Raw genomic sequence first — 56275 nt, forward strand, 5'->3', positions numbered from 1 at the left:
TAGGACCCATTGGAAGTTGAAGTTGCAAAAATACAGCTGCGCCCTGCCCTCTGTTGGCCATTCCAGGCCCCGGGGCTTGCGCGGTGCGCAAATGTTGCACGATCACCGGCGGCATTGCCATTGATTACTGCCCCGCTGCCGGACTCTTTCATTAAAGGCACGGCATACCCGGACAGATTCAAATGGCGCGGGCGAATTGTCTTGAAGCGTTTGTGAAAATTTCGTGCAACGCATATCCGGAAACACAATATCGCTACAAAACAAAACGCCCCGAGTTCATCGGGGCGTTTGCAGAGCACGCGATACTTACTTCTCGGCGCGTTCTTTCAGGGCTTTCAAGGTATTGAACGGTGCGTCGACCACGAACTTGTTGGCAATCATCGACGGCACGCTGCCACCCGGCTCGGTGTGAACCTGATAGGTCACTTCGACCTGATCGCCTTTTGGCACGAATTTCCAGAAGCCTTTGACCTGAGCGACACGCACAAAGCCTTTTTCTTCCGGCAGGTACTTCGGCACGCCTTCCAGATTGCGGGTCAGGCTGCCATCGGCGCCTTCAACGGTGGTGACGTGCAGGATCGAGTCGCGCGGGGTTACCGGCCATGGCGTGTTGAACTGGGTGTAGGTCCAGCTCTGGTCACCTTCGTGCTTGAGCAGTTTCTGGGTCTTGCACTCGTGAATCCAGGCACAGGCACCGGAGACGTCTTCCTGCAGTGCGCGCAGTTTGGCGACGGTGGTCTTCATCAAGGTCACGCCCTGATACGACTTGTAGTCCGAACCCGGCACTTCGCTCAGGGAGACCTTGATGCCGTCTTCGTTCTTGGCGACTTTCCAGTCTTCAGCCTGGGCAGCCGAAGTGGCCAGCACGGCAGTCAAACCACACAACACAGCGATACGATGCAGCGAACCCATAGTCTTATTCCTTATTGTTGAAGTTCCGTACGTTTGACACATCACGCCGCCGTCATCTGCTCCCACCAGCCGAGCAGTCTGATCGCCTCTTCCTGACTGCTTCCGCAGACTTCGACATCGGCGCTGAACCCTGAACAGACCGCCGGACGTTCCGGTCGGCCGAAAATGCTGCACAGGTTTTCGACCGAGAGCTGAACGCAACGTTCGCCGGCAGGTTTGCCATCGGGCATGCCTGGAATCGGCGAGCTGATGGAGGGGGCAATGCAACAGGCGCCACAGCCTTCACGGCATTTCATGACGACGAGTTCCTCGCGACGGGCAATGTGTTAAAGGGACGCGGAACAGGGTAACCGCTTAAACGGCTGTTTTAAATTCCCTGAACCGGGGTTTTTACGCAGAAACGAAAGTGACTGACCAGTCTCCGACAAAGCGTCTGGTCTGCGGGTCACGGATCGATTGAATTTACTGCTTGAATTCGAAATCCAGCGCCGCGCCTTCGACTTCACGGCGTTCTTCGTTGCGCAGCTGCAACTGCATTTCGTTGCTCAGCAGGCGGCCGTTGAGCTGGAAGCCACTGTCCTTCTCGCCGAACATCTGCGGCAGGATCGCTTCGCGCTTGGGCAGCGGAACGCTTCCAACCGGTTTCAACTGCTGAACCATGTCTCTGGGTAGACTCAAGTCGAGTTTGGCCGGGGGTAGCGGCGTCTTCGCCACTTCACGGGCGGATTTCGACTTTGAGGCGATCGGCGCACGTTTCTTTGCCGGGGCGGCTTTCTTCTGCTGCTTGTCCTTTGCAGGTACGGCTTTCTTGCTGGCCACCGGTTTTTTCACCGTGGAGGCTGCTGTCGGTTTTTCCGAAACGGCAGCGGCCATGACAGCTGGCGCGTGACCGATCATCAACAGACCAAGCAAAACCCAGGCAGCAGGAAAAATCGCTTTCATGGAACCTACAACGCTAACGGCAGAGGGCCATATGCTCGCCTGTTGAACGCCACATGACAAGCGCGCGACACAGTCTGTTCAGAAACCGCCAGCCGTTTCCTGACAGAGTTGAGTCGCCAGCAAACCCAAAGTCATCAATGCCCGTTCAGCCTCACGATTCCACGGCGTGCCGCAGTTCAGGCGGATACAGTGGTTGAACTGCTCGGTATTACTGAAGATCAACCCGGGCGCGATGCTGATGCCCTGCTGCAATGCGCGGACATGCAATTCCTGGGTGTTGACCCGCCCCGGCAGGCTCACCCACAGGATGAAACCGCCCGTAGGCCGGGTCATTTGCGTGCCTTCAGGGAAGTACTGCTGCACCGCCAGCTGGAATGCGCTGAGGTTTTTTCGGTATTCCTGGCGGATGTACCGTAAATGCCGGTCATAACCGCCATTTTCCAGATAGGCGGCGATCGCCATTTGCGTGACGCTGCAAGCCGAATGCGTGGTGAAGGTCTGCAGACGCTGGATTTCCTGCTGATACTTGCCGGCAATCATCCAGCCCACACGCACACCCGGTGACAGGGTCTTGGAGAAACTCGAACAGTAAATCACCCGATCCAGCCGGTCGTAGGCCTTGAGGGCCTTGGTGCGGCCCTGCTCGAACATCAGTTCGCCATAGATGTCGTCTTCGACGATCTGGATATCGAAGTCCGAAGCCAGACGCAGCAATTGTTTTTGCCGCTCTTCGGGCATGGTGCCGCCCAGCGGATTGCTCAGACGGGTCGTCAGCACCAGGGCTTTGATCGACCACTGGTTGGCCGCCAGTTGCAGCGCTTCCAGGCTCATGCCGGTGGCCGGGTCGCTGGGAATTTCAATGACTTTCAGGCCCAGCAGGTCGGCCAGTTGCAGCAGTCCGTAATAGGTTGGCGATTCGGCGGCGATCAGATCGCCCGGACGGGTCAGTACGCGCAACGACATCTGCAGCGCATCGACACAACCGTGGGTGATCACCACTTCCGAAGGATCGACCACCACACCGGCGTCGCGCATGCGGATCGCCACTTGCCGGCGCAACGGCTCGAAGCCCGGACTGAACATGTAGCTGAAGGCCCGCGGGCTATGGAATCGGGTGACCTTGGCCAATTGCTGATGCAGCGCGCGCACCGGCAAGTAATCGACGCTCGGTACGGCTGCACCCAGCGGAAAGACGCCTTCGCGGCGCGACTCGACCAATACTTGCTGAATGATGCTGGCGCGGGTGACCAGGCCAGGTCGTTCGACCCGGGCAATGTCCGGGGTCGGTGCAGTCAGCGCCGGCGTCTGGTGTACGTAGTAACCGGATTGCGGCCGTGCGCGGATCAGCCCCTGATCCTCGAGGTTGGCGTAAGCCTGCAACACCGTGGCATGGCTGACGTTGAGCTGCGAACTCATCTTGCGCACCGAAGGCACGCGCTCGCCCGGTTGATAGACGCCACGGCGGATGTCTTCGGCCAGCTGTTGAGCAATACGTTGGTAGAGCAAGAGATTGGTCATGACGCAGCACTCGATATCACGGGCGTTTTATTTTTGTGTGAACAATACCGGAACAGTTCTGAAGTGTACTGGGACAGTTGCCATATTAGTCAACCATACAGTCCAGTGTCGGATAAATCTGTACTGCTTTGTGAGGTAATCGACAGACGTAAAAAAGCCCGGCGCTGCACGACAGGCCGGGCTTTCCAGCAACGCCACCCTCAGCGGGCGGCGCCGAGCTGGCCTTTTTCGTCGGAGAACACGATTTCCACCCGACGGTTCTGCGCTCGCCCACGCTCGGAAGCGTTGGCGTCCACCGGGTATTCGTCGCCGTAACCTTCGACTTGAATGCGTTTTTCGTCGATGCCCAGATCCGTCAGCACATCGGCCACCGACTGCGCACGATCGCGGGACAGTTTGAGGTTCTCCTGCTTGCCGCCAGTGCTGTCGGTGTAACCCTCAATGCGCACTACGCGTTTCGGATTGAGTTGCAGGAACTGCACGATCTTCAGGACCACGCGATTCGCCGAATTCTTCAGCTCGGCTTCGCCGGTGTCGAACAGCACGTCACCGAGGGTCATCACCAGGCCACGGTCAGTCTGGGTGGTAGCCAGTGCGACAATCTGTTCTTCCAGCCATTTGCCCTGCTGCTGCACGCTCAGCAGTTTGGATTCGCGCAGCGCCAGTTGCAGACGTTGACGCTCAAGCTCCAGCTTCGCCGCGCGCTCTTCGTTGAGCACCAGGTTGGTGTGCTCGCGGGCGATCTGGCTGTAGCGCTGGCTCAGATAGGAGTAATGCGCCACGTCCGAGCCACTGCCCCAATAAGTGGACAGGCGATCGGCACGGGCCAGGGATTCACCGGCACGGATCACGTCTTTCGGCGCGATACGCAGCACATTGGAATCTTCCTTGACCTTCTGGAAGTCAGCGCTGGCTTCCTGCAAGGCGGTTTCGCTGTGTTGACCGGCGCAGCCGTAAAGGCTGGCGCAACCCACGAGAATCAGAGTGCCGAAGGCTTTTGAAGTCAGCTTCATTGGGCATCCCCCAGTTGCTTGCGCAGGCGGACGATGCGGGTGTTGAGCACGTTCAGCTGCTCTTCGCTCTTCTGGGTCAGCACCTTGGCTTCGGCCAGACGTGCATCCAGCTCGGCCTGTTCGGCACGCATCCGCGCGTTCCTGAAGGATTCGCCGGCCATGCTGCCCTTGGCCCGGTTGAATTTGTCTTCTGCCAGTTTCATTTCCGGCACTTCGTCGGCGGTGGCGCCGACGGCCTTGGCCTGATCGAGCGCCTGCTCGGTCAAACGCATTTGTTCATTGGGTGCCGGATCGCTGGCGCAACCGGCCAGGGCCAGAACGGCCAGGGCCGTGAAAAGAACTCGATTACTCACTAAGAATCCCTACTGTTTTGGGGCGCTGACAGGTTGTTGCGGCGGCTGTTGCTGCTGCGCCTTCCAGCGCTCGATGTTGCGTTGCAGCGCGGCTTCCGTCAGGCCGGACGCGGGCAATTCTGTCATCTTTTTGGCCAGCTGTCCGCGCAACCACGGATCGTTGCAGGCCGAGTTGTGGGAAAGCGCAAGGAACAGACCGGGCCGGTCAATCGGTTGCTCGAAGGCCAGCAGATCATTGGCCATGCCCAATGCCTGCGCGGCCGCCATCCCGGAGTAGCGGCCGGCGAGTACATATTCCACCTCGCCCAGCAGAAGTTTCTGCAGGGCCTGAGTGAGGTTTGCCGTACGGGTCAGGGTCAATTGCTTCTCGGCGAAAGTACTGAATGCCTGGGTCATTCGAGACTTTTCCGACAATCCTCCTTGATGGCCCTGGAGATCCTTGGCTTCGCTGTAGACCAGGGTCGAGCCCTTGCGGGTCCAGACCAGATAGTCGTTTTCCAGCAGCGGCGGATGAATGTAGTCGAGGTTTTCCAGCTCGTTGAAGGCCAGCGGCGCGTCGGCCAGCATATCCATGCGCCCGCTGCGCACTTCGTCGAGGGCCTGGGAGCGCTTGCCGGCGTACAGCAGTTCGACCTTGATGCCCAGGTCTTTCGCCACCTGTTGCAACAGGTCGGCGCTGGCACCGATCAGTTGTTTGGGGTTCTGCGGATCCTGCCAGAGGTACGGCGGTGCATCCGGGCTGCCGGTGACGACCAGTCGCTCGCATTTGCCCGCCGCCATGGATAACCCCGGCAACAGGCTGGAACACAGCAATAACGAGAAGCCCAACCGGCGATGCAGATCCATGGCGAAACGCTCCCACTCAAATCCGAGACAAAAAAAAGCCCGACCAACAGGCCGGGCTCTTTATAAGTGAAGCCGCCGGATTAGACCAGCTTCTCCAGCTCAGGTACGGCTTCGAACAGATCCGCCACCAGGCCGTAATCGGCGACCTGGAAGATCGGCGCTTCTTCGTCCTTGTTGATCGCTACGATCACTTTGGAGTCTTTCATGCCGGCCAGGTGCTGGATCGCGCCGGAGATACCGACGGCGATGTACAGCTGTGGCGCAACGATCTTGCCGGTCTGACCGACCTGCATGTCGTTCGGTACGAAACCTGCGTCGACCGCGGCGCGGGAAGCACCCACGGCAGCGCCCAGCTTGTCGGCCAGAGCGTACAGGTGTTTGAAGTTGTCACCGTTCTGCATGCCGCGGCCGCCGGAAACGACGATCTTGGCAGCGGTCAGCTCAGGACGATCAGACTTGGCCAGTTCTTCGCTGACGAAGCTGGAAGTGCCGGCGTTGTGAGCAGCGGCAACCGATTCAACGGCAGCCGAACCACCTTCTGCAGCAACCGGGTCGAAACCGGTGGCACGCACGGTGATCACTTTGATTGCAGCGGTCGATTGCACGGTAGCGATGGCGTTACCGGCGTAGATCGGGCGCTTGAAAGTGTCAGCGCTTTCGACCGAGATGATCTCGGAGATCTGGTCAACGTCCAGCTGCGCGGCAACGCGCGGCAGGATGTTTTTGCCGTTGGAAGTGGCGGCAGCCAGGATGTGGCTGTAGCCCTTGCCCAGTTCGGCTACCAGCGGAGCAACGTTTTCCGGCAGCTGGTGCGCGTAGGCAGCATTGTCGGCGTTCAGGACTTTGCTCACGCCAGCGATTTTCGCAGCGGCTTCAGCCACGGCACCAGCGCCCTGGCCTGCGACCAGAACGTGGATGTCGCCACCGATTTTGGCAGCGGCAGCAACAGTGTTCAGGGTGGCCGGGGCCAGCACCTTGTTGTCGTGTTCGGCGATTACCAAGATAGTCATGATTAGATTACCTTCGCTTCGTTTTTCAGTTTCTCGACCAGTTCAGCCACCGACTTGACCTTGATGCCTGCGCTGCGTGCAGCCGGCGCTTCGACTTTCAGGGTCTTGTTGGTGGAGGCGGTGGAAACGCCCAAAGCGTCCGGAGTCAGCGTCTCGAGAGGCTTCTTCTTGGCTTTCATGATGTTTGGCAGGGACGCGTAGCGCGGCTCGTTCAAACGCAGGTCGGTGGTGACGATCGCGGGCAGTTTCAGGGAAACGGTCTGCGCGCCGCCGTCGATTTCGCGGGTCACGGCAACGCTGTCGCCGGAGACTTCGACTTTCGAGGCGAAAGTGCCCTGACCGTAGCCGCTCAGTGCAGCGAGCATCTGGCCGGTCTGGTTGTTGTCGCTGTCGATGGCCTGTTTGCCCAGGATCACCAGCTGAGGCTGTTCCTTGTCGACCACGGCCTTGAGCAGCTTGGCCACGGCCAGGGAAGTCAGGTCTTCAGCGGATTCGACGAGGATGGCGCGGTCGGCACCCAGAGCCAGTGCGGTACGCAGCTGTTCCTGAGCGTTTGACGGGCCGATGGAGACGACGACGATTTCAGTCGCAACGCCTTTTTCTTTCAGGCGTACGGCTTCTTCCACTGCGATTTCGCAGAACGGGTTCATCGACATCTTGACGTTGGCGAGGTCTACGCCGGAATTGTCCGCCTTGACGCGAACCTTGACGTTGTAATCCACAACGCGTTTGACAGCTACAAGAACCTTCATGGATTCCTCGTTACTCTCCGGTGAAAAGAAAGTCGCCTAGGCGAACCTGGCGGTTGATGCTCATCGGGCACAAGGGCACCTCCAAAAACGCCGGCTGAGTCGGATGACCGTTCGTCAGTCGTGACCGACGAGTCATGCCGCTTCGCGGTGTGTAAACTGCGCGCCGAACCTGCGCTGCGCATCACCGGTTACCGCCTACGCCCTGTCTTTAGAGGTGCTCTTGAAACCACCATTCAGCCTACGGCGAGCGCAAAACCGCCCGTATCTTGACCGGAACGCCCATTCTGGTCAATACGCCAAAATGCCCTGTCATAAGCCGCGCTTCTTTGATTTCTCTGGGCTGGAGCCGATTCAAACAAACGTTTGTATTGGACGCTAAGAGTGGTGTAGATATAATGCGCCGCCTAGAGAGAAAGGTGGTTTGCCCATTATTAGCCTTGACGTTAACGTAAAGGCAATAACGGATACGACACCGAACCTCCAAATTAGAAAAAAAACTGTTGAGCCTTGAGTAGGAGATAGCCTGTGGAACGCGAATACATGGAATTCGACGTGGTCATCGTCGGTGCCGGCCCCGCTGGCCTGTCCGCCGCCTGCCGTCTGAAGCAGAAGGCCGCCGAAGCCGGTAAGGAAATCAGCGTCTGCGTGGTCGAAAAAGGCTCCGAAGTCGGCGCGCACATCCTGTCCGGTGCCGTATTCGAACCACGGGCCCTGAACGAACTGTTCCCGGACTGGAAAGAACTCGGCGCCCCGCTGAACACGCCCGTCACCCGCGATGACATTTTCGTGCTGAAAAACGCCGAAAGCGCGCAAAAAATTCCTGACTTCTTTGTGCCCAAGACCATGCACAACGAAGGCAACTACATTATCTCCCTCGGCAACCTGTGCCGCTGGCTAGCTCAGCAGGCCGAAAACCTGGGTGTGGAAATCTACCCGGGCTTCGCCGCTCAGGAAGCGCTGATCGATGAAAACGGCGTGGTGCGCGGGATCATCACCGGCGACCTCGGTGTCGACCGCGAAGGCCATCCGAAAGAAGGCCTGTACACCCCGGGCATGGAACTGCGTGGCAAATACACGCTGTTCGCCGAAGGTTGCCGTGGCCACATCGGCAAGCAATTGATCAAGCGCTACAACCTCGACAGCGATGCCGACGCCCAGCACTACGGCATCGGCCTGAAAGAAATCTGGGAAATCGACCCGGCCAAACACCAGCCAGGTCTGGTGGTGCACACCGCCGGTTGGCCGATGGACATCATGGGCACCGAGAACACCGGCGGTTCCTTCCTCTATCACCTGGAAAACAACCAGGTTGTAGTCGGCCTGATCGTCGATCTGTCCTACAGCAACACCTACCTGTCGCCATTCGACGAATTCCAGCGCCTCAAGCATCACCCGGTGCTCAAGCAGTACCTGGAAGGCGGCAAGCGCATCAGCTACGGCGCACGTGCGATCTGCAAAGGCGGCCTGAACTCGCTGCCGAAAATGGTGTTCAAGGGCGGCGCGCTGATCGGTTGCGACCTCGGCACCCTGAACTTCGCCAAGATCAAGGGCAGCCACACCGCGATGAAGTCCGGCATGCTCGCCGCTGAATCCGTGGCCGACGCGCTGTTCGCCGAAAAGGACGGCACCGAAGAGCTGACCACCTACGTCGACGCCTTCAAGAAGAGCTGGCTCTACGAAGAACTGTTCGCCAGCCGCAACTTCGGCCCGGCGATCCACAAGTTCGGCGCCATCGTCGGCGGCGGTTTCAACTGGCTGGACCAGAACATCTTCGGCGGCAAACTGCCGTTCACCCTGCACGACACCAAGCCGGACTACGCCTGCCTCAAGCTTGCGGCCGACTGCAAGAAGATCGATTACCCGAAACCCGACGGCAAGATCAGCTTCGACAAGCTGAGTTCGGTGTTCATCTCCGGTACCAACCATGAAGAAGAACAGCCGTGCCACCTGAAGCTGACCGACCCGACCATCCCGTTGAGCCGCAACCTGCCGATGTACGACGAACCGGCGCAGCGCTACTGCCCGGCCGGCGTGTATGAAGTGATCACCAAGGAAGACGGCGAGAAGCGCTTCCAGATCAACGCCCAGAACTGCGTGCACTGCAAGACCTGTGACATCAAGGACCCTTCGCAGAACATCACCTGGGTGACGCCGGAAGGCGCCGGCGGCCCGACCTACCCGAATATGTAAGTCGAACCGCTGAACATCAAGGCTCCCTGTATGGGGGCCTTTTTGTTGCCGCGATTTGTAAAGGATCAAGCCGCCCGCTCATCCCCCGGACTACGCTCGAAATAACGTTTGTACTCGCGACTGAACTGCGATGTGCTCTGATACCCCACCCGATGCGCCACCTGCGCCACACCCAATCCCTCGGCGATCAACAGCGTCTGCGCCTTCAACAAACGTAAACGCTTCAGATACTGCACCGGCGACAGCAACGTGCTGCGTTTGAAGTGTTCGTGAAAGGTTGAAACGCTCATGTTCGCGCAACCGGCCAGCGTCTCGACATTCAACGGCTCGGTGTAATGCGCATGCAGATGACTGATCGAAGCCGCCACCCGGGCAAACTGCCCCTGCTGCTCCACCAACGCCCGCAGCACATCGGCCTGAGGCCCTCGCAACGCCACGAACAACAATTCGCGCACCCGCGCCGGTCCGAGAATCTGGCATTCCAGCGGATCGTGCAGGCAGCGCAGCAAGCGCTCGACACAACCGCGCATGTCATCGTCGAGCACCACCGAGGTCATCGACTCCGGTGTCTGCGCCGGAATATGCCGCCCCGGCGCCAGCCCCATGGCCAATACCAGTTCGCCGAGCAGCACCCGGTCGATCGCCACCGACACGCCGAGCAACGGCGCATCCGGTAACGCATAGGTTTCGCACTCGAATGGTACCGGCAAGGCCTGGATCAGATAATGCCCGGCGCCGTATTCCATGGTGCGCGGCCCCAGATACGCGAGCTTGCTGCCCTGAGCAATGATCATCAGGCTCGGTTCATAAATGTGCGGACCACGGGCGACGTCGCAACTGGCACGCAACACCTGTACGCCCGGCAGCCCGGTCTGGCTGTAACCATCGCGCAGCGCCAGCGGTTCGATCAGCGAAACCAGGGTGGCGTTGGCATCAAGGTGACGGGTCAATTGCATCGGGTGGCTCTTCAGAAAAAATCACGGAAAAAGGGATAAAAGCATCATCGCAGATCCTTTTGCCAATGCGACCGATCAACCCCGCATGCCGGAGGATTAGGCATGACACCCGGAGGAATCGCCATGGCCGGCCGGGCGGACGGCGCCCAGAATGCGCCGCCTCACTTGTCACTGCTTTTGCGAGGTTTCATATGTACACCGCCATCGGCTATGCCGCTCAAACGGCCACCACGCCCCTCGCCCCGATGAAGTTTGAACGCCGCAGCCCCCGTGTCGACGACGTCGCCATCGACATCCTGTACTGCGGCGTCTGCCACTCCGACATCCACCAGGCGCGCAACGAATGGGGCATCGCCGTTTACCCGTTGATGCCCGGCCACGAGATCGTCGGAAAAGTCACCGCTGTCGGTGCGAACGTCACCAAACACAAGGTCGGAGATCTGGTCGGTGTCGGCTGCATGGTCGACTCCTGCCGCACCTGCGAAGCCTGCCAGTCGAACCTCGAGCAATACTGCCTCGAAGGTCCGACCATGACCTATGCCACTCCCGACCGGGTCGACGGCAGCAACACCATGGGCGGTTATTCGGACAGCATCGTGGTCAGCGAACACTTCGTGGTGCGTATTCCCGAGAAGCTGGATCTGGCGGCGGCTGCGCCGATTCTCTGCGCCGGCATCACCACCTACTCGCCGCTCAAGCACTACGGCGTGAAGGCCGGCGACAAGGTCGGGATTCTCGGCATGGGCGGTCTCGGCCACATGGGCATCAAGTTCGCCAAAGCCATGGGCGCCGAAGTGACGCTGTTCACCCGCTCGGCGAGCAAGGCCGAGGAAGGTCGTCGTCAGGGCGCCGATCACGTGGTCGTCTCAACCGACGAAGAGCAGATGAAAGCTGCGGCCGGTCGCTTCGACTTCCTGCTCGACACCATACCGGTGCAGCACGACCTCAACCCGTACCTCGACACCCTGCGCTTCGACGGCGTGCATATTCTGGTGGGCCTGATCGAACCGATCGATCCACCGGTCCACGCCGCCAAACTGGTGCTGGGTCGTCGCGTGCTCGCAGGTTCGTTGATCGGCGGCGTTGCCGAGACCCAGGAAGTGCTGGATTTCTGTGCCGAGCACAACATCAGTTGCGACATCGAAATGCTCGACATCCGCCAGATCAACGAGGCCTACGCCCGCATGATTGCCGGTGATGTGAAGTACCGCTTCGTGATCGACATGGCGACTCTGAAGCTTTAAACCTTCAGGCCGAGCTCCGCCGAAAGCCGGGCCGTGACCCCTTTGATCAGGGGAATCAGCTCGGCCATTTTCTCCAGCGGCATGTACGGCACGGTGCTGGCGATGCTGATCGCCGCGACGATACGCTTGCTCGCGTCGCGGATCGGCGCCGCCACACAGCGGATCGACGGTTCGTTGTCTTCCAGATCGAACGCGTAGCCGCCGGCCACGTACTCGGTCATCCGCTGCTCCAGCTGCTCCCACGACTGCTGAGGATGCTGTGGCCAGAACTGACTTTTCCCACCCGCCGGCAGGCTGATGTCATACAGACGCTGCCAGTCCTGCGGCGCGTCATCCAGCATCAGCGCCTTGCCGATCCCGGTGCGCGCCAGCGGCATGCGATGGCCGACCCGTGAGCGCATTTCCGGGCCGTTGCGTCCTGGGTTCTTCAACAAGTAGAGCACCTCGTCGCCTTCACGAATCCCCAGGTGAACGGTGTCACCGGTCAGCGCCGACAACTCGTCCAGATACGGCCCGGCGAGGGTCACCAGCGGCAACTCTTCGCGAGCCTGGAAACCCAGCTCGATCAACTTCGGCCCCAGCAGATAACCGACTTGCGGCACGACGCGCAGGTAACGCTCGTCCACCAGGCAACTGGCCAGACGATGGGTGGTGCTGCGCGTTGTACCGATCAGGCGGGCAATCTCTTTGAGATCGCGGGCGCCACTGGCGACCGCCTGCACCACACCCAACCCGCGAAGCAGGGTCTGGGTGCCGGTCGGTGCGGCGTCCTTGGCGTTTTTCGGGGCGTCTTCCTGCATATCCAGCCTTTAGCGTTGAGCGAGGGAACGGGCGGCATTATGGTCGCCCGACAGGGACGACTACAACTCGATGCGCTCGACCTTGCCCACCAGCAGCACGTAGGACAAAGCACCAATCAATGCCAGAACCGCGATGTAGGTGATCGCCGGAGCGAACGAATCGCCGCTGGCCAGGAAGCCGATGACAATCGGTGTGGCGATCGCCGACAGGTTGCCGATGAAGTTGAACACTCCGCCGGTCAAGCCCAGCAACCGTGCCGGCGCCAGGGTCGAGACCAGCGACCAGGTGATCGACGCCAGCCCGTTGCCGAAAAACGCCAGGGCCAGGAAGGCAATCACCAGCGGCGTCGATTCGACGAAGTTGGCACCGATGATCGAGGTGGAAATCAGCAACCCGCCAATGATCGGCAACTTGCGCGCAAACCCGACGGTGCAGCCACGGCGAATCAGGAAGTCGGAAAAGAACCCCGAGCACAGCACGCCGATGAACGCGGCGAGAAACGGCAGCGACGCCAGCAGGCCGGACTTGATGAAGTCCATGCCGCGATACTTCACCAGGTAGGTGGGGAACCACGTCAGGAAAAACCACAGCGTCGAGTTGAGGCAGAACTGGCCGAGGTAAATCCCCCACAACTTGCGCTTGCTGAGGACGATGCCGAGATCGGTCCAGCTGAATTTCGCCTTCACCTTGGCGGTTTCAGCGGCGATGTCCACCAGCCCGCCGCCCTCGCGGATCAGGTCGATTTCACCTTCGTTGGCGCCTTTGAAATCCCGTGGCTCGCGATACACCGCGTACCAGATCGCCGCCCAGAGGATGCCCACCGCACCGGTCACGACAAACACCATGTGCCAGCCAAACTCGTGTTGCAGCCAAGCCAGCACCGGGGTCAGAAACGCCAGCCCGACAAACTGCCCGGAGGTATAGAAGCCGATGGCCGTGGCCCGTTCACGCTCTGGGAACCAGGTCGTTACCACACGGCTGTTGATCGGATACGCCGGCGCTTCCAGCGCACCGACCGCCATGCGCAGCACGAACAGGGCGATGAAACTCGCGGCGAAGCCGAGCATCACCGTGGCCAGTGACCACAACAGCAGCGCGACGCTGTAAAGGATGCGCGGCGGCACCCGATCCACCAGCCAGCCTCCGGGAATCTGCATGGCCGCGTAGGTCCAGCCGAACGCGGAAAAGATCAGCCCGACGTGCACCGGATCGATGCCCAATTCGGTGGTGAGCGCCGGGGCGGCAATCGACAGGTTGCTGCGGTCGAGGTAGTTGATGACCACGGTGATGAACAGCAACACCATGATGAAGAATCGCTTGCGGCTGGGCGTGACTAACGTCGCTTGCCCGGTGAGGGTTTGCGGTTGCATGGGGAGCGCCTCTTCTTATGTTTATTGAGGTCGGAAGGTATGCAGATCTCCGCTCCCTGGAGATCAAGACTGTGGGAGCCAGCCTGCTGGCGATAGCGGTGTGTCAGTCACCATAATTTGTGGATGTGCTGACCCAATCGCCAGCAGGCTGGCTCCCACAGGGTTTATTGGTGAATCAGGCGACAATCACCACTCGGCAAAACTGCCATCGGCATGACGCCAGATCGGGTTGCGCCAGCGGTGGCCGACTGCCGCGCGTTCGATGACGTATTCCTCGTTGATCTCGATCCCCAGGCCCGGGCCGTTCGGGATCTTCACAAAGCCTTTGTCGTAGTCGAACACCCGTGGGTCCTTCACATAATCGAGCAGGTCGTTGCTCTCGTTGTAATGGATGCCCAGGCTCTGCTCCTGGATAAACGCGTTGTAACAAGCCGCATCCAGTTGCAGACACGCCGCCAGTGCAATCGGCCCCAGCGGGCAGTGCAGCGCAAGCGCCACGTCGTAGGCTTCAGCCATGTTGGCGATCTTGCGGGTCTCGGTGATGCCACCGGCGTGGGAGGCATCCGGCTGGATGATGTCGACGTAACCTTCGCTCAACACCCGTTTAAAATCCCACCGCGAAAACAGCCGCTCGCCGAGGGCAATCGGGGTGCTGGTCAGTGGTGCCAGCTCTTTCAGCGCTTCGTAGTTTTCGCTGAGCACAGGCTCTTCGATGAACATCAGTTTGTACGGATCAAGTTCTTTCATCAGCACCTTGGCCATGGGCTTGTGCACCCGGCCATGGAAATCGACGCCGATGCCGACGTTCGGACCCACCGCGTCACGCACGGCAGCGACGTTGGCCAGCGCCAGGTCAACTTTCTCGAAGGTATCGAGGAATTGCAGTTCTTCGGTGCCGTTCATTTTCACCGCAGTGAAACCACGGCCCACCGCTTCTTTCGCGGCCCGCGCAGTGTCTGCCGGGCGGTCGCCGCCGATCCACGAATACACGCGGATCTTGTCCCGCACCTGACCACCGAGCAGATCACTGACCGACACGCCGAGCGCCTTGCCCTTGATGTCCCACAGCGCCTGATCGATGCCGGCCAGTGCGCTCATGTGGATGGCGCCGCCACGGTAGAAGCCGCCGCGATACAGCACGGTCCAAATGTCTTCGATATTGCGTGGGTCTTTGCCGATCAGGTAGTCGGACAATTCCTCGACCGCAGCGGCGACGGTGTGGGCCCGGCCTTCGACCACAGGCTCGCCCCAACCGGTCACGCCCTCGTCGGTTTCGACCTTGAGGAAGCACCAGCGCGGCGGGACGATGAAGGTGGTCAGTTTGGTGATTTTCATCTGCTTGTTTCTCTTGTTGGATGCAGCGCACGCAGCGCCGGAAAAGTCTCAGCGAAGGGCCTTCCAGGCCGCCACGTAAGCCTTGGCATTGGCCGCTACTTGTTCAGTTGTCATGCCCGGTTTGAACAGCCCGGAACCGAGGCCGAAACCTTTGACGCCGGCATCGATGAACGCCTGCATGTTGTCCGGCGTGATGCCGCCGACCGGCGCCAGGATCGTCCCGACCGGCAGCACCGCCAGCCAGGCTTTCACCACCGCAGGGCCCATCTGTTCGGCCGGGAACAGCTTGAGAATGTCCGCGCCCTCCTCCAGCGCGGCGAAGGCCTCAGTCGGCGTGGCAACACCCGGCGACAGATACAGCCCCGCCGCTTTCGCCGCCCGCAACACCTTGGCATCGCTGTGGGGCATGACGATCACCTGGCCGCCGGCCTCCTTCACCAACTCCACCTGTTCCGGGGTCAGCACCGTGCCGGCACCGATCAGGCAATCGGCGGGCAAGGTCTTACGCAGGATGCGAATGCTTTCGTACGGCGCGGGGGAATTGAGCGGTACTTCGATGACGCGAAATCCGGCCGCATACAGGACTTCTCCGACAGCCGTGGCCTCCTGCGGATGCAGGCCGCGCAGGATCGCGATCAGACCGTTTTGTGCCAGTGCTTGCTTGAGCATGTCAGGCCTCCAGTCAGGGTTAACGGGATGAGGAATCGATCAGTCCGGCGGCGAGCGCCAGTTGCCACAGCCCACGCTCGGTGGCCTGCTCGGCCAGGGTCACCCGGGTAAAACCGCAGGCGTCGAGGGCACGGCTGTAACGGACGCACAACTGCGCGTTGCCGATGAGGATGATCGAAGGAAGATGTGCGCTGTTGCGCCGGCGCCGTTGCACGGTGGCCAGCGCTGTCAGTTCGTGGCCGATCAGCAGGCCGGACAGATAGTCCGGTTGTGCGGTGGGGCTGAGTTCACCGGTCAGGCCCAGGCTGCGGGCGCTGAACAAGGTCGACAGCACGCCGATCTCGCCCTCCGCCGACAGCGCCACCTGCACGCCGCGATCAAATGCCTCGGCGTCGAACGTCGCGCTGTGCTGCTGGGTACGGCCGAGAATGCTGTGTTCACTGAGCACGGCGAACACTTCGCCGGTCATGAAGGTGTCGAAACGGGTGATGCAGCCGTCGGCCACTTCCACCCATTTCGAATGACTGCCCGGCAGGCCGATCAACAGATCATTGCCCGCCTCGACCGGCAGATTCTGCAAGACGCCGAGGACCTGGGTTTCTTCGCCGCGCATCACGTTCGGCAGTGCCGAACGCTGAATCACACCCGGCACGATGTGCACATCGACACCGCGAAGGCTGCGAACGGTTTGCAGGGATTTTCCGAGATCGGCGACATTGGCCGGCGTATCGCGGTAGGACGCTTCGCGCCAGCCCTGGGCGCTGCCGACCATGCCGCAGGCGATCACCGGCAAGTCGGGCTGCGCATCGAGCCAGTCACCGCAGGCCTCGTCGAACGCCAGTTCAAAACCCTCGGCGCATTCACGACCGTTGATGACCCGCGGCTTCTTCGGCAACTGCATGATCCCGAACGACAGCGACCGCTGCGCCAGCACCTGCCCGCCCGCCCCGAGTTTGTAAGCACGTAGGGAGGTCGTCCCCCAATCGAGCGCGATCAATTGCGCCAGCATCGCTTCACCTGTTTTGTTATTGGCAGTGAGTGAGCCGGACTATAAACCCGGGCACAACAAAATCTCAATATATAAATAACAATCCCACAATATGAGACAAAGACAAAAAAATACCGCAGACCGTAACAGCGCCTTCAGAGAAATTCACTTTCCCTGCAGGAACCGTCTCGGGCTGCGGTATTCCTGTCGCGGCTCAGTTGCCCTCGGCAAACTCCCTCAATACCTTGCCATCCATGCGGTAACGCACCCACTCTTCCTGCGGCTGGGCGCCGAGGGATTTGTAGAATTCGATGGCCGGGGTGTTCCAGTCCAGCACGCTCCATTCGAAGCGGCCGCAGTCGTTGGCGCAGGCGATCTTCGCGAGGTGGCGCAGCAGGGTTTTGCCGGCGCCGCCGCCCCGTTGCTCGGGGGTGATGTAGAGGTCTTCGAGGTACAGGCAGTTACTGCCCAGCCAGGTCGAATAGCTGAAGAAGAACACCGCAAAACCGATCGGCAGACCGTCACGCAGGCAGATCAGGCCGTGGGCGGTGGCGCCTTCGCTGAACAGACTGCGCTCGATGTCGGCGACGCTGGCGATGACTTCGTGACGGGCCTTTTCGAAGTCGGCAAGTTCAGTGATGAACGCGAGGATTTGCGGAGCATCGCTGGGGGTCGCCGGGCGGATTTCGATCGTCATGGACGGGCCTTGTCGGAAAAATGAAAACGCCATACTAAGGCGGCGCGCGGCGCTCGTCACATGGCAATCCACAGATTAGGCTAACGCGGCCGATCACTCTGAAGGATATTCATGAACGCATTCGAACCACTGGCCTCACTCGCCGCCGAACTGCTGCCCCACGCACTGGAGCCGTCGGAGGATGGCGCCCATGACCTGTCGCACCTGCAGCGGGTCTGGCACAACGCGCGAACCTTGCAGGCCGAAGAAGGCGGCGACCTTGAAGTGCTGCTGGCGGCTGTGCTGTTGCACGATTGCGTGGCCGTGGAAAAGAACTCGCCACTGCGTTCACAGGCATCGCGCCTGGCAGCGGAAAAAGCAACAACGGCGCTGGCAAACCTGAACTGGCCCGAAGCCAGAATCAGCGCCGTCACCCACGCCATCGAAGCCCACAGTTTTTCCGCCAACATCACACCGACAACTCTCGAAGCCCGCCTCGTGCAGGACGCCGACCGTCTCGACTCCCTCGGCATGCTCGGTGTCGCCCGCACCTTCTACACGGCCGGACGCATGGGCAGCGCGCTGTACGACCCGCACGATCCCGAAGCCCGGGAAAGGGACTACGACGACAAGCGATTCTGCCTCGATCATTTCCGGACCAAACTGCTGCACCTTGCCGACGGTTTCCAGACCGCTGCCGGACAACGTCTGGCACAGATCCGTCATCAACGCCTGAAAGGTTTCATGGAGCAATTCAAGGAAGAAATCGGCGTCGCCTGAAAGCATTACTCCGGTCAATCACGATCCTGAGATCGCCAAGCTCAGACCTAAACCACGGGCCTGACGTGCTAGATAGATGACGCTCAATTTTTCCGGTCAAGGAACCGCGTCATGCCTCAAGCAACACCCCAGGTCCCGGGCAAACTGTTCGGCCTGTTCTGCCTCGCCAGTTATCTGTTGTCGCTGTCCTATGGCGCGACGTTTCTGCTCTCGCTGCTGATCGGTTCGCGCGGCGGCAACGAACACGATGCCGGCAGCGTGATCAGCGCGGCGATGCTCAGCACCTTCGTTGCGGTGCTGGTGTCCGGGCACCTGTCCGACTGGCTGGGCGCGGCGCGTTCGATTGCGCTGTTCGGGCTGTTGCTGGTGGCGGCGAGCCTCGGGTTTGCGATGACGCCAGGTTTCGGCCATCTGCTGCTGTTTTTCGGTTTGCTGCTCGGATTAGGCTGGGGCGTTTTCTATACGCTGGGGCCGATCATCGTCGCCAGTCTGGTGAGCCCGGCACAGCGGGCGAAATACTTTGCGCTGCTGTCCGGCAGCATGATGACCGGGATCGGCAGCGGCCCGCTGCTCGGGCGCGCCGCCAGTGCGCTGGGGTTGCCGGTGACGTCGGCTTTCTATCTGGCGGCGGTGGCGAGCCTGATCGGCGTGCTGTTGTTCTGGCGTCTCGGTGCCCGCCTGAAAAGTACACAAGCCGCGTCAGCGGCAAAAATCAGCTGGCAGGCGACTGCTCAGGTGCTCAGTTCCCGAGCCGTGTTTCCGATCATCATGGTCGGCCTCGGCGGTTGCGTATTTGGTGGTCTGTCGAGTTTCCAGACCAGCTATGCCGCCGCCCGTTCGCTGGGTTATTCGCTGTTCTTCCTGGGCTTCATGAGCGCTGCCATCAGCAGCCGGATGTTGATCGCAGGCTATGTGGTCAAGCGTGATCCGCTGCGGGCATCGTGTCTGCTTTCGGGGTTGATGCTGGGCTCGATCGTGCTGTTTGCGTTCGGCGTGCAAAGCAGTTTCAGCTATCTGCTGGCGGCAGTGATGCTCGGTGTCGGATACGGCCTCACCTACTCGGTGATCAACGGACTGGCAGCCAACGAGGCACCGGCCGGCACCACATCCCAGGCATTGTTGCTGTTCAGTCTTTCTTATTTCATCGGTGTATTCGGCTTCCCGCTGCTGGCCGGAAAAATCATCGTCGAACACGGCATGGCGACGCTGTTGCTGACGGTGCTGGCGGTGGCGGCGTTGAACTGGTCGATCACTGTCGGCCGTCTGCTCTGGCGACGGCTCAGGGTGGAAAGCGCTCTGACGAACTGAACCGTTCGTCATTCAATCGGCACCTATGCCACACGAGGGCAGACCAAGATCAGGTATGGATTCCAATCACTGGAGACACACCATGATCTCGTCAAGGTTGACTGCTTTCGTGTTTACCACCCTGCTCTGCCCCGTGGCATTCGCGGCGACCGCCGCCGGCACCGGCCCCACTGACCCGGTCACACCGCCGCGCGCGCCTGCGATCAATAGCGCGCCGGGCATGAATACCGATGGTTCCGGCGTTCCGCTGATCAATCAGCCGCCGGCCACCGGAACCGATCCGCGCACCCAAGGCAATGACCCGGGTCGCCAGGGTGGTATGAACACGCCGGATTCTCCCACTACCCCAGACAACTCCGGCTCCGGTATCGGTTCGAAAACCACCACCGGAGGCTCGGGTTCCGAAGGCACCGGTCAGTAGGCGGAAGATTCGCGGATCAGCGCATCGACCTCATCAGAGCCCGGTGCGGTCGCCGGCCCCCAGCGAGTGACGGCCAGCGCAGCGGCGGCGTTGGCGCGCCTGGCGGCTTCATCAGCCGCCAGACCTTGCGCCAGCCCGGCGACAAACACACCGGCATGCGCGTCACCTGCGCCGTTGCTGTCCACCGCCTGCACCTTGAACCCCGGCACATGCTGGCGCTCGCCGTGCTGATGAATCCAGCAGCCTTGCGGGCCGTCGCGGACCACCATGAGCACACCTTGTGGCAGGTGCACGGCCAAGCGGTCCAGCGCCCTTTCGATGTCCGCTGCGCCGGAGAAACGCAGCGCCTCGACACTGTTGCTGGTCCACACGTCGATGCGCGGCAGCAACGCCTGCATCATCGGCGAGTCCGGGGATTCCACCAGCGGGCCCGGATCGAACACCACGTTGATCGTCTCGGGCAGCGCCAGCGTCCAGTCCAGCAACGCCTGGGCCTTGCCGCTGTGCAGGAGGCTGTAGCCGCTGACGTAGACATAGTCCCCCGCCTCGGCGGCAACGCTATTCAACTCCGCCGCCGTCACTTCACCTTCAGCGCCGATGTAGGAAATGAAACTGCGCTCGGCCGACGCATCGGTCAGCGCCACGCAAATCCCGGTGTCACGCCCTGCAGGCTTTTCAATGCCGATGCGAATGCCTTCGGCGTTCATCGCCTGCCGCGCCAGATCACCGAAACGACCGTTGCCGTGGCGACCCAGATAGACCACCGACAAACCGTTACGCGCGGCGGCGGCCATCACATTGAAGCCGCCGCCGGCTTCGAAACTCGCGGACTGCGCCAGCACGTCACCGCCGATTTGCGGCAACGCATCCACGGCCATGACCAGGTCGATGATGACCTGGCCGGTGTGCAACATCTTAGGCATGAGCATTCTCGGTTTGCGCGGCGCGGCGGTCTTTCGCCCCGCCGAGTACGAAGTAAATGCTGCCGGCCACCACGAAGGTCACGATCCAGCCGAGGCCGTTATGGCCCAGCCAGGAATCGGACAGGAAACCTTTGAACCAGACGTTCTCGGCGGTGGTGCCGATGGTGGTGAAGCTGAAGCCCAGCACGATGGCAATCGCCCACGCGCCGAATGCGCGCCACTCAATGCCGCCGCTGTACCAATAGGCGCTGCTCGGGCTGACGTCGAGCAGGTCTTTGGGGCTGTAGTAGTGACGGTGAATCAGGTCCACCACGAAGATCCCGACCCAAGCGGTGATCGGCACCGCCAGCAGGGAGATGAAGGTGATGAACGGGCCGTAGAAACTGTCGGCGATCAGCATGAAGTAGATCGAACCGGCGAAAATCGCGACGATGTCGACCACCACCGCGTACACGCGTTTGACCTTCAGGCCGAGGGTCAGCGTGGTCAGCCCGGCGGAGTACACCGACAGGTTGTTCGACAGCAACAGGCCACCGAATGCGGTGATCAGGTACGGCACGGCCATCCAGGTCGGCAGCATGTCGCGGATCGCGACGATTGGGTCAGTCGCCGAGGCCAGGTCATTGTTGCCCACCGACAGCAGGCTGCCGAGGGTGATCAGCAGCACCAGCGGAATCCCTGCACCGAACGCCGCCGAAGCGACCAGCCGCACAGCCTTGACGCTGCGATGCTGATAGCGCGACATGTCGGCGCCGGCGTTGGCCCAGCCGATCCCGGTGCCGGCCGCCATGGTGCCGATACCGATGATCATCGCGCTCATCGGCGCCGGCGTGGCGTTGAACACCGCGCTCCAGTCGATGGTCGCGCAGAGGAAGCCGCCCACCAGAATGTTCAGCGCGCCGAACACGTAGGTCGCCCACTTCTGGATCACCAGCAAGGTGGCGTGGCCGAGGCCGGACACCGACAGGGTCAGCAACACGAAAATCGCGATGAAGATCAGGGTCAACACCGGCGCGCTTTTGGCTTCAACCGGCGAGCCAAACAGGATCGAGCACAGCGACAGCAACACGAACGCCGCCGTGGTGGTGTTAACGGTTTCCCAGCCCAGGCGCGACATCAGCGACACCAGCGTCGGGCCGATATTGCCGCGCACACCGAAGATCGCCCGCGACAGGGTCAGGCTCGGCGCACGACCGCGACGTCCGGCAATCGAGATGATCCCCACCACCGCGAACGAGCCGGCAGCACCGAGGATCGCGACGATGATTGCCTGCCAGATCGCCAGACCACGAAACGCAACCAGCGTGGCGCCCAGTGGCAGGCCGAGAATGGAAATGTTGGCCGCAAACCAGACCCAGAACAGTTGCAGCGGATGGCCGTTGCACTCGCCTTCCGGCACCGGTTCGATGCCCCGGGTTTCCAGTTGCCCGGCGCTTTGCCCGGCGTTCGATGAACTCATGAGTGATGCTCCTGTTTGCCTTTATTGTGGTTGTGGCAATGACGCAGAACGACAAGACATCCCGCCCTTCCTGGGCCTGTCTGCGCGATCCATTGCGGGTGAATATTCGAGATTTGTTATGCGCCTTTCGCGAGCAGGCTCGCTCCCACATTTGAATTTGTGGCGTTCACACAGCCCCTGTGGGAGCGAGCCTGCTCGCGATGGCGTCAGCCCGGTCAACGCAGGGCCAACAGCCCTGTCACCATTGGCTCAAGCTCCAGACCATTGACGGCTTTCACCGTCTCGATCATCGCCGCCGGCCAGCTCTGCAGGCCCAGGCAGGCCCCGAGCATGGCACCGAGAATCGCGGCGATGGTATCGGTGTCGCCACCCAGGTTCGCGGCCATGCACAGCGCATCGAACGGCGTCATTTCACCCACCGCGACTTGCTGCGCGAGGGCGAACGACACCACCACCGATTCCTGCGACGCCACCGAGGTGCCGATCACGTCGTACAGCAGATCCGCGAGCAACACCGGGTCACTTTCGACACTGATGCTGCGTGCCCAACTGATCCGCGAGGCGATACGCCCACCGGCCACCCAGTGCCCGTGCGCTTCCGCCTGCTGGGCGATTTGCTGACCGAGGTTCAGCGCCTCGCCCAGATCCAGGCCGTTGATGCCGGCCGAGACCACCGCCGCCACCGCTGCCGCGCTGGAAATCCCCAGCGTGGTGTTGTGAGTGACCTGACAGGCCTGCACCACCGCCGCGATAAAGCGCTCGGGGTCGGCAACATCCGCCGCAATCCCCACCGGGGTAATGCGCATCGCCGCGCCATTGGTGGTGCCGTAGCGCCCGGCCTCTTCCGGCGAATGGCCGGCGAGGATCATTTCGATCGCACGTTTGGTGGATGGGCCGAGCAAGTCCTGCGAACCCTTGGCCTGCATCTCGGCTTCCCATTCGATCAGCCGTTGCGCCAGCACCGCCGGCTCGATCCGGCCCTTGCCTTCGACCAGCAACTCGCCGACCAGAATCGCCTGTTCGGTGTCATCAGTGATCGAGCCTTTTGGCATGTCCGCGGCAATCGGTTGCAAGGGGCCGGCGTCTTGCAGATCGGTGATCTGGCCGAAGCGCTGCTTGATGGTTTCGCGGTTCAGGGATTGCGTCGGCATGCCAAGTGCGTCGCCGAGGGCCAGGCCATAAAACGCGCCCAGGGCACGGTCGAGGGCGGTCATTTCGATTCTCCAAATTGCAGGTGCAGACGGAAATGCACCGGGTCGAGCAGGCTTTCGACTTGCTCCATGAAACGGTTTTGCCGGTCGTAGGTGGTGCGCAGTGCTTTGAGGAACACCGTGCCTTCGGGACGGCCGAGCAGCTCGGCGTCCACCGCGTTGAGCGGTTCAGCGCCGATCCATTGATCGCCGCGTTCGCCGATGTAGCCGTAGGCCGCCAGGGTGACGGTCAGCGAATTGTCGATCAGGCCCACGCGCGGCAGGCTTTCCAGGCCTCCGGTGGCGGGCATCAATGAGCGTTCGAGGGAGACCAGCGTGCCGTCGTTGGAACGGCGACGACGATCGAGGGTGATGAATTGGTCGGTGCCGAAGCGCGGCAGCAGATCGGGCCGGGTCACGGCTTCTAGGCGCAGCACTTCGGTGTTGATCAGCGCCCCGCTGTCGGCCAGAGCCTGGGCCCAGCCGCTGCGCTGATCGAGGACCACACCGTCGAAAGTGACGATGGAACCGACCCCGCTTTGCGTGGCGATGTAATTGCGCCGCTTCAGTTCGGCCAGCGCTTCGCGCAACGTGCCACGGCTGACGTTGAATTCCTGAGCCAACTGATGCTCACCGGGCAACAAAAAGCCGTCCTCCATGAGGCCGCTTTCGATGCGTCGGACGAGTTCGTCGACCACCCGTTGTTTCTTGTCAAATCGTACCTGTCTAATCATGTACAAAGTGATAACCGAAACGGGTTGGGACGAGCAAGGTAATTTTTGGGGAAGGTGACAAAAGGCGCGGTACTGGAGGTACCCTCTCCCAAAGGAGAGGGTCAGCAGAATATTGATCTCAGCGCTGTTTCAGACGGTCGATCACCACAGCCAGCAGCAGAATCGAACCCCGAATCACATACTGATAAAACGTGTCGATATTCTTCAGATTCATCGCATTCTCGATAATCGCCAGAATCAGCACCCCGGCAATCACATGCCGGATCATCCCGATCCCGCCACTCAGCGAAACCCCGCCCAGCACGCAAGCCGAAATCACCGTCAGCTCAAACCCCTGCCCGATCATCGGCTGCCCGGAAGTCATCCGCGACGCCAGGATCACGCCGGCCAGCGCACCGATCACACCATGCACGGCGAAGATAATGATCTTCGTGCGATCGACATTCACCCCCGCGAGCAACGCCGCTTCCTGGTTGCCGCCGATGGCCATGGTGTTGCGCCCGTAGGTCGTGTAATTCAGCAGCCAGCCGAAAAACAGGAAGCAGACGATGGTGATCAGGATCGGCACCGGCACGCCGAACAACTGGCCGTTGCCGAAGACGAAGAACGATTCCTGCGATACGCCCACCGCTTTGCCATTGGCAAAAATGTAGGCCAGGCCACGGACGATCTGCATGGTCGCCAAGGTCGTGATCAGCGCATTGACCCGCAACTTGGCAATCACGATGCCGTTGATCAGCCCGACGATCAGGCCCATCACCAGCGCCGCGCTGACGCCGAGAAACACGCTGTTGGTGTCGCGCATCACCACTGCCGCAACCACCCCGGCGCAGGCAATCACCGAACCCACCGACAAGTCGAAATGCCCCGACGCCAGGCAATACAGCATGGTGCACGCCGCGATGCCGGTGGTGGAAATCGCCAGGCCCAGGCCACGCATGTTCAGCGGCGAGAGGAAGTTGTCGATCAGCAAGGTACAGGCGAGAAAGATCCCGACCGCCGCCAGCAACATGACCCAGTCATCGAGGAAGCGCCGCATATCCAGAGGTTTGCGCGCGGTCGGCAGGGTTTCGTTTTGGGTTGTCATCATAGTCACCTCTCAGTTCGCCACGCCGTCAGCGCGGTGGCGCGGCAAAGCCAGTTGCAGCAGGTTGGATTCGTTGGCCTGGTCGCGGCTGACTTCGCCACGAAGGGCGCCCTCGCACAGCACCAGAATGCGGTCGGAAATGCCCATCACCTCCATCAGATCGCTGGACACCACGATCACCGAAATACCGTCGGCAGCCAGGTTATGGATGATCTGGTAGATCTCGGCCTTGGCGCCGATGTCGATGCCCCGGGTCGGCTCGTCGAGCAGCAGGACTTTCATCGGCATCGACAGCCAGCGGCCGAGAATCGCCTTCTGCTGGTTGCCGCCGGAGAGGAACTTGATCTGCTGCCCGGCGTGTGGGGTTTTCACTTTCAGGGCCTTGATCTGTTTGTCGGCGTTGCCCTTTTCCCACATCCCGCGCAGCAGGCAACCGAGCCCTGAGTTCGCGCCGCGCGCACTGATGTTGATGTTCTCGGCGACGCTGGCGAGCGGAATGATGCCTTCCTTCTTGCGATCCTCCGGACACAGCAGAATCCCGGCGGCAATCGCATCCCGGGGCGAACGCAGTTTCAGTTCATGGCTGCGCAATTCCAGGCGTCCGGCGGTGTTGCGCTCCAGTCCACTGAGCAGCCGGAACAACTCAGTGCGCCCTGCCCCGACCAGCCCGAACAACCCCAAAATCTCGCCTTTGTGCGCGTCGAAACTGATCGGCTCACGCAGCCCCGGGCCGAGCAAGCCATCGACTCTCAGCGCCACGGCCCCGCGCGGGCGACCGCGATAATCGTAGATGTCCTGAATGTCGCGCCCGACCATGCAGGTCACCAACTGATCGTGGGTCAACTGGCTCATGTCATCGAACGTGCGCACGTAGCGACCGTCCTTGAACACCGTCACCGCGTCGCAGATGCGGAACACTTCTTCCATGCGATGGGAAACGTAGAGCACGACTTTGCCCTCGTCGCGCAACCGGCCGATGATCGCCATCAAGCGGTCGATTTCCCGCGCCGAGAGGCTGCTGGTCGGTTCGTCGAACGCGATCACATGGGCACCACGGGACAACGCCTTGGCGATTTCCACCAGTTGCCGCTGGCCGAGGGACAGGCGCCCGACCTTGGTCTGCGGGTCGATTTCATCGGCCAGGCCCTTGAGGCAGGCCAGGGCTTGCTGACGCAATGCGCCGCGATTGATCAGGCCGAAGCTGGCCGGCAGGTGACCGAGGAACAGGTTCTCGGCCACGCTCATTTCCGGCACCAGATGCAGCTCCTGGTGAATCACCGCCACGCCGCTGCCGATGCTGTCGGCGGTGGACTTGAACGCCATCGTCCGCTCGCCGATCTGCAACTCGCCGCTGCTCGGGATGTAGGCGCCGCCGAGGATTTTCAGCAGCGTTGATTTGCCGGCGCCGTTCTCGCCCATCAGGGCGTGCACCTGCCCGGGATGGGCGACGAAGCTGATGCCGTCCAGCGCCTTCACGCCGGGAAAGGTCTTGCCGATCCCTTTGAAACGCAGGCTGCCGGCACCGTGTTGTTGTGTCTGTACTTGCGCGTGCATTTAAGCCACCTCATCACACCGTTCAAGCGGCCCGGTTGCCCGGGCCGACGCTGCCGTCAGTTCCACAGGCCGATCTTTTCCAGCTCCTGCTTGAAGTTGTCGCGGGTGATCAGGGTGACGTCGTCCATCGCGGTGTACTTCGGCGGTTCTTTGCCGGTGGTGACCCACTCGTACATCATCTCGGCAGTCTTGTAGCCCTCGATGTGCGGGCTCGGCAGCATCGAACCGTAGAAGCCGCTGTTGGGCTTTTTCAGCTCGCCGATGGCGTCGGTGCCGTTGATGCCGATGCCGATCACGTTGGCCGCGGCAAACCCGGCGGCTTCCGTGGCGCGCACGCCGCCCAGCACAGTGTTGTCGTTCATGCCGCCGATGATCAGGTTCTTCGCCGCGCCCGGCAGCTTGACCAGCGCCGAGTTGGTGGCGTCCATGCTGCCCGGTACGTCGAGGGTTTTCAGGGCGGCGGTCAGGATGTGCTCTTTCGGCAGGCCGGCGTCTTCGAGCGCCTTCATGGAACCGTCGGTGCGCTTCTTGCCGGTGTCGAGTTCGTTGTAGGTGTTCACAACGGCGTAGGTGTCTTTCCAGTCCCAGTTACGCTTTTTCGCCTCGGCGGCCATGGCGGCGCCCTGCTTCTGGCCGACTTCGAACGCGGCCATGCCGAGGTACGGCACCTCTTCCATGAACTTGCCGTTGGCGTCGACGAAACGGTCGTCCACGGCGATCACTTTCAGGTCATTGAGTTTGGCCTTGGCCATGATGGCCGGGCCGAGGGACACGTCCGGCGGGCAAATCACGAAACCCTTGGCACCGTTGGCCGCAAGGCTGTCGATGGCCGAAAGGGTTTTCTCGCCATCCGGCACGGCGATCTTGATCAGCTCGAAGCCTTTGTCCTTGGCAGCTTTCTCGGCGAAGGCCCATTCGGTCTGGAACCACGGTTCTTCGGCCTGCTTGACCAGGAAACCGATCTTCACCGGATCGGCGGCCAGCAGCGAACCACTCAGGCTGAACGCAGTGACCGCCAGCGCGGCACTGCACAGGGTACGAATCCCGAAACGACGTTTCATAAGCAGACTCCTTGTTATTTTTCTTGAGCGTTATTTGAAAAGCGCTGAAGCGGTCGAAGCATGTTTCTGTAAATCATCAGGACAATAGTCATATCGTATGATGATTGGATTTCAGACGGACCTTGCCACCTGAAATCCGCTTTGTCAGTCGTGGTACATCACCGAGCGACCACCATCGATGGTGATGCACGAGGCATTGATGAACGGCGCTTCATCGCTGGCCAGGAACACGGCGGTCATCGCCACTTCGATCGGTTGGCCGATACGTTTTGGTGGATGCAGATCGAAGGCGCGCTGGCGTTCTGCGTGCGGGTCGGCGAAGCCGTTCCAGTAATCGACGTTGAGCTGGGTCTCGATGTAGCCCGGGGCGATGGCGTTGACGCGAATGCCCTTCGGCGCGTACTCGATGCCCAGCGCGCGGGTCAGACCGAGCAACCCGTGTTTGGCCACCGGGTACGGGAAACAACCGGGAATGATGTTTGTGGAATGGGTCGAGGCAATGTTGATGATGCTGCCGATGCCCTGCTCGATCATCTGCGGCAACACGGCTTTGCAACCATACCAGGCGCCGTCGAGGTCGATCGCGAAGCAGCGGTGCCAGTCTTCTTCGGTCATTTGCAGCGGATCGCGGAACACGTTGACCCCGGCGCAGTTGACCAGCACGTCGATGCGCCCGTGCAACTCGATGGCCAGTTTGGCCATGGCGTGCAGATCCTGCTGACGCGATACGTCAGCCTTGATCGCCTGCACATCGGCGCCTTGCTCACGCCAGTGGGCGGCGACTTTCTCGACCTTTTCGGCCTGGATATCGCTGATCACCAGTTTGGCCTGCTGCGAGGCGAAGGTCGCGACGATTGCTTCACCGATGCCTTGGGCGGCGCCGGTCAGCAACACAACCTTGTTTTTCAGACGCTCGCCTTTGGGTGGCTCGGGCACTGGCGGCAAGGAAAGGGGTTCAGCCATGAATCAGGACTCCTGTTCGAAAGCATAAAAAAACCGGGCATCTGACGATGTCCGGTCTGGAAGGCTTTTTGAACGAAACAGGCAAGCGCCGCTGACGGCCTCGGGCCGTTGCGGAACGCTGACTCCGCTGGGGAGAGCGATAGAGATTCGCTGCATCACTTCACCTGTTTTGTTCTTTTTAAGTGTGAGTGCGTGTTACTGCTGAAGCCGACTATAAACCCGACCGCCAAATAATCTCAATATATAATTTTGCATCCCATATTTTGGGATTTAATCAGCGAAACGCGTACAGAGTTTTCCGGCGACATCGACCCGCAGTGACAGCACGGCACCGTCCAGCGGGTGACTCAGCGGACTTGTGGCGCTGGTGATGTACAGGGTTTTCAGGTCGGCGCCGCCGAATACGCAACTGGTGGGTCGGCTGATCGGCAGGTCGATCTTGCGGTCGATCCGGCCATCCGGTGTCAGGCGCAGCAGGCAACTGCCGTCCCAGCGGGCGTTCCAGATGTAGCCCTCGACGTCCATCGCCGAACCGTCCGGGCCGCCGTGCTGATCAGCGCTGTACCAAGGCTTGCCGGTGTCGAGGTTGCCGTCGGTGTGGATGAAATAACGGTACAAGGTGCTGTCGAGACTGTCGCCGAACAGCAGCGTGGTGCCGTCGTCGCTCCAGAGCAGCGTGTTGGGAATGCCCAGGCCCCGCAGCAATGGCATGACTCGTTTATCCGGATCAACCCGGAACAGCCCACCGGAGCGACGAGTGATCGGCAGATCCTCGCCCTGCTCGCCGATGTTGTTTTGCATGGTGCCGAGCCACAGGCGGCCCTGACCATCGCAACGCGCTTCGTTGGCACGGTTGCCCGGTTGCGGATCGGCGACGCAGAACAGCGTCAACCGTGGTTCGAGTCCGGGGGAATCCAGATCCAGCCGGTAGACGCCGCTGCTCAGGGTCACCAGCGCATCGCCGCTGGCGCAGGGAATGAACGCCGAGACGTGCTCCGGCATCTGCCAGATCTGCACATTCTGCCCGATCAGCCGCAGCGCCTGTTTGCCGGCGATGTCGACCCAGTACAGCGCCTGGGTCGGTGCGTCCCAGAACGGACCTTCGCCCAGTTGCGCCCGATGCTCTGTCACCGCAGTCCACGTCATGCAACCTCCTGTCTTGTTGTTTTTGTCAGCTGGCTTTTTTGTCGGCCATCACCTGCGGGTAGAACCGCTTGATGGCCAGGTCGGCGTTGTCGATCAGGGTCATGCAGGCCCACACCCCGCGCGCGGCATCCCGGGCGGCGATGGCGTCGGCCATGTCTTTGTGGATGGGCAGCGTGCGACGCAATTCGTCGGGGTCGGCGGCAGACACTTCGAAGGACACGGCAAGCAGCGCGCCGAGGGCCGGCACCATTTGCTCGATGAATTGATTGTGGCTGGCCGCGAGAATGCATTCGTGGAAAAACTGGTCGGCGCGGTTGTGATCGATGCCGCTGTGCGCGGCCCGCTCCAGGGCGTTATAGGCCTGCTGAATGGCTTGCACCTGCTCGACGGTTGCCCGCTCGCAGGCCCAGCGCACCGCCATCGGTTCGATGGTGCGGCGCAGATCGAGCAGGTCATCGACGAAGTTTTCCGGCAAGCCGCTACGTGACAGCCAGCCCACGACTTGCGGATCGAACAGGTTCCAGCGCTTGATCGGCAACACCCGCGTGCCGACTTTCGGCCCGACTTCGAGCAGGCCTTTGGCGACGAGGGTCTTGATGGCTTCGCGGATCACGGTGCGACTGACCCCGAGCTGTTCACCCAACTCGGCCTCGACCTTGATCGCCTGCCCCGGCTTCACCTGGCCGGCGGCAATCCAGGCGCCCAGCCAGTCAACCGTTGATGCGTGAAAACTGCTCGACATGAACACCCCGAAGCCGTTCGCTGTGGTTGCCCAAGCTAATCATCATACGATTGAGAGTCAACGACAAAAAACCGCAGCCTGCTTCACAGACTGCGGTTTTTTTAAGGTTCGAGGCCGATGGGGAAGAACTCGCCACCGCTCCAGACGCCGAGCCAGCGCTGGCCGTCGATTTCTCGGCTGACTGCGAGTTCAACCAATTGGTAGAACACGTTGCGGTGGATCAGCGCTTCGAGGTTGCTGCGTACATGCACGTAGGGGGCAGGCTCTTGCGTCGTCGGATCGATCTCGACCCGGATCGGATGTTCCGCGCCGGCCTCGGTGGTTTCATCGACGTTGGTGGTAAAGCGCAGCACTTGCGCCTCCCCCTCGCCTTCCACCTCGACGGCAATCGCCACGAAGGGCGCGTCATCAACCTTGATCCCGACCTTTTCAACCGGAGTGATCAGGAAATAATCATCGCCATCGCGGCGGATGATTGTGGAAAACAGCTTGACCATCGGCTTGCGCCCGATCGGCGTACCCAGGTAATACCAGGTGCCGTCGCGGGCGATGCGCATGTCGATGTCGCCGCAGAAATCCGGGTTCCACAAGTGCACCGGCGGCAAGCCTTTGGTTTTGGGGATTTGCCCCAGCAGGTCATTGGCTTTTTGCGGGCCACTCATGGCGTACTCCTTGAATTACTGGTCCCCGACGCCCAGCAGGCTGCGCGCGTATTGCGCAAGCGGTGGGCCGATCAGGTCTTCGGGCTTGTTGTCGTGGAACGTCAGTAAACCGCCACGACTCTTGATCCGTGCAGTATCAATCAAATACTGGGTGCTGGTCTCGATCAACATGATCTGAATTACACCACCGTCGATACCGAGGCGATCCACGGCTTCCTGATCCAGCCACTCATCGGAGTTGCCGATGCGGTCGTCGGCCTTGGCGAAACGCGTGTACAGCAGGTAATGAGCTCCGGCGTCGCGGGCTTCGCCCATCGCCTGGTCGAGGCCTTCCGGCGCACGGGCCCGGCGGACCATCGGGAAGTATTCGACGAAGCCTTTGAAGGCCTCCTCGGCGACGACGTTGGGACGCGGGTAGGAACCACCCGGCGGTGCGAACGAGCCTTGCGCAATGTAGATGAACGAATCCGGCTGAATGCGGAAATTGTTTACGCGACGGCTGTCGCTGTGATCCAGCAGACCCGCGTCGCTCATCTGGTAGCGAGTCCCTTCGGCCATGTCACTGACAGTCATACAGCCGCCCAGCGCCAAAACGGCCAGCAGCAAAACCAGGCTACGCATCCTAATCCTCCAGAAGCCGGTGACGGAAAACCGGCGAATGGCCGTAGGATGCAGCTTTTGCGCCATTTCCAGATCTTCGTCGATTGTTCGATCGTAATCGCGAGCAGGCTCGCTCCCACAGGAGTCAGCATTTACCTGTGGGAGCGAGCCTGCTCGCGATGAGGACTTTCAGCCGCCGATGATCTTCATGACGGTTGCGCCGCCGGAGAACGCGACTTCCTGCTTGTCGCCCAACGCCTTGACCAGCAGTCGCTGCAACGCCGGCAGCGCCTCGTGACGCGGTTTATCGAGCAGGTCACCGACGTAGTGGCGGTTGCTCGACGACAGGCAGCCATGCAGCCATCCGGTTGAGGACAGACGAAGGCGCGAACAGGTACGGCAGAACGGCACGCTTTCGTTGGCGATCACGCCGAAGGTGCCCAGGCCGGGAATCGCGTAGCGGACAGCCGTGGCGTCCACCGGCGCGTCGGTTTGCGCGTATTCGTAGCGCTCGCCGATCAGTTCCAGCAGTTGTTGCAGGCTGACGAACTGCTGCAGGAACGCGTTGGAGTCCTTGGCCAGGTGGCCCATGCGCATCAGCTCGATGAAACGCAGCTCGTAGCGATGCTCAAGGCAGTAATCGAGCAACGGCATGACCTGATCGAGGTTCTGCCCGCGCAACGGCACCATGTTGACCTTGATCTTCATGCCCGCCGCTTTGGCTCGATCCATGCCGTCGAGCACCGTTGCCAGATCGCCGCCACGGGCAATGCTGCGGAATGCGCCGGCGTCCAGGGTATCGAGGGAAACGTTGATCCGGCGTATACCGGCGTCCACCAGCAACGGCAGTTTTTTTGCGAGCAACTGGCCGTTGGTGGTCAGGCTGATGTCTTCCAGCCCCATCTTGCCGACGGCGCTCATGAAGGATTCGAGCTTGGGGCTGACCAGCGGCTCGCCGCCGGTGATGCGCAGGCGCTCGATGCCAGCGGCTTCGATCAGATAGGCAACGCCGCGTGCCATGGCCTCGGCCGACAATTCATCCTGCGCAGCCACCAGCCGCTTGCCGTTGGGCACGCAGTAGGTACAGGCGTAATTGCAGGCTGAAGTCAGACTGATCCGCAAATTGCGAAAACGCCTGCCTTGACGGTCAACGATCATGAAGCACTCCGGCGATGGAAAATCGAGCGGCTAAAACTTGACTCACAATTCAAGTTTTAGCAAGCCCTATGCCTGAGTATATTCCTGCGGTACTGCGCCATGTAGCGAAAAACACGGCGCATAAGGCGACTGAATGATTCAGCTGCTTGGCGTTTCAGGGTCGCGCTTGCGCTTGTTGCCCATGCGCACGCCGATATCCATCAGGAACTGGAAGAAACCTTCCTGATCTTCCAGCACATTGCTCCAGAACGGCGAGTGATACAGCGCCACCGCGCCGTGCACCAGCGCCCAGGATGCGCAGTAGTGGAAGTAAGGCGGCACGTCTTCGAGCTTGCCTTCGCTGATGCGGCCCTTGATGAGCAGGGTCAGGCGTTCGAAGTTGGAAGCACGGATCTTGTGCAGTTCCTCGACCATCTCCGGAACCTGATTGCCCTTGACCACCTTCTCTTCCAGGCGATCGAACAGGCGATAGCGCTGCGGGTCGCGCATGCGGAATTCAAAGTAGGCACGGGACAGGGCTTCCTTGTCCTTGTCGACATCGGCCGAATGCAACAGCTCGTTCAAGTCGCGCTCGTAATCGAGCATCAGGCGCAGATAGATTTCGGCCTTGGACTTGAAGTGCTTGTAGATCGTGCCTTTGCCGATACCCACGGCATCAGCAATCATCTCGACGGTGACACTGTCTTCACCTTGTTCGAGGAACAGCTTGAGCGCGGTATCGAGAATTTCTTGCTCGCGGCGACGAAACTCACGGACCTTACGAGGTTCTTTGTGCATAAGAAAAGGTCTGTAGGGGTCAAAATTCGAAGCCGCGTATTATGCCTAACTTGCGCAAAAATGCACGGATCATCCGACCATATCTGTGTTTCTTGTTCATTTCACGAACGTTTCGGGGGGAATGAGAACATAACCGAAGCGAACGTATTCCAAATTTGTTTAAAAACCCCGACCGGCCAACTGGACTGAACGCCAGACTGATCAATACTTGAACTGTCGGGCGACATCTCCCCCAAGTGTCGCGCCGGTAAAGGTACCAAGGGACCGCGTGCCTTTGTTTTACTCCTAATGGTCTTAACCCGGATTCACCCCCCAGAACCCGGGTTTTTTTTGCCTGCGATTCAGGCTTTTACGTGCGCCAGCGGAAACAGTCGCTTGAAGTTCTCAGTGGTCTGTTCGGCAAAGCGCTCGTAATTCTCGCCCCGCAGCATCGCCAGAAACTCTGCCACTTCCCGCACGTATTGCGGCAGGTTCGGCTTGCCGCGATACGGGATAGGTGCCAGGTACGGCGAGTCGGTTTCAACCAGCAGACGATCCGCCGGCACCTTGCTCGCCACGTCGCGCAGCGCATCGGCATTGCGGAAGGTGACGATGCCCGACAGGGAGATGTAATACCCCATGTCCAGCGCTGCCTTGGCCATGTCCCAGTCTTCGGTGAAGCAATGCAGCACACCGGCCTGGGGCAGCGCGGCTTCGCGCAACAGTTCAAGGGTGTCGGCGCGGGCGCCGCGGGTGTGGATGATCACCGGCTTGCCGGTCTGCTGTGCGGCTTGCAGGTGCAGACGGAACGACTCCTGCTGCAACTCGGCGGCTTCCGGCTCGTAGTGGTAGTCCAGGCCGGTTTCGCCGATCGCCACCACTTTCGGGTGATTGAGCTCGTGCAGCAACCAGTCCAGCGCCGGTGCCGCACCCGGCTGCACATCCAGCGGATGCACGCCGACCGAACAATCGACGTCGTCATAACGCTCGGCCAGTGCTTTGACATCGGCCGCGTTGTCGGCGCTGACGCCGATGCACAGGAAATGCCCGACGCCGCGTTGGCGGGCTGCATCCAGCGCAGCATCCAGAGAACCGTCGTGAGCGGCGAGGTCGAGGCGATCAAGGTGACAATGGGAATCTACGAGCATAAAAAGGACTGCAACTTACATCGTATGAGTGGGACGGTCGGACTTCAGGGCTCCGGCCAGATGAGTTTCGATGCGACTGCGCGCGGTGTTGTCGCCATCGTTGAATTGCACACCGACGCCGGCCGCGCGATTGCCCTGGGCGCCTTTGGGGGTGATCCAGGCGACCTTGCCGGCCACCGGTATCTTTTCCGCTTCGTCCATCAGGTGCAGCAGCATGAACACCTCGTCGCCCAACTTGTAGCTCTTGTTGGTCGGGATGAACAGGCCGCCGTTCCTGATGAACGGCATGTAGGCTGCGTAAAGGACGGACTTGTCCTTGATGGTCAGGGACAATATGCCGTTGCGCGGCCCCGGGCTGACGGGTTCATTCATGTTCACCTCCACTGCTGATGTTCAGAGTCTAGGTACACATTCTTATCTTTGGCCAGGCAGACTCGCCCATTGCACCAACAACGCTTCCAGCAGCAGCGCCGCATTGAGGTTGGCCTTGCTCAGGACTTTCTGGCGCTGGGCGAGAATCCAGTCCTGGATATCGAGGACTTTGCCCTGGGCGCTTTTCTGCGCCAGGTACTGCACGACCTTGCGCATGTCGGTCAGGCCGAGGCCTGCTTCATCCTGGGTCAGTTGATAGCGCAGGATCAGGCTCGACCAGTCGCAGAACCAGTCGAACAGACGCAGCATCGGAATGTTTTTCCACTCCTCGGCCAGTTGCGTCGGCGATTGCTGCTGTTTGAGCAGCTTCTTCACGCCTTCGACCACCTGCGCCCGCTGTTCACGCACGCCCTGCCCCTGCAACGTGACGGCTGCCAACGGCGAGCCGGCGGCCAGGGTCAACAGTTCGACACGTTCGTCTTCGGAACATTCCGGCAAGGCCTGAGCCAGCCATTGCAGGCTCATGGCCTCGCTCGGCAGCGGACAGGCCTGCTGTACGCAGCGGCTCTTGATGGTCGGCAACAAGCGGCTCGGCTGGTGACTGACCAGCAGCAGCACTGTATCGCCGGACGGCTCTTCAAGGCTCTTGAGCAAGGCGTTGGCGGCGTTGATGTTCATCGACTCCACCGGTTCGATCAGCACCACCTTGCGACCGCCCAGTTGCGCGGTCTGCACCACGAAACTGACCAGATCGCGCACCTGGTCGACCTTGATCGCCTTGTCCGCTTCTTCCGGTTCGAGGATGTAATTGTCCGGGTGGCTGCCGGCCTTGAGCAGCAGGCAGGATTTGCACTCGCCGCAGGCTTCAGGCGTCGGACGCTGGCACAGCAGGCTGGCCATCAGCCGCTCGGCCAGTGCACGCTTGCCGATCCCGGCAGGACCGTGCAGCAGATACGCATGAGCGTGGTGAGTGCGTCCGGCCAGTTGCTGCCAGAGACTGTCTTGCCACGGATAGGCCTCAGCCACGGCTCAACTCCAGCAAACGTGGGAGCAAGCCGTCCAGCGATTGCTGGACCTGCGCCAGCGGCTGGCCGGCGTCGATCCGCACGTAACGCGCCGGATCCGCCTCGGCACGCTTGAGGAACGCACTGCGCACGGCCTCGAAAAACGACCGGCCTTCCAGCTCGAAGCGATCCAGTCGACCGCGAGCGCTGGCACGGGCCAGGCCGATTTCCACCGGCAGATCAAAAATCAGAGTCAGGTCGGGGCGCAGGTCGCCCTGCACGAAAGTTTCCAGCGCCGCGATGCGCTCCAGCGACAAGCCACGACCGCCACCTTGATAGGCGTAAGTCGAATCGGTGAACCTGTCGCACAACACAACGGCGCCACGGGCCAGTGCCGGGCGAACGACTTCAGCCAGATGCTGGGCACGGGCGGCGAACACCAGCAGCAACTCGGTGTCCGGGTTCATCACTTCGTCGACCGGGGCCAGCAACACTTCGCGAATGCGCTCGGCCAGCGGCGTACCGCCGGGCTCGCGGGTCAGCACCACTTCGATACCGGCGGCGCGCAGGCGCTCGGCGAGGTATTCGCGGTTGGTGCTTTTGCCGGCGCCTTCCGGGCCTTCCAGGGTAATAAACAAGCCAGTCACAGGCAGTCCTTAATCAAAGTCATTGCGCGTTTTGCGGTGCGGCCGCTTCGGTTTCCGGCGTCGGTGCGGGCTCCTGGGCAGGAACCGGCGGCAACGACTCGGGCGCCGTGTCGGGTGATGCGGCAGGAACGGCTACGCCGCTTGCCGGAGTGGCTTCCGGCATCGATGCCGGCGCCGGGCTCGAGCGGTAATCCGCGCGCCGCTTGAGCTGGAACTCACGCACCGCACTATTGTGCGCATCGAGGTCGTCGGAGAACACGTGGCTGCCATCGCCCCGGGCAACAAAGTAGAGGCTGGTGCCTTCCACCGGGTTCAACGCGGCGTGAATCGCCTCGCGGCCGACCATTGCAATCGGCGTCGGCGGCAACCCCGGAATCACATAGGTGTTATACGGCGTGGCTTCCTTGAGATGAGCGCGGGTCAGTTTGCCGTTGTAGCGATCACCCAGGCCATAGATCACGGTCGGGTCGGTCTGCAGTTGCATGCCCAGCGCCATGCGGCGCACGAACACGCCGGCAATCTGGCCTCGCTCCTGGGGAACACCGGTTTCCTTCTCCACCAGCGACGCCATGATCAGCGCCTGGTAAGGCTCGGTGTACGGCGCATCGGTGGAACGGTTTTCCCACTCCTTGGCCAGCACTTCGTCGAGGCGATCGAACGCCTTTTTCAGCAACTCGGTATCGGAGGCTCCACGCACGAAACGGTAGGTATCAGGGAAGAACCGACCTTCGGGAAACACGCCCTTGTGGCCGATTTTGCTCATCACATCGCTGTCGCTCAGGCCGGTCAGGGTCTGCTCGATCTTTTCATCCTTCGCCAGTGCGGCGCGCACCTGATGGAAATTCCAGCCCTCGACCAGAGTCAGGCTGTACTGAACCACTTCGCCACGCTTCCACAGATCGATCAGGCCCTTGACGGTCATGCCCGGCTGCATGCGGTACTCGCCCGTGTGGATCGGAGTGCCGGACAGATTGAAACGCCAGTAAATGCGTAGCCAGAATGCGTCCTTGATCACGCCATCGGCTTCAAGGCCGAGAATAGTGCGGGTCGGCGTGGATCCCTTAGGCACATCCAGCAGTTCTTCCTGCGTGATGTTCAGAGGCTGTTCCAGTGCCGAATGAATCTTCCAGGCGCTCGCGCCCAACAGCAGCCCTGCCAGAACCAGTCCGGTTTCCAGCAGCAGCAAAAGTTTACGTCTCACGAATCAGGCATCCAGTAGCGTGCGGGCAATGGTTTGCAGTTTACGGGTGAGCGGCCCAACCGGCCAGCTCAGTGCAGCGTACGCGCGTACCGGCCAGACGCCATACACGCTGTTGCAGACAAAGACTTCATCAGCCCATTGCAGCTGATCAAGGCTGATATCGGTGATTTGCGTGGGGATGCCCGAGGATGCTGCCTGAAACAATAATTCGGCGCGCATCACACCGGCCACGCCGCAGCGTTTCAGATCCGCCGTGACCAACACGCCATCGCGCACCAGAAACAGGTTGCTGAACACCCCTTCGATCACTCGGCCCGCCTGGTCGAGCATCAAGCCTTCGGCGTGCTCGCTGTCCTGCCATTCGGCGCGGGCGAGAACCTGTTCCAGACGATTGAGGTGCTTGAGACCTGCCAGCAAGGGCTGGACGGACAAACGCGTCGCACACGGAAACAGGCGGACGCCTTGTTCGCCGTGGACGGCAGGATAAGCCGCAGGAGGATTGCCTTGCAGAATGCGTCGACCCGGCGCCGAAGGATCCGGCGCATAACCGCGCAAGCCGTCGCCACGGGTGAGGATGAGCTTGAGCACACCCTCGCCCATGGCCGCTGCATAGGCTTGCAGCTCGCTACGGATCAGCTCGATATCGGCCGCGATGGCCAGGCGTGAACAGCCTTCAGCCAGTCGCGCCACGTGACGCTCCAGCAGCAAGGGCTGGCCGCCACGTACGGCGATGGTCTCGAACAGACCGTCGCCGTAAGCCAGGCCGCGATCTTTCAGCGACAGAGCGTCAGCCGGTTGACCGTCGACCCAGCAATCCATCAGCCGGCGAACCGACGGAACGCCAACGTGCCGTTGGTGCCGCCAAACCCGAACGAGTTGGACAGTACGACATCGATATCCATGTTGCGCGCGGTGTGCGGCACGAAGTCGAGGTCGCAGCCTTCGTCCGGCTCATCAAGGTTGATGGTCGGCGGCGCCACCTGGCTGTTGATCGCCAGCACGCTGAAGATCGCCTCGACCGCGCCTGCCGCACCCAACAGGTGACCGGTCATGGACTTGGTGGAGCTGACCGCCAGTTTGTAGGCGTGATCACCGAACACCGACTTGATCGCGTTGGCTTCGGCAAGGTCGCCGGCCGGGGTCGAGGTGCCGTGGGCGTTGATGTATTGCACCTGATCGACATTGATCTTCGCGTCACGCAGCGCGTTGGTGATGCAGCGTGCTGCACCGGCGCCGTCGGCAGGCGGCGAAGTCATGTGGAACGCGTCACCACTGGTGCCGAAACCGATCAGTTCGGCGTAGATGGTCGCGCCACGTGCCTTGGCGTGCTCGAGCTCTTCGAGCACCAGCGCACCGGCGCCGTCGGACAGCACGAAACCGTCACGGCCCTTGTCCCATGGACGGCTGGCACGGGTCGGTTCGTCGTTGCGGGTCGACAGTGCGCGAGAGGCGCCGAAGCCGCCCATGCCCAGACCGCACGCAGCCATTTCGGCACCGCCGGCAATCATCACGTCGGCTTCGTCGTACATGATGTTGCGGGCCGCCATGCCGATGCAGTGCGTACCGGTGGTACACGCTGTGGCGATGGCGTAGTTAGGCCCCTGTGCACCCAAGTGGATGGACAGGAAACCGGAAATCATATTGATGATCGAACCAGGCACAAAGAACGGAGAAATCCGGCGCGGACCGGTCTCGTGCAGGGTGCGGCTGGTTTCTTCGATGTTGGTCAGACCGCCGATACCCGAACCCATGGCCACGCCAATGCGTTCACGGTTGGCATCGGTGACTTCCAGGCCGGCATTGCGTACGGCTTGAAAGCCGGCCGCCAGACCGTACTGAATGAACAGGTCGAGCTTGCGCGCTTCCTTGACCGACAGGTATTCCTCGACATTGAAGCCCTTTACCGAGCCGCCAAAGCGGGTGGAATAGGCAGAAAGGTCGGTGTGTTCGATCAGACCAATGCCACTGCGGCCAGCCAGAATGCCCTGCCAACTGCTCGGCACATCCGTGCCCAGTGGCGACAACATACCCATACCGGTGACTACGACGCGTCTACGCGACACAGCACTCTCCTTTTTCAAATGACGATTTTGCATCAGGCCTAAAGAAAAAACCGCACGCCATGATGGCAGTGCGGTTTTTCCATGACAGCATGCAACGATTACAAACTATTACGCCTGGTGGCTAGTAACGTAGTCGATCGCAGCTTGTACAGTAGTGATCTTCTCAGCTTCTTCGTCAGGGATTTCGGTCTCGAATTCCTCTTCCAGAGCCATCACCAGCTCAACGGTGTCAAGGGAGTCGGCACCCAGGTCTTCTACGAAGGAAGCGGTGTTGACCACTTCTTCTTCTTTAACACCCAGTTGCTCGGCAACGATTTTCTTGACGCGCTCTTCGATGGTGCTCATACCTTGTTTTCACTCCTAATGGACAAATTCAGGCAGCTGGCCAGTGGGTAAGTGTATAGAAAGACTTTTCAGCTTTTCAACTGAAAGCTTCACTCCTCAAACCCTGCGGCCCTCTGCCTATAAATAGATTGCAGCTTTATAACGGATTTTAGACAGCTCGTATGACATTTTTTTGAAGCAATCCGTCACATTTGAATTACATGTACATCCCGCCGTTAACCGGGATTGTAGCCCCGGTCACGTATGCCGCACCGTCGGATGCAAGAAAAGCGACCACGGACGCGATCTCTTGAGCTTGTCCCAGACGGCCCAGCGGAATCTGCGTCTGCAAGGCTTCACGCTGTGCTTCAGGCAGTTCGCGAGTCATATCGGTGTCGATGAACCCTGGGGTTACCGAGTTGACCGTAATCGAACGCGAACCGACTTCACGCGCCATGGCACGGCTGAAACCTTCCAGACCGGCCTTGGCTGCTGCATAGTTTACTTGGCCAGCGTTGCCCATGGCACCCACCACCGAGCCAATACTGATAATTCGGCCCCAACGCGCCTTGGTCATGCCACGCAGAACGCCCTTGGACACGCGATACAGACTGTTCAGGTTGGTATCGATCACGTCGTACCACTCGTCGTCCTTCATGCGCATCATCAGGTTATCGCGGGTGATGCCGGCATTGTTGACCAGGATCGCGACCGGCGCACCGAATTGCTCCTGAATGCTCGCCAGCACTGCGGTGACCGATTCGTCACTGGTGACGTTCAGCTCGAAACCTGCACCCTGAATGCCATTCTCTTTCAGGGTCGCAGCAATGCGCTCGGCGCCCGAAGCGGAAGTCGCGGTGCCGACAACGATGGCGCCCTGACGACCCAGTTCCAGTGCGATAGCCTGGCCGATACCACGGCTTGCGCCGGTGACCAGTGCAACTTTACCTTGCAGACTCATGCAAGTTTCTCCTGATTCAGACAGCCGCTGCGCGAGCAGCAGCGAAAGCGTCTGGGGTATTGAGGTTGGAAGTCGAAACGCCTTCGGCGCAACGTTTGTTCAGACCGGCCAGCACTTTGCCAGGGCCGCACTCGACCAGGTTGGTCGCACCTTTCGCTGCCAGAGTCTGTACAGACTCAACCCAGCGAACCGGCTTGTAGAGTTGCTCCAGCAGATCGCGCTTGAGGGTTTCCAGATCCGCCGGCACCTGAGCGCTGACGTTCTGTACCACAGGGATCTGCGGCGCCTGCCAGTCGATGGCGGCGATGGATTCGGCGAAACGCTCGGCAGCCGGACGCATCAGCTCGCAGTGCGACGGCACGCTGACCGGCAGCGGCATGGCACGTTTGGCGCCACGGGCCTTGCAGCCTTCGATGGCGCGCTCGACGGCAGCCTTGGCACCGGCGATCACGACCTGGCCCGGGGAGTTGAAGTTCACCGCGCTGACCACTTCGCCTTGCGCCGCTTCGGCACAGGCTGCCAGCACGTCGGCATCTTCCAGACCGAGGATGGCCGCCATGCCGCCCTGCCCGGCCGGAACGGCTTCCTGCATCAACTGGCCACGGCGCTCGACGAGTTTTACCGCGTCCGCCAGACTCAGGCTGCCGGCAGCAACCAGCGCACTGTATTCACCCAGGCTGTGACCGGCAACGAATGCCGGGCGCACGCCACCTTCAGCCAGCCACAGACGCCACAGGGCGATCGAAGCGGTCAGAATGGCCGGTTGGGTTTTGTCAGTTTGATTGAGCAGCTCTTCCGGGCCCTGCTGGGTCAGCGCCCACAGGTCGTAGCCCAGAGCATCGGATGCTTCTTTGAAAGTTTCGAGGATCAGCGGATGTTGCGCGCCCAGCTCGGCCAGCATGCCGAGGGACTGCGAACCCTGTCCTGGAAAGACGAATGCGAGGGAAGCAGACATGTAACAAGCCCCTAATGATCTTGTCGTCGGAAAAATGGCATCCCGCTAGAGGGACGCAAGAAACTGACAGTTGGATGGCCCTTTGAACCGAGCGGTCACATTTAAGCATTGTCCGACGAAAACGCCTAAGACAACAAATCCTCCAGACGGCCGTGCAGGCGCTCGGGAAGATTCTCCTGAATCTCGATCAACGCCCGCTGAATGGCACTCTGAAACCCCTGAACTCCGGCGGAACCGTGACTTTTCACGACAATTCCCTGCAAGCCGAGGAAGCTTGCGCCGTTGTGTCGCGCCGGCGCCAGATCAGCCTGCAGACGCTTCATCAATGGCAACGCCAAGGCACCCACGGCGCGCGAAGCGAAGTTTTTCTTGAACAAGGCCTCGATACGCGCGGCGATCATCGTCGCCAGGCCTTCACTGGACTTGAGCAGGATATTGCCGACGAAACCGTCGCACACCACCACATCCGCCTCGCCGCGATACAAGCCGTCGCCCTCGATGAAACCGATGTAATTGATGCCTCTGGCGGCCTGCAACAAAGTCGCAGCGAGCTTGACCTGCTGATTGCCCTTGATGTCCTCGGTACCGATGTTCAGCAGCGCCACGCGAGGCCGGGCAATCCCTAGTGTTTGCGCCGCCACCGAGCCCATCACCGCAAACTGCAGCAAATGCTCCGCACTGCAATCCACGTTGGCGCCCAGATCAAGCAACTGGCAATAGCCCTTCTGCGTAGGAATCGCGGCCACCATGGCCGGACGATCAATTCCCGGCAGGGTCTTGAGCACGAATCGCGACAGCGCCATCAGCGCACCGGTATTGCCGGCACTGACACAAGCCTGGACCTTGCCATCACGCAGCAATTCGAGGGCGACACGCATCGACGAATCCGGCTTGCCACGCAAAGCCTGGGCTGGTTTTTCGTCCATGGTGATGACTTCGGACGCCGGAACAATCGTCAGGCGTGCGCGATCGGCAGCCGACTGGCCGGTGATCAATTCTTCAAGGAGGGAGGGTTGACCGACGAGGGTCAGGTGCAGCGAAGGCGTAGCAGAAAGGCAAGCAAGGCTGGCCTGAACAATGCTGCGGGGACCGAAGTCCCCGCCCATTGCGTCGATCGCGATGACTTGAGCGGACAAGTGATTACTCGTCAGCGCCCTTGTCGATCACTTTACGGCCACGGTATACGCCTTCTGGCGATACGTGGTGACGCAGGTGAACTTCACCGGTGGTTTTTTCTACAGACAGGGTGCTAGCCTCGAGAGCGTCGTGCGAACGGCGCATGTCACGGGCAGAGCGGGATTTTTTGTTCTGCTGAACAGCCATAATTGATTAACTCCTAAACGTTTGGGTCACGCTTTAACTGCGCCAATACACTGAACGGGTTGGACCGCGTTACCTCGTCCTCGCTCGGTTCGGGCTCATCTGCTCCCGCCGGCTGCTGGCATTCTTCCGGATGATGAGCAGGCACAATGGGCAAGGCGAGCAGAAGCTCCTCCTCGATCAGTGACTGCAGATCCAAAGGATCTTCGCCCAGTTCCAGCACGTCATAACCTTTCGGTAACGACTGGGTATTCGCACCCTCCTTCACCACGGCGTAACTGCATTCGCTGTGGATCGGCAGGGTGACCAGCTCAAGACAACGCTGGCAAACCATTTTGACTTCGGTGTCGATAAAGCTGTGGATCACCACAGATTTACGTTCATCTCGTTCAAAAACTAATTTGGCCTGCACCGTACCGACATCGTCGGAAAGCGGGTCGCAGAGTCTCTTCAAATCGGCCAGCAGCAGTTCACCTTGAAGGGTGGTGCCACGGTCAGCCAATTTGCGCGGGTCAACGTGAGGTGGAATCGGGTCATTCAACATAGGCGCAGCATTATAGGGATGCACCCACCCATGTCAAAGGAAATTGTGCCCTGTCCGTCACTTGCAAGCCTCCGCTAGAATCTGCAGCCTGCCTCTGGAGACGCGAATGCTGCCTTTATTACTCGCTTCAAGCTCGACCTATCGTCGGGAATTGCTCAATCGCCTGCGCTTGCCGTTCGTCTGCAGCTCGCCGGACATTGACGAAAGTCATCGCCCGGGAGAATCGGCAATCGAACTGGTCAAACGCCTCGCCGAACAGAAAGCCCGGGCACTGGCCGACAGCCACCCAGCCCATCTGATCATCGGCTCCGACCAGGTTGCCGTACTCGGCGAGCGAATCATCGGCAAGCCGCACACCTTCGAAAACGCTCGCGACCAACTGATGGCCGCCAGCGGCGCCAGCGTGACCTTCCTCACTGGCCTGGCCCTGCTCAACAGCCAGACTGGCCACTGCCAGGTCGACTGCGTGCCTTTCACCGTACACATGCGCGTACTGGATCAGACCCGCGTCGAACGCTACCTGCACGCCGAGCAGCCCTACGACTGTGCCGGCAGCTTCAAGGCGGAGGGACTGGGCGTAAGCCTGTTCCAGTCGACCGAAGGCCCCGACGCCACCAGCCTGATCGGCCTGCCGCTGATTCGCCTGATCGACATGCTGCTGGCGGAAGGCGTACAAATCCCCTGATCCACAAAAAACCGGCCACGAAGGCCGGTTCTTTTATGCTGCAAGCGGTCAGCGCAACGACGGACCGTGGAACCCCATCCACATAGCCAACTGCTCGGCCACACTGGCGCCCAGTTTTTTCGAGAAGCGGTCGAACGGCGATTCCTGAACGGTGAAGTCCACCAGTTCCTTTTCGCCAATCACATCACGCGCCACCGAACTGGCATTGCCCAGACCATCGATCAACCCCAGCGGCAGCGCCTGCTCGCCGGACCAGACCAGCCCGGAGAACAGCTCCGGATGCTCCTTGTCCTTCAGGCGATCACCACGTCCCTGCTTCACGCTGTTGATGAACTGCTTGTGCGTGGTATCCAGCACACTCTGCCAGAACGCAGTTTCTTCCGGCTTCTGCGGCTGAAACGGGTCAAGGAACGACTTGTGCTCACCGGAGGTGTAAGTGCGACGCTCGACGCCCAGCTTCTCCATGGTGCCGACAAAGCCGTAACCGGCCGCTGTTACACCGATAGAGCCCACCAGGCTCGCCTTATCGGCATAGATCTGATCCGCCGCGCTGGCGATGTAATAGGCCCCGGACGCACCGAGGTCGGAAATCACCGCATACACCTTGGTATCCGGATGCAGGCCGCGCAGGCGCTTGATCTCGTCATACACATAACCCGACTGCACCGGACTGCCACCCGGGCTGTTGATGCGCAGGATCACGCCCTTGACCTTCTTGTCCTCGAACGCCGCACGCAGACTGCCGACGATATTGTCGGCACTGGCCGGCTCCTTATCGGCAATCATGCCGGTAATATCGATCAACGCCGTGTAATTCGAGCTGCGGGTGGCGCTCTTTTCCATATCCATCAAAGGCGTGAACAGGAGCAGCGCGACAAACAGGTAAACAAACGTCAGCAGCTTGAAGAAGATCCCCCAACGCCGGGAACGACGCTGCTCCTGCACACTGGCCAGCAGCGTCTTTTCCAGCAGCTTCCAGCTTTTCGCATCACCGTCGTCGGCAGTTGCCTTGGCCGGTGCTTTCCATTCGTCGGTCATGCCATCCACCCCAGCAAAAACGTATTAAGCCCGCTGCGCCAGCCAGGCATGCAATTCAGAAAACCGGTCAATCGACAGTCGCGGCTCAAACTGTTGCAGCGACTCGATCGATTGCGCACCGTAGCTGACCGCCACCGAATCCATCCCCGCGTTACGCGCCATCAACAGATCGAAGGACGAATCGCCGACCATCAGCGCCTGTTCGGCACGCACGCCGCAATGCGCAAGGATCTGTTCCAGCATCAGAGGGTGCGGCTTGCTGGCAGTTTCATCGGCAGCACGGGTGATATCGAAATAATCTTCCCAGCCATTGGCCTTGAGCACCCGATCCAGCCCGCGACGATTCTTGCCGGTCGCGACCGCCAGGTGATAGCCCTGCTCGCGAAAGGACGCCATCGACTCGACTACGCCTTCGAACAACGGTGAAGGAACAGCTTCCGCGGCGATGTAGTGATCGGCGTAATACTCGCGAAACAAGGTCATTTCGGCATCGCTGATTTCCGGATATAGCGTGCGGATCGCCTCGGGCAAGCCCAGACCGATGATGCCTTTGACGGCAAAATCATCACGCAACTCAAAACCGGAACGCCCGGATGCCGAGTGCATTGCCTCGACAATCCGATGAATGGAATCGGCCAGCGTGCCGTCCCAATCAAAAATCAGCAGCTTGTAATCAGATGGGCGCACTCAATCGCTCCACAGTCTTGGCCCACATTTCATCGACCGGCGCCTGTAACTTGAGCTCACCGCCATCGGGCAGCGGCACGGTCAGCATGTAGGCGTGCAGAAACAGGCGCTTGCCGCCCAGATCACGGATTTCCTTGCTGAAATTGTCATCGCCGTATTTGGTATCACCGGCAATGCAGTGCCCGGCGTGCAATGTGTGGACGCGGATCTGGTGCGTGCGACCGGTGATCGGCTTGGCTTCGATCAGAGTGGCAAAATCGCCGAAGCGACGCAGGACCTTGAACACGGTCACCGACTCCTTGCCCTCCTCCTCGTCGACCTCGACCATGCGCTCACCGGAGCGCAGATTGCTCTTGCCGAGCGCCGCACGAACCTGCTTGATCGAGGTCGCCCAGTTGCCGCGAACCAGAGCCATGTAGCGCTTGTCGACACCGTCACCGCGCAACGCGGCATGCAAGTGACGCAACATGCTGCGCTTCTTGGCGATCATCAGCAGGCCGGAGGTATCACGATCGAGACGGTGAACCAGCTCGAGTTCCTTGGCATCGGGGCGCAACTGACGAAAGGCTTCGATCACGCCGTAATTCAAGCCACTGCCACCGTGAACCGCAATGCCGGCGGGCTTGTTGATCACGATCAGGGCTTTGTCTTCGTAGACAATCGAGGCTTCCAGACGCTGCAACAGGCCCTGGGCCAAAGGCACCGGCTCGTCACGTTCAGGCACGCGAACCGGCGGCACGCGCACGATATCGCCGGCCTGCAGCTTGTATTCGGGCTTGATCCGACCTTTGTTAACTCGCACTTCGCCTTTGCGCAAAATGCGGTAAATCAAGGTCTTGGGCACGCCTTTGAGCCGGGCGAGAAGAAAATTGTCGATTCGTTGGCCGGCATATTCCGGCGAGACCTCAAGCAATTGAACGCCTGGAGTCGAAGGGGCAGTAGTCGTCATGCCGCGGATGATAACAATTTTTATGGAATTGAAGCACTTAATCATTGCTGCTATAGTCGCGAACGCCGCCAAAAGCGGCCTGGACAGCGGAACCACGGTCAAAAACCGGCCCTGACCAACGCAATTCACCAGGACGCGAGGCCGTCCTACGGGGCTTTCGCTACGTAACGGTGGAGTTTGCAGCTGTAACAAGCGCAGGTGACATGAGGCCTGAATCACGCCGCAAAGCAGAGTTCTGACTCGCCACGCGAGCCATATTCACGGCCAGTTCACAAAGTGCAGTCAGCCGCGGATGACCCCGAGCGAAAGCGCCGGAAACACCGCCTGAATTAGCCATGATGCGTGACCTCCCCTTTCGGAGCTCACGGTAAATGCCAACCCGCTGCGGATTCTGCGCGCGGCAGCACCCGAATTATCAGGGATACGTGTAGGGTGGAGATGCACAACCGCTGGACTGTGTAGCAACAGGCTTTATCAAGACGCTTCATCTCGTCCACAGCCACGGTTGATTCCTCCTCCTGACTGAGTGCTTAAGTAGCCACAGCAAGCAGGACGCGTACGTCGCGATAACGGCCCAATTGGCCGGACATCGCTGGACACGGGAATGGCCAACCACTCCCGACGCACCTGACACCGACCGTGAGAAGTCGTGTGTGCCGAACGCCGTTTCCGGCAGCCCGGAAACCGACGGTACTACATGAAAAGAATGCTGATTAACGCAACTCAACCCGAAGAGTTGCGTGTTGCACTGGTAGATGGCCAGCGCCTCTACGACCTGGACATCGAATCCGGTGCACGCGAGCAGAAAAAGGCCAACATCTATAAAGGCCGCATCACTCGCATCGAACCAAGCCTTGAGGCTGCCTTTGTCGATTTCGGCTCCGAGCGCCACGGCTTCCTGCCCCTCAAAGAAATCTCCCGCGAATACTTCAAGAAAGCCCCTGAAGGCCGCGTCAACATCAAGGACGTCCTGAGCGAAGGCCAGGAAGTCATCGTTCAGGTCGAAAAAGAAGAACGTGGCAACAAGGGCGCAGCCCTGACCACCTTCATCAGCCTGGCCGGTCGTTACCTCGTTCTGATGCCGAACAACCCGCGTGCCGGCGGTATCTCCCGTCGCATCGAAGGCGAAGAGCGCAACGAACTGCGTGAAGCGCTGAACGGCCTGGTCGCTCCGGCCGACATGGGTCTGATCGTGCGCACTGCAGGCCTGGGCCGCAGCAGCGAAGAAATGCAGTGGGACCTCGATTACCTGCTGCAACTCTGGACCGCGATCAAGGAAGCCTCGCTGGATCGTTCCGCGCCGTTCCTGATCTACCAGGAAAGCAACGTCATCATCCGCGCCATCCGCGACTACCTGCGCCAGGACATCGGCGAAGTGCTGATCGACAGCGTTGAAGCCCAGGACGAAGCCCTGACCTTCATCCGCCAGGTGATGCCGCAGTACGCCAGCAAGATCAAGCTGTACGAAGACAGCGTTCCGCTGTTCAACCGTTTCCAGATCGAAAGCCAGATCGAGACCGCTTTCCAGCGCGTCGTCGAACTGCCTTCCGGCGGCTCCATCGTCATCGATCCGACCGAAGCCCTGGTGTCCATCGACATCAACTCGGCCCGCGCCACCAAAGGCAGCGACATCGAAGAAACCGCCCTGCAGACCAACCTTGAAGCGGCTGAAGAAATCGCCCGTCAGTTGCGCCTGCGCGACATCGGCGGCCTGATCGTCATCGACTTCATCGACATGACCCCTGCCAAGAACCAGCGCGCCGTGGAAGAGAAAGTCCGCGAATGCCTGGAAGCCGACCGCGCCCGTGTACAGATCGGCCGCATCTCGCGCTTCGGCCTGCTGGAAATGTCCCGTCAGCGCCTGCGTCCTTCGCTCGGCGAAAGCAGCGGCATCGTCTGCCCGCGCTGCAGCGGCACCGGCATCATCCGTGACGTCGAATCGCTGTCCCTGGCGATCCTGCGCCTGATCGAAGAAGAAGCCCTGAAAGACCGCACCGCCGAAGTTCGCGCACAAGTGCCGATCCCGGTGGCCGCGTTCCTGCTCAACGAAAAACGCAACTCGATCACCAAGATCGAACTGCGCACCCGCGCCCGCATCGTCATCCTGCCGAACGATCACCTCGAAACTCCGCATTTCGAAGTTCAGCGTCTGCGTGACGACAGCCCGGAAGCCGCGACCAACCAGTCCAGCTACGAAATCGCTGCCGCTGCTGCCGAAGTCGAAGACGTCCAGCCAGCCGCCGCGACCCGCACCCTGGTTCGCCAGGAAGCCGCGGTCAAGACCGCTCCGGCCCGCGCCAACGCTCCGGTTCCGACCGAAGTCGCCGCTCCGGCTCCAGCCCCTGCGCCGGTTGCCGCGCCAGAACCAAGCCTGTTCAAAGGCCTGGTGAAATCGCTGGTCAGCCTGTTCGCCACCAAGGAAGAGCCTGTTGCTCCGGTTGTGGTTGAAAAACCAGCCACCGAGCGTCCGGCCCGCAACGAAGAGCGTCGCAACGGTCGTCAGCAGAGCCGCAACCGTAACGGTCGCCGCGATGAAGAACGCAAGCCGCGCGAAGAACGTGCTCCACGTGAAGAGCGCGCACCGCGTGAGCCACGCGAAGAGCGTCAGCCTCGTGAAGCCCGCGAACTGCGCGAGCCACGCGAGTCCCGTGACGAAGCACCGGTAGCCCGCGAAGAACGCGCACCACGCGCCCCTCGTGAAGAACGTGCACCACGTGCTCCACGTGAAGATCGCAAGCCGCGTGGCGAGCGTGAAGAGCGCGTACGTGAACTGCGTGAACCTCTGGATGCTGCACCAGCCGCCGCTGCCGCTGTAGCTGCCACCACTGAAGAGCGTCCGGCCCGTCAGCCGCGTGAAGAGCGTGCACCACGTCCACCACGTGAAGAGCGTCAACCGCGTGCCGAACAAGCCGCTGCTGCCGTGGCGGAAGAAGAAGTCACCACCAACGAAGAGCAACTGCCGGAAGACGGTTCGGAGAACGCCGAAGGCGATCGTCCACGCCGCCGCTCCCGTGGTCAGCGTCGTCGCAGCAACCGTCGCGAGCGTCAGCGTGATGCCAACGGCAACGTGATCGAAGGTTCGGAAGAATCCACCGAGAACGCTGAAGCCGCCGAGCCGAGCACTGCCGATCTGGCTGCTGGCCTGGCTGTTACTGCCGCCGTTGCCAGCACTGTGATCAGCGCTCCGGCCGAAGCTCAGGCCCACGAGCAAGCTGAACGCGCTACCGCTGCCACGCTGGAAACCGCTCCAGTTGAAGCGCCGGTTGTTGAAGCCACCACTCCGGTAGAAGTGGTGGCTGCTCCGGAAGTCGAAGTGGCGCCGGTTCGCGAAGCTCAGCCCCAGGTTGAAGTCGCTGCCGAACCTGCTTTCGTCGCCCATGAGCCTGTTGCAGTGGCAGAGCCGGTTGTCGAAACCGTCGCTGAAACCGTGACCGAAACCGTGCGTGAAGTTCGCGAAGAACAGACCGCATTCAACTGGGTTGCCGAGCCGGCCGTCGCTGAAACACCAGCGCCAGTGGTTGAAGCGCCTGTTGTTGAAGAATCCAAGGCTGCCGAGCCAGTAGTGGTTGCCGAACCGGCACCGGTCGTTGAAGCCCCAGTGGTAGAAGCGCCAGTTGTCGCCGAAGCACCTGCTCCGGTAGTTGAAGCGGCTCCAGTTGTCGCCCCGGTCAGCGCCCTGACGCCAAGCGGCCGTGCACCGAACGACCCGCGTGAAGTGCGTCGTCGCAAGCGTGAAGAAGAGCGTCTGCAGAAGGAAGCCGAACTGGCTGCCGCTGCCGCCGCTGCCCCAGCCGTTGCCGAAGTGGTCGAGGCAGCCCCTGCCCCGGTCGCTGAAGAAGCTGCCGTAGAAGTGATTGCCGAAGCACCGCGCTCCGTACAGGAAGCGGTCGAGCACCACGAACAGGCCCAGGAAAAAGAACACGAGCCTAAACCTCTCGTCTGATTCCGAGCGCCAATAAAAAGCCCCGCCTGGTGATCCAGGCGGGGCTTTTTTATGCCTCGCGGTTTGTATCAGACCTGCGGAAAAACCAACGCCTGGGGTACATCGATATCCCACAGCACACCGGGATCATCAACCGCCACTTCCACTACCCGCCCCTGTTTGAACAAAGGTCTGGCCCCGCGATCACCGGACAATGCCATCAACCCCGGCCCAAACGAGCGACCAAATCCGACCGGATGCCCAAACTCGCCACCCTGCACCGGAACACTGACCGCATCGTCGGCAATTGCCGCCACCACCCGCTCAATGCTCGACGGCAGGATGAACGGCATATCGCCCAACACAATCAGCCAGCCGTCAGCATCCGGGCAAGCCGCCACGCCCGCCGCGATGCTGTCGCCCATCCCCGTAGACTCGATCGAAACAATGTCACACCCATAAGCCTGCGCCATCCGCATCGCCTGTGGCCGTGCTTCGGTCGTCACCAGTACTCGCTTGTCGAGACTCGTCGGCAGATTCACCAGCGTCTGCTCGATCACCGAGCGCACGGCCCCGTCACGCCCTGTGCAATCGGCCAGCAACTTGTCCTTGTCGACACCCGCCACTTCGCGAAAGCGGCTGCCCTCGCCTGCCGCCAGCACAATCACTCCAATGGATCGACTCATGCGCGCTCTGCCTTCTTCTGCTTCAACTCGACACCATTCTTGATCGCGACGATTTCCGCCAGCAACGACAATGCGATTTCCGCCGGGGAATGACTGCCGATCGGCAAACCGATCGGCCCGTGCAATCGAGCGATGGCCGCTTGCGACAAGCCTAGCTCAGCCAGATATTCCCGGCGCTTGAGACTGTTGACGCGCGAGCCCAGGGCACCGACGTAAAACGCCCTGGAATCCAGCGCCGTCAGCAACGCCATGTCGTCCAGACGCGGATCGTGCGTCAGGGCAACAATGGCGGTGCGTTCGTCGGTCTGAATGCTCAGCACCGCCTCATCCGGCATACCGGGGACAAAACGGCCATGCTGCTCTTCCCAGTCATACACGAACTCGGTCCGGGGATCGCAGATCAATACTTCGAAATCCAGCAATCGCGCCATCTCGGCCACATAGCGCGACAACTGTCCGGCACCGATCAGCAGCAGACGCCAGCGCGGGCCGTAGATGGCACGCAAGGTCTTGCCATCAAAAACCAATGCATCCGTTTTGCTCGCCGGCGAAAGAATCACTTCACCGTTTTCGAGGTTCAGCTCGCGAGCAACGATTTCATGAGCCTCACAACGCGCCAGCAATTCGGCGACCCATGCCGGATCGCCGACTCGCTCTTCGGTGAGGCGCAAAGTGCCGCCGCACGGCAGGCCGAACCGCGCCGCCTCCTCCCGGGTCACGCCATAAGTGATCAACTGCACCGGCGGCCCGTCGGCGGGAATTCGCCCGTCGTGCAAGCGGGCGATCAGATCGTCCTCGACACAGCCGCCGGACACCGAACCGATCACCACGCCGTCCTCGCGCAACGCCAGCATCGCGCCGGGGGCCCGGGGCGCAGTGCCCCAGGTCTGCACGACAGTGAACAACACCACCCGCTGCCCGGCGCGGCGCCATTCGAGCACGCTGCGCAGGACATTGAGATCGGCGCTGTCCATCACGCTTGCGCCTTTTGCCAGCCCTGCAACTGGTAACGCACCGGCAGGCTGCGGATGCGCTGGCCGGTCGCGGCGAAGATCGCATTGCACAGTGCCGGCGCAATCGGTGGCACGCCCGGCTCACCGACACCGCCCAGCGGCACCTCGCCCGGCGGCGTCACCAGATGCACCGCGACTTCCTTCGGTGCCAGTGACATGCGCGCCACTTCATACATATGGAAGTTGTCCTGCTGCACCTTGCCGTCCTTGAAGCTGATCTCGCCCCAGACCGCATTGCCCAAGCCCATCACACAGGCGCCTTCGAACTGCGAACGGATCCGCTCAGGGTTGATCTGCGGCCCGCAATCCACGGCGATGTCGGCCTTGTGCACGATCAGCGTACCGTCATCCTTGACCTCGACTTCGATCACCGCCGCCACATAAGTCACGAAGCTGTAATGCACTGCCAGGCCGAGGCCGCGGCCCTTGGGCAATTTCCGCCCCCAACCGGCGGCCTTGGCTGCGGTTTCCAGCACGGTGCGCATACGCCCGGTGTCGATCGGATAACGCTCGGGGGATTCGCCGTAGTTCCATTCTTCACTGAGCGTGCGCGGGTCGATCTGTCGATCCGGGCCGAGCAATTTGATCTGGTATTTGAGCGGGTCTTCCTTGGCCTTGTGCGCCAGTTCATCGACAAAACTCTGGATCGCGAAGCCATGGGGAATGTTCGACACCGAGCGATACCAGCCCACTCGCGTGTGCACCGTGGCTTCAGGGTTTTCCAGACGCACGTTGGGAATCGCGTAAGCCATGTTGGTGAAGCCCATGCCCAGCTCGAACGCGGCTTCGTGATTCATGCCCGGCGCAAACAGCGCGGTGATGCTCGGCGCCACCGTGCGGTGCAGCCAGGCAGACGGCAAACCGTCCTTGCCGACGCCGGCCTTGAGGTACTCGGCCGATACGGTGTGGAAATACGAATTGTGGATGTCGTCTTCCCGCGTCCACTGGACCCGCACAGCCTTGCCGGGAAACTCCTTGGCAAGGATCGCGGCTTCGACAACGAAGTCCGGTTTGGACTTGCGACCAAAACCACCGCCGAGCAGTGTCACGTTGAAGGTCACGTTATCGAACGGCAAGCCAAGGCGTTCGGCGATCCGCTCACGGGTGACCTGCGGCGCCTGACTCGGCGCCCAGGCTTCGCACACGCCCTCTTTATAGCGAGCGATGGCCACCATCGGCTCCATCGGCGCCTGTGCCAGATGCGGCAAGTAGTAAGAAGCTTCCAGGGTGCTGGCAGCGCTACCGATGGCCTTTTCGATGTCGCCGGTGTTGCGCACCACTTTGCCCGGTTTCAGCGAAGCGGCTTCCAGTTCCTTGCGATAGGCGATCGAGTCGTAACTGGCGTTCGGGCCATCGTCCCACTCGATCTTCAGCGCTTCACGCCCCTTGAGCGCCGCCCAGGTGTTGCTGGCCACCACGGCCACGCCACCCAACGGCTGGAATTCCGAAGGCAAAGGGCGGGGTTCGATCTGAATGACTTTCAGCACGCCCGGCACCTTGAGCGCGACGCTGTCGTCCACTGACTTGACCTTGCCGCCGTACACCGCAGGGCGGGCGATCACGGCGTACAGCATGCCGTCGAAATGCACGTCGGCCCCGTACACGGCTCGACCGTTGACGATGTCATCGCCATCGATGGCCTTCGTCCCTTCCTTGCCGATGTAGCGGAATTCCGACGGCTGCTTGAGCCGCAGGCTATCACGGCCCGGAACCGGCAACGCACTGGCGGCAGCGGCCAACTCGCCATAACCCAGCTCGCGCCCGGACGGCGTGTGAATGACTTTGTGCAGTTGCGCGCGGCATTCGTTGACCGGCACCTTCCACTGTGCGGCGGCTGCCTGCTCCAGCATGGTCCGGGCAGCCGCGCCGCAACGACGCATCGGCTCGTACCAATGGCGCATGCTGCGGGAGCCGTCAGTGTCCTGGTTGCCGAAACGCACTTCATCACCCGGCGCCTGCTGCACTTTGACGTGGGCCCAATCGGCCTCTAATTCATCGGCGACCACCATGGTCAGGCTGGTGCGCACGCCCTGGCCCATTTCCGAGCGGTTGCAGACCACGGTCACCGTACCGTCGGCGGCGATGCTGACGTAGACCTTCGGATCATCGATCCAGCCGTTGGGCATGCCATCGGCGCCGAATTTCTTCGGTTTGTCTTCAGCCAATGCATCCTGCCAGCCCCAGCTCGCGGCCAGTACCAACGCACCTGTGGCGCCGACACCCTTGAGGAAGCCCCGGCGACTCAGATTGCTCAGGGCGAAATCGTTCGGCAAGCGACTCATGCCTTGGCCTCCTTCAGGTGAGTGGAGGCCTGGCGGATGGCGGTCTTGATCCGGTTGTAGGTGCCGCAACGGCAGATGTTGCCGACCATCGCCTCTTCGATCTGCTCGTCGCTCGGGTTCGGGTTGGTCTTGAGCAACGCGGTGGCGGACATGATCTGCCCGCCCTGACAGAAACCGCACTGGGCCACGGCAGTGTCGAGCCAGGCTTGCTGGACGATCTGGCCAATCGGATCGGCGTGAAGGTTGTCGATGGTCGTTACATTCTGCCCGGCCACCGAACCGATCGGCGTGATGCAGCTACGCACCGGCAATCCGTCGATATGAATGGTGCAGGCGCCGCACAGGCCCATGCCGC

At 60.9% G+C, this 56275-nt stretch carries 57 protein-coding genes (1 of these 57 only partly in view); 7 read left to right on the top strand and 50 right to left on the bottom strand.

The genetic code is table 11. The annotated features are described in order from the left end of the window. Positions 1–306: 306 nt before the first annotated feature. From DXT77_RS25875 to DXT77_RS25915, 9 genes are all read right to left on the bottom strand, one after another. The gene (locus DXT77_RS25875) at positions 307–912 is read right to left on the bottom strand and encodes an START domain-containing protein (RefSeq protein ID WP_085710898.1); all 606 of its coding nucleotides are present in this window, start codon (positions 910–912) and stop codon (positions 307–309) included. 41 nt (positions 913–953) lie between these two features. Further along, positions 954–1208: a YkgJ family cysteine cluster protein gene (locus DXT77_RS25880; protein WP_085710899.1), complete on the bottom strand. Its 255-nt coding sequence runs from the start codon at positions 1206–1208 to the stop codon at positions 954–956. 166 nt (positions 1209–1374) lie between these two features. Then, a complete protein-coding gene (locus tag DXT77_RS25885; protein WP_119429710.1) occupies positions 1375–1854 on the bottom strand; it encodes a translation initiation factor 2 in 480 nt (159 codons plus the stop codon). A 78-nt stretch (positions 1855–1932) separates the two neighbouring features. Continuing rightward, positions 1933–3372 carry a PLP-dependent aminotransferase family protein gene (locus tag DXT77_RS25890; RefSeq protein WP_003226969.1) on the bottom strand — a complete coding sequence of 480 codons (1440 nt, stop codon included), beginning with the start codon at positions 3370–3372 and terminating at the stop codon, positions 1933–1935. 200 nt (positions 3373–3572) lie between these two features. After that, on the bottom strand, positions 3573–4385 hold the full coding sequence (locus tag DXT77_RS25895; protein WP_085710901.1) for an OmpA family protein: 813 nt from the start codon (positions 4383–4385) through the stop codon (positions 3573–3575). Further along, positions 4382–4738, bottom strand: coding sequence for a DUF4398 domain-containing protein (locus tag DXT77_RS25900; protein WP_178083494.1), 357 nt, complete (start codon positions 4736–4738; stop codon positions 4382–4384). Before DXT77_RS25900 ends, DXT77_RS25895 begins: the two co-directional genes overlap by 4 nt. A gap of 9 nt (positions 4739–4747) precedes the next feature. Then, positions 4748–5584, bottom strand: coding sequence for an ABC transporter substrate-binding protein (locus tag DXT77_RS25905; protein WP_119429711.1), 837 nt, complete (start codon positions 5582–5584; stop codon positions 4748–4750). An 80-nt stretch (positions 5585–5664) separates the two neighbouring features. Then, a complete protein-coding gene (locus DXT77_RS25910) occupies positions 5665–6594 on the bottom strand; it encodes an electron transfer flavoprotein subunit alpha/FixB family protein (RefSeq protein WP_075118734.1) in 930 nt (309 codons plus the stop codon). Between the two features lie 2 nt (positions 6595–6596). After that, positions 6597–7346 (bottom strand): electron transfer flavoprotein subunit beta/FixA family protein, encoded by a 750-nt coding sequence (locus DXT77_RS25915; protein ID WP_119429712.1) that lies wholly within the window; start codon positions 7344–7346, stop codon positions 6597–6599. Between the two features lie 525 nt (positions 7347–7871). Here DXT77_RS25915 and DXT77_RS25920 point away from each other — a divergent pair. Then, positions 7872–9536, top strand: coding sequence for an electron transfer flavoprotein-ubiquinone oxidoreductase (locus DXT77_RS25920; RefSeq protein WP_085696964.1), 1665 nt, complete (start codon positions 7872–7874; stop codon positions 9534–9536). 65 nt (positions 9537–9601) lie between these two features. Here the strand turns inward: DXT77_RS25920 and DXT77_RS25925 are convergent, their stop codons facing one another. Beyond that, positions 9602–10492, bottom strand: a complete 891-nt coding sequence (locus DXT77_RS25925; RefSeq protein ID WP_074688074.1) for an AraC family transcriptional regulator — start codon at positions 10490–10492, stop codon at positions 9602–9604. Positions 10493–10683: 191 nt separating this feature from the next. On the opposite strand from DXT77_RS25925, the gene DXT77_RS25930 reads away from it, so the two are divergent. Further along, positions 10684–11736, top strand: coding sequence for an NAD(P)-dependent alcohol dehydrogenase (locus DXT77_RS25930; protein ID WP_119429713.1), 1053 nt, complete (start codon positions 10684–10686; stop codon positions 11734–11736). On the opposite strand, the gene DXT77_RS25935 is transcribed toward DXT77_RS25930, so the two are convergent. The 6 genes from DXT77_RS25935 to DXT77_RS25960 form a co-directional block, all read right to left on the bottom strand. Then, positions 11733–12536, bottom strand: coding sequence for an IclR family transcriptional regulator (locus tag DXT77_RS25935; RefSeq protein ID WP_085710906.1), 804 nt, complete (start codon positions 12534–12536; stop codon positions 11733–11735). The two genes, DXT77_RS25930 and DXT77_RS25935, sit on opposite strands and share 4 nt — an antisense overlap. Before the next feature lie 60 nt (positions 12537–12596). Then, complete coding sequence (locus DXT77_RS25940; RefSeq protein ID WP_119429714.1) at positions 12597–13907, bottom strand: MFS transporter; 1311 nt, start codon at positions 13905–13907, stop codon at positions 12597–12599. Positions 13908–14093: 186 nt separating this feature from the next. Beyond that, a complete protein-coding gene (gene dgoD / locus DXT77_RS25945; protein ID WP_007950849.1) occupies positions 14094–15242 on the bottom strand; it encodes a galactonate dehydratase in 1149 nt (382 codons plus the stop codon). Between the two features lie 48 nt (positions 15243–15290). Beyond that, positions 15291–15911 (bottom strand): 2-dehydro-3-deoxy-6-phosphogalactonate aldolase, encoded by a 621-nt coding sequence (locus DXT77_RS25950; RefSeq protein WP_119429715.1) that lies wholly within the window; start codon positions 15909–15911, stop codon positions 15291–15293. Positions 15912–15930: 19 nt separating this feature from the next. After that, positions 15931–16920, bottom strand: a complete 990-nt coding sequence (locus DXT77_RS25955) for a 2-dehydro-3-deoxygalactonokinase (protein WP_119429716.1) — start codon at positions 16918–16920, stop codon at positions 15931–15933. Positions 16921–17113: 193 nt separating this feature from the next. After that, positions 17114–17596: a GNAT family N-acetyltransferase gene (locus DXT77_RS25960; RefSeq protein ID WP_039770630.1), complete on the bottom strand. Its 483-nt coding sequence runs from the start codon at positions 17594–17596 to the stop codon at positions 17114–17116. Between the two features lie 111 nt (positions 17597–17707). Between DXT77_RS25960 and DXT77_RS25965 the strand changes: the two genes are divergently transcribed. The 3 genes from DXT77_RS25965 (at position 17708) to DXT77_RS25975 (ending at position 20084) form a co-directional block, all read left to right on the top strand. Next, entirely contained in the window at positions 17708–18355 is a 648-nt protein-coding gene (locus tag DXT77_RS25965; RefSeq protein WP_119429717.1) for an HD domain-containing protein, read from the top strand. A gap of 111 nt (positions 18356–18466) precedes the next feature. After that, positions 18467–19663, top strand: a complete 1197-nt coding sequence (locus DXT77_RS25970; protein ID WP_119429718.1) for an MFS transporter — start codon at positions 18467–18469, stop codon at positions 19661–19663. Positions 19664–19745: 82 nt separating this feature from the next. Next, positions 19746–20084: a hypothetical protein gene (locus DXT77_RS25975; RefSeq protein WP_119429719.1), complete on the top strand. Its 339-nt coding sequence runs from the start codon at positions 19746–19748 to the stop codon at positions 20082–20084. Here the strand turns inward: DXT77_RS25975 and DXT77_RS25980 are convergent. The 27 genes from DXT77_RS25980 to DXT77_RS26110 form a co-directional block, all read right to left on the bottom strand. Beyond that, positions 20078–21007, bottom strand: coding sequence for a PfkB family carbohydrate kinase (locus DXT77_RS25980; protein ID WP_119429720.1), 930 nt, complete (start codon positions 21005–21007; stop codon positions 20078–20080). The two genes, DXT77_RS25975 and DXT77_RS25980, sit on opposite strands and share 7 nt — an antisense overlap. Beyond that, on the bottom strand, positions 21000–22466 hold the full coding sequence (locus DXT77_RS25985; protein ID WP_119429721.1) for a cytosine permease: 1467 nt from the start codon (positions 22464–22466) through the stop codon (positions 21000–21002). Before DXT77_RS25985 ends, DXT77_RS25980 begins: the two co-directional genes overlap by 8 nt. Positions 22467–22681: 215 nt before the next feature. Further along, complete coding sequence (locus DXT77_RS25990; RefSeq protein WP_119429722.1) at positions 22682–23680, bottom strand: ADP-ribosylglycohydrolase family protein; 999 nt, start codon at positions 23678–23680, stop codon at positions 22682–22684. Next, complete coding sequence (locus DXT77_RS25995) at positions 23677–24390, bottom strand: GntR family transcriptional regulator (protein ID WP_085710916.1); 714 nt, start codon at positions 24388–24390, stop codon at positions 23677–23679. The genes DXT77_RS25990 and DXT77_RS25995 overlap by 4 nt, the downstream gene beginning before the upstream one ends. A 118-nt stretch (positions 24391–24508) precedes the next feature. After that, on the bottom strand, positions 24509–25477 hold the full coding sequence (gene araH / locus DXT77_RS26000) for an L-arabinose ABC transporter permease AraH (RefSeq protein ID WP_085697229.1): 969 nt from the start codon (positions 25475–25477) through the stop codon (positions 24509–24511). Between the two features lie 12 nt (positions 25478–25489). Continuing rightward, a complete protein-coding gene (araG, locus tag DXT77_RS26005) occupies positions 25490–27031 on the bottom strand; it encodes an L-arabinose ABC transporter ATP-binding protein AraG (protein ID WP_119429723.1) in 1542 nt (513 codons plus the stop codon). Between the two features lie 56 nt (positions 27032–27087). Next, positions 27088–28092 (bottom strand): substrate-binding domain-containing protein, encoded by a 1005-nt coding sequence (locus DXT77_RS26010; RefSeq protein ID WP_119429724.1) that lies wholly within the window; start codon positions 28090–28092, stop codon positions 27088–27090. Between the two features lie 144 nt (positions 28093–28236). Continuing rightward, complete coding sequence (locus DXT77_RS26015) at positions 28237–29055, bottom strand: SDR family oxidoreductase (protein WP_085710919.1); 819 nt, start codon at positions 29053–29055, stop codon at positions 28237–28239. 270 nt (positions 29056–29325) lie between these two features. Then, the gene (locus DXT77_RS26020; RefSeq protein ID WP_119429725.1) at positions 29326–30201 is read right to left on the bottom strand and encodes an SMP-30/gluconolactonase/LRE family protein; all 876 of its coding nucleotides are present in this window, start codon (positions 30199–30201) and stop codon (positions 29326–29328) included. Between the two features lie 25 nt (positions 30202–30226). After that, positions 30227–30943 (bottom strand): FadR/GntR family transcriptional regulator, encoded by a 717-nt coding sequence (locus DXT77_RS26025; RefSeq protein WP_119429726.1) that lies wholly within the window; start codon positions 30941–30943, stop codon positions 30227–30229. Positions 30944–31044: 101 nt separating this feature from the next. After that, positions 31045–31605, bottom strand: coding sequence for a DUF1285 domain-containing protein (locus tag DXT77_RS26030; RefSeq protein ID WP_119429727.1), 561 nt, complete (start codon positions 31603–31605; stop codon positions 31045–31047). Positions 31606–31620: 15 nt separating this feature from the next. Next, positions 31621–32226 carry a DUF4823 domain-containing protein gene (locus tag DXT77_RS26035; RefSeq protein ID WP_007950810.1) on the bottom strand — a complete coding sequence of 202 codons (606 nt, stop codon included), beginning with the start codon at positions 32224–32226 and terminating at the stop codon, positions 31621–31623. Between the two features lie 168 nt (positions 32227–32394). After that, complete coding sequence (locus DXT77_RS26040) at positions 32395–33363, bottom strand: GTP 3',8-cyclase MoaA (protein ID WP_119429728.1); 969 nt, start codon at positions 33361–33363, stop codon at positions 32395–32397. 138 nt (positions 33364–33501) lie between these two features. Beyond that, the gene (locus tag DXT77_RS26045) at positions 33502–34140 is read right to left on the bottom strand and encodes a TetR/AcrR family transcriptional regulator (RefSeq protein ID WP_007950805.1); all 639 of its coding nucleotides are present in this window, start codon (positions 34138–34140) and stop codon (positions 33502–33504) included. Between the two features lie 341 nt (positions 34141–34481). Continuing rightward, positions 34482–35267, bottom strand: a complete 786-nt coding sequence (locus tag DXT77_RS26050) for a TatD family hydrolase (RefSeq protein ID WP_085710924.1) — start codon at positions 35265–35267, stop codon at positions 34482–34484. Positions 35268–35282: 15 nt separating this feature from the next. Then, complete coding sequence (locus DXT77_RS26055) at positions 35283–35639, bottom strand: PilZ domain-containing protein (RefSeq protein ID WP_085710925.1); 357 nt, start codon at positions 35637–35639, stop codon at positions 35283–35285. 42 nt (positions 35640–35681) lie between these two features. Beyond that, positions 35682–36665 (bottom strand): DNA polymerase III subunit delta', encoded by a 984-nt coding sequence (locus DXT77_RS26060; protein ID WP_119429729.1) that lies wholly within the window; start codon positions 36663–36665, stop codon positions 35682–35684. Further along, on the bottom strand, positions 36658–37290 hold the full coding sequence (gene tmk / locus DXT77_RS26065; protein WP_119429730.1) for a dTMP kinase: 633 nt from the start codon (positions 37288–37290) through the stop codon (positions 36658–36660). The genes DXT77_RS26060 and tmk overlap by 8 nt, the downstream gene beginning before the upstream one ends. A 19-nt stretch (positions 37291–37309) precedes the next feature. Next, the gene (gene mltG, locus DXT77_RS26070) at positions 37310–38491 is read right to left on the bottom strand and encodes an endolytic transglycosylase MltG (protein WP_119429731.1); all 1182 of its coding nucleotides are present in this window, start codon (positions 38489–38491) and stop codon (positions 37310–37312) included. A 3-nt stretch (positions 38492–38494) separates the two neighbouring features. Next, positions 38495–39310 carry an aminodeoxychorismate lyase gene (gene pabC, locus DXT77_RS26075; RefSeq protein WP_119429732.1) on the bottom strand — a complete coding sequence of 272 codons (816 nt, stop codon included), beginning with the start codon at positions 39308–39310 and terminating at the stop codon, positions 38495–38497. Beyond that, complete coding sequence (fabF, locus tag DXT77_RS26080) at positions 39310–40554, bottom strand: beta-ketoacyl-ACP synthase II (RefSeq protein ID WP_007908259.1); 1245 nt, start codon at positions 40552–40554, stop codon at positions 39310–39312. The genes pabC and fabF overlap by 1 nt, the downstream gene beginning before the upstream one ends. Positions 40555–40662: 108 nt before the next feature. Next, a complete protein-coding gene (gene acpP, locus DXT77_RS26085) occupies positions 40663–40899 on the bottom strand; it encodes an acyl carrier protein (protein ID WP_003175607.1) in 237 nt (78 codons plus the stop codon). Between the two features lie 196 nt (positions 40900–41095). Continuing rightward, positions 41096–41839 (bottom strand): 3-oxoacyl-ACP reductase FabG, encoded by a 744-nt coding sequence (gene fabG, locus DXT77_RS26090; protein WP_119429733.1) that lies wholly within the window; start codon positions 41837–41839, stop codon positions 41096–41098. Between the two features lie 16 nt (positions 41840–41855). Continuing rightward, positions 41856–42794, bottom strand: coding sequence for an ACP S-malonyltransferase (gene fabD, locus DXT77_RS26095; protein WP_064598550.1), 939 nt, complete (start codon positions 42792–42794; stop codon positions 41856–41858). A 125-nt stretch (positions 42795–42919) separates the two neighbouring features. Next, positions 42920–43930, bottom strand: coding sequence for a phosphate acyltransferase PlsX (plsX, locus tag DXT77_RS26100; protein WP_085612125.1), 1011 nt, complete (start codon positions 43928–43930; stop codon positions 42920–42922). A 4-nt stretch (positions 43931–43934) separates the two neighbouring features. Then, entirely contained in the window at positions 43935–44117 is a 183-nt protein-coding gene (gene rpmF / locus DXT77_RS26105) for a 50S ribosomal protein L32 (RefSeq protein ID WP_003179396.1), read from the bottom strand. A gap of 13 nt (positions 44118–44130) precedes the next feature. Then, the gene (locus tag DXT77_RS26110) at positions 44131–44658 is read right to left on the bottom strand and encodes a YceD family protein (protein ID WP_085710932.1); all 528 of its coding nucleotides are present in this window, start codon (positions 44656–44658) and stop codon (positions 44131–44133) included. Positions 44659–44764: 106 nt separating this feature from the next. Here DXT77_RS26110 and DXT77_RS26115 point away from each other — a divergent pair, with 106 nt between their 5' ends. Then, positions 44765–45343, top strand: coding sequence for a nucleoside triphosphate pyrophosphatase (locus DXT77_RS26115; protein ID WP_119429734.1), 579 nt, complete (start codon positions 44765–44767; stop codon positions 45341–45343). A 48-nt stretch (positions 45344–45391) separates the two neighbouring features. Here the strand turns inward: DXT77_RS26115 and sppA are convergent, their stop codons facing one another. From sppA to rluC, 3 genes are read right to left on the bottom strand one after another with little or no spacing between them, the layout of a single operon-like run. Further along, complete coding sequence (sppA, locus tag DXT77_RS26120; protein ID WP_114884748.1) at positions 45392–46381, bottom strand: signal peptide peptidase SppA; 990 nt, start codon at positions 46379–46381, stop codon at positions 45392–45394. A gap of 24 nt (positions 46382–46405) precedes the next feature. Then, positions 46406–47068, bottom strand: a complete 663-nt coding sequence (locus DXT77_RS26125; protein ID WP_119429735.1) for an HAD-IA family hydrolase — start codon at positions 47066–47068, stop codon at positions 46406–46408. Then, entirely contained in the window at positions 47055–48017 is a 963-nt protein-coding gene (gene rluC, locus DXT77_RS26130; protein WP_011335441.1) for a 23S rRNA pseudouridine(955/2504/2580) synthase RluC, read from the bottom strand. The genes DXT77_RS26125 and rluC overlap by 14 nt, the downstream gene beginning before the upstream one ends. Before the next feature lie 697 nt (positions 48018–48714). On the opposite strand from rluC, the gene rne reads away from it, so the two are divergent. After that, positions 48715–51960, top strand: coding sequence for a ribonuclease E (gene rne / locus DXT77_RS26135; RefSeq protein ID WP_119429736.1), 3246 nt, complete (start codon positions 48715–48717; stop codon positions 51958–51960). Between the two features lie 68 nt (positions 51961–52028). Here rne and DXT77_RS26140 read toward each other — a convergent pair whose 3' ends face one another. The 4 genes in view from DXT77_RS26140 to DXT77_RS26155 are tightly spaced (each overlapping or abutting the next) and all read right to left on the bottom strand, a layout consistent with a single transcriptional unit that may run on beyond the window. Then, positions 52029–52625: a nucleotidyltransferase family protein gene (locus DXT77_RS26140; protein WP_119429737.1), complete on the bottom strand. Its 597-nt coding sequence runs from the start codon at positions 52623–52625 to the stop codon at positions 52029–52031. Next, positions 52622–53599, bottom strand: coding sequence for an XdhC family protein (locus DXT77_RS26145; RefSeq protein WP_119429738.1), 978 nt, complete (start codon positions 53597–53599; stop codon positions 52622–52624). The genes DXT77_RS26140 and DXT77_RS26145 overlap by 4 nt, the downstream gene beginning before the upstream one ends. Beyond that, on the bottom strand, positions 53599–55920 hold the full coding sequence (locus DXT77_RS26150) for a xanthine dehydrogenase family protein molybdopterin-binding subunit (protein ID WP_119429739.1): 2322 nt from the start codon (positions 55918–55920) through the stop codon (positions 53599–53601). The genes DXT77_RS26145 and DXT77_RS26150 overlap by 1 nt, the downstream gene beginning before the upstream one ends. Then, a protein-coding gene (locus tag DXT77_RS26155) for a (2Fe-2S)-binding protein (protein ID WP_085710940.1) crosses the window boundary here: on the bottom strand, positions 55917–56275 show its 3' portion. It continues 112 nt past the right edge of the window; only the last 359 of its 471 coding nucleotides appear in the window; the start codon falls outside the window, past its right edge; the stop codon is at positions 55917–55919. The genes DXT77_RS26150 and DXT77_RS26155 overlap by 4 nt, the downstream gene beginning before the upstream one ends.

It is taken from the genome of Pseudomonas sp. 91RF (genome assembly GCF_003576265.1).
GTDB lineage: Bacteria > Pseudomonadota > Gammaproteobacteria > Pseudomonadales > Pseudomonadaceae > Aquipseudomonas > Aquipseudomonas kribbensis.

What these genes read in the sequence shown, in the direction of transcription:
- DXT77_RS26035 (WP_007950810.1), bottom strand. Translation starts at nt 32,226, where the DNA reads ATGCGTAGCCTGGTTTTGCTGCTGGCCGTTTTGGCGCTGGGCGGCTGT.
- DXT77_RS26015 (WP_085710919.1), bottom strand. Translation starts at nt 29,055, where the DNA reads ATGGCTGAACCCCTTTCCTTGCCGCCAGTGCCCGAGCCACCCAAAGGC.
- rluC (WP_011335441.1), bottom strand. Translation starts at nt 48,017, where the DNA reads ATGACGACTACTGCCCCTTCGACTCCAGGCGTTCAATTGCTTGAGGTC.
- DXT77_RS26050 (WP_085710924.1), bottom strand. Translation starts at nt 35,267, where the DNA reads ATGCTCGTAGATTCCCATTGTCACCTTGATCGCCTCGACCTCGCCGCT.
- DXT77_RS26150 (WP_119429739.1), bottom strand. Translation starts at nt 55,920, where the DNA reads ATGAGTCGCTTGCCGAACGATTTCGCCCTGAGCAATCTGAGTCGCCGG.
- DXT77_RS25880 (WP_085710899.1), bottom strand. Translation starts at nt 1,208, where the DNA reads ATGAAATGCCGTGAAGGCTGTGGCGCCTGTTGCATTGCCCCCTCCATC.
- araH (WP_085697229.1), bottom strand. Translation starts at nt 25,477, where the DNA reads ATGACAACCCAAAACGAAACCCTGCCGACCGCGCGCAAACCTCTGGAT.
- DXT77_RS26045 (WP_007950805.1), bottom strand. Translation starts at nt 34,140, where the DNA reads ATGCACAAAGAACCTCGTAAGGTCCGTGAGTTTCGTCGCCGCGAGCAA.
- rne (WP_119429736.1), top strand. Translation starts at nt 48,715, where the DNA reads ATGAAAAGAATGCTGATTAACGCAACTCAACCCGAAGAGTTGCGTGTT.
- DXT77_RS25905 (WP_119429711.1), bottom strand. Translation starts at nt 5,584, where the DNA reads ATGGATCTGCATCGCCGGTTGGGCTTCTCGTTATTGCTGTGTTCCAGC.
- DXT77_RS26110 (WP_085710932.1), bottom strand. Translation starts at nt 44,658, where the DNA reads ATGTTGAATGACCCGATTCCACCTCACGTTGACCCGCGCAAATTGGCT.
- rpmF (WP_003179396.1), bottom strand. Translation starts at nt 44,117, where the DNA reads ATGGCTGTTCAGCAGAACAAAAAATCCCGCTCTGCCCGTGACATGCGC.
- dgoD (WP_007950849.1), bottom strand. Translation starts at nt 15,242, where the DNA reads ATGAAAATCACCAAACTGACCACCTTCATCGTCCCGCCGCGCTGGTGC.
- DXT77_RS25975 (WP_119429719.1), top strand. Translation starts at nt 19,746, where the DNA reads ATGATCTCGTCAAGGTTGACTGCTTTCGTGTTTACCACCCTGCTCTGC.
- fabG (WP_119429733.1), bottom strand. Translation starts at nt 41,839, where the DNA reads ATGAGTCTGCAAGGTAAAGTTGCACTGGTCACCGGCGCAAGCCGTGGT.
- DXT77_RS26145 (WP_119429738.1), bottom strand. Translation starts at nt 53,599, where the DNA reads ATGGACAGCGCCGATCTCAATGTCCTGCGCAGCGTGCTCGAATGGCGC.
- DXT77_RS25915 (WP_119429712.1), bottom strand. Translation starts at nt 7,346, where the DNA reads ATGAAGGTTCTTGTAGCTGTCAAACGCGTTGTGGATTACAACGTCAAG.
- DXT77_RS25895 (WP_085710901.1), bottom strand. Translation starts at nt 4,385, where the DNA reads ATGAAGCTGACTTCAAAAGCCTTCGGCACTCTGATTCTCGTGGGTTGC.
- fabD (WP_064598550.1), bottom strand. Translation starts at nt 42,794, where the DNA reads ATGTCTGCTTCCCTCGCATTCGTCTTTCCAGGACAGGGTTCGCAGTCC.
- sppA (WP_114884748.1), bottom strand. Translation starts at nt 46,381, where the DNA reads ATGACCGACGAATGGAAAGCACCGGCCAAGGCAACTGCCGACGACGGT.
- DXT77_RS26140 (WP_119429737.1), bottom strand. Translation starts at nt 52,625, where the DNA reads ATGAGTCGATCCATTGGAGTGATTGTGCTGGCGGCAGGCGAGGGCAGC.
- acpP (WP_003175607.1), bottom strand. Translation starts at nt 40,899, where the DNA reads ATGAGCACCATCGAAGAGCGCGTCAAGAAAATCGTTGCCGAGCAACTG.
- DXT77_RS25925 (WP_074688074.1), bottom strand. Translation starts at nt 10,492, where the DNA reads ATGCAATTGACCCGTCACCTTGATGCCAACGCCACCCTGGTTTCGCTG.
- pabC (WP_119429732.1), bottom strand. Translation starts at nt 39,310, where the DNA reads ATGGATTGCTGGGTCGACGGTCAACCGGCTGACGCTCTGTCGCTGAAA.
- DXT77_RS25990 (WP_119429722.1), bottom strand. Translation starts at nt 23,680, where the DNA reads ATGACCGCCCTCGACCGTGCCCTGGGCGCGTTTTATGGCCTGGCCCTC.
- DXT77_RS25930 (WP_119429713.1), top strand. Translation starts at nt 10,684, where the DNA reads ATGTACACCGCCATCGGCTATGCCGCTCAAACGGCCACCACGCCCCTC.
- DXT77_RS25995 (WP_085710916.1), bottom strand. Translation starts at nt 24,390, where the DNA reads ATGATTAGACAGGTACGATTTGACAAGAAACAACGGGTGGTCGACGAA.
- DXT77_RS26115 (WP_119429734.1), top strand. Translation starts at nt 44,765, where the DNA reads ATGCTGCCTTTATTACTCGCTTCAAGCTCGACCTATCGTCGGGAATTG.
- DXT77_RS25885 (WP_119429710.1), bottom strand. Translation starts at nt 1,854, where the DNA reads ATGAAAGCGATTTTTCCTGCTGCCTGGGTTTTGCTTGGTCTGTTGATG.
- DXT77_RS26020 (WP_119429725.1), bottom strand. Translation starts at nt 30,201, where the DNA reads ATGACGTGGACTGCGGTGACAGAGCATCGGGCGCAACTGGGCGAAGGT.
- DXT77_RS25965 (WP_119429717.1), top strand. Translation starts at nt 17,708, where the DNA reads ATGAACGCATTCGAACCACTGGCCTCACTCGCCGCCGAACTGCTGCCC.
- DXT77_RS26055 (WP_085710925.1), bottom strand. Translation starts at nt 35,639, where the DNA reads ATGAATGAACCCGTCAGCCCGGGGCCGCGCAACGGCATATTGTCCCTG.
- DXT77_RS25950 (WP_119429715.1), bottom strand. Translation starts at nt 15,911, where the DNA reads ATGCTCAAGCAAGCACTGGCACAAAACGGTCTGATCGCGATCCTGCGC.
- DXT77_RS25910 (WP_075118734.1), bottom strand. Translation starts at nt 6,594, where the DNA reads ATGACTATCTTGGTAATCGCCGAACACGACAACAAGGTGCTGGCCCCG.
- DXT77_RS25940 (WP_119429714.1), bottom strand. Translation starts at nt 13,907, where the DNA reads ATGCAACCGCAAACCCTCACCGGGCAAGCGACGTTAGTCACGCCCAGC.
- DXT77_RS25890 (WP_003226969.1), bottom strand. Translation starts at nt 3,372, where the DNA reads ATGACCAATCTCTTGCTCTACCAACGTATTGCTCAACAGCTGGCCGAA.
- DXT77_RS25935 (WP_085710906.1), bottom strand. Translation starts at nt 12,536, where the DNA reads ATGCAGGAAGACGCCCCGAAAAACGCCAAGGACGCCGCACCGACCGGC.
- DXT77_RS25980 (WP_119429720.1), bottom strand. Translation starts at nt 21,007, where the DNA reads ATGCCTAAGATGTTGCACACCGGCCAGGTCATCATCGACCTGGTCATG.
- DXT77_RS25955 (WP_119429716.1), bottom strand. Translation starts at nt 16,920, where the DNA reads ATGCTGGCGCAATTGATCGCGCTCGATTGGGGGACGACCTCCCTACGT.
- DXT77_RS26030 (WP_119429727.1), bottom strand. Translation starts at nt 31,605, where the DNA reads ATGAGTGGCCCGCAAAAAGCCAATGACCTGCTGGGGCAAATCCCCAAA.
- DXT77_RS25970 (WP_119429718.1), top strand. Translation starts at nt 18,467, where the DNA reads ATGCCTCAAGCAACACCCCAGGTCCCGGGCAAACTGTTCGGCCTGTTC.
- DXT77_RS25960 (WP_039770630.1), bottom strand. Translation starts at nt 17,596, where the DNA reads ATGACGATCGAAATCCGCCCGGCGACCCCCAGCGATGCTCCGCAAATC.
- DXT77_RS26010 (WP_119429724.1), bottom strand. Translation starts at nt 28,092, where the DNA reads ATGAAACGTCGTTTCGGGATTCGTACCCTGTGCAGTGCCGCGCTGGCG.
- DXT77_RS26025 (WP_119429726.1), bottom strand. Translation starts at nt 30,943, where the DNA reads ATGTCGAGCAGTTTTCACGCATCAACGGTTGACTGGCTGGGCGCCTGG.
- araG (WP_119429723.1), bottom strand. Translation starts at nt 27,031, where the DNA reads ATGCACGCGCAAGTACAGACACAACAACACGGTGCCGGCAGCCTGCGT.
- DXT77_RS25985 (WP_119429721.1), bottom strand. Translation starts at nt 22,466, where the DNA reads ATGAGTTCATCGAACGCCGGGCAAAGCGCCGGGCAACTGGAAACCCGG.
- DXT77_RS25875 (WP_085710898.1), bottom strand. Translation starts at nt 912, where the DNA reads ATGGGTTCGCTGCATCGTATCGCTGTGTTGTGTGGTTTGACTGCCGTG.
- DXT77_RS26040 (WP_119429728.1), bottom strand. Translation starts at nt 33,363, where the DNA reads ATGATCGTTGACCGTCAAGGCAGGCGTTTTCGCAATTTGCGGATCAGT.